This window comes from Niveibacterium sp. COAC-50, from assembly GCF_013184235.1.
Taxonomy (GTDB): domain Bacteria; phylum Pseudomonadota; class Gammaproteobacteria; order Burkholderiales; family Rhodocyclaceae; genus Niveibacterium; species Niveibacterium microcysteis.
The window spans coordinates 1-55938 of the sequence record NZ_JABCJM010000009.1 but is presented as its reverse complement, the minus strand read 5'-3'; the positions used below and the strand labels follow the sequence as shown (position 1 = coordinate 55938).

Genomic DNA, 55938 nt, shown 5'->3' with positions numbered 1-55938 from the left:
GCAACCCCGAGGGCATGGTGCGCTACTGGCGCCAGATTCCTAAACCCGAGCGCAGCGACCGCGGCTTGGTGCGCGATGCGGCTTTGCTGCTGAACGCTTCCGGCCAGGGCGAACTTGCGGCGGAGGCGATCGGCGACGCGCTGGACGACAACTGGGATTCGGCGCTGGCCGAACTCTACGGCCGCATCGAAGGTGGCACGCTGATCGAGCGGATCGGGCAGGCCGAGCGTTGGCTGCGTGCTCAGCCGCGTGATGAGCGACTGTTGCTGACGCTGGGCCGCCTGTGCCTGCAGCAGCAGCTGTGGGGCAAGGCACAGAGCTACCTGGAGGCTTCCCTTTCCGTAGCGCCTTCGCGCGCTGCACACCTCGAACTGGCACGGCTGGCCGAGCAGCTCGACCGGAACGAGCTGGCGCTCAAACACTTCCGCAGCGCGGCCGAACTCACCGGCTGATGCATCCTGCGTTGCGGCGCCGAGCGTCAGGCGCCGCAACGTACTTCACTCAGTCCTGCAGCAATGCCGCAAGCATCGTGAGCATCTGCGTCACTTCGTCCGCACTCACATTGAGCGCGGGCATCAGGCGCAAGCAGTGCGGCCTCGGCGCGTTCAGAAGCAGCCCCGCCTCGCGAGCCCGTTGTACCAGGGCCGTTGCGTCATGGCGAGGGCCGAGTTCCAGCGCCAGCAAGAGACCCGCACCGCGCACGCCAACCAGATCGAAACGGGTGACGAGCTCGTTCAGGCCGACGATCAGCTGCGCCGAGCGTTCGCGTACGCCGGCGAGAAACGCGGGCGTGTCCACGATGTCCAGCACCGCATTACCGACCGCCGCCATCAACGGGTTGCCGCAGTAGGTGCCACCCTGGTCGCCGTGGCTGAAGCAACTGGCCGACTTGCGCGCCAGCAGTGCCGCCAACGGCACCCCGCCGCCGATCCCCTTGGCCAGCGTCAGAATGTCCGGCGTGATCTCGGCCGCCTGATAGCGGAACAGCGTGCCGGTGCGGCCGATGCCGGTCTGCACTTCGTCAAGGATCAGCAACAGGCCGCGCGCATCGCAGAGCGCCCGCAGCGCGCGCAGGAAGTCCAGCGTTGCGGGTTGCACGCCGGCTTCGCCCTGGATGGGTTCGAGCATCACGGCCACGGTCTGCGGCCCGATCAATGCCTCGACCGAGGCGAGGTCGTTCAGCGTGGCTTTCGGGAAGCCCGGTACCTGCGGTGCGAAGATCGTGTCCCAGCCCGGTTTGCCGGAGGCCGACATGGCTGCAATCGTGCGGCCGTGGAAGCCATCCGTGAAGGTGATGATTTCGTGCGCGCCGTTTCGATGCAGGCGCCCCCACTTGCGCGCCAGCTTGATCGCGCCTTCGTTGGCCTCGGCGCCGGTGTTGCAGAGGAACACCTCGTCCAGCCCGGAACACGCAGCGAGCCGGTTGGCAAAGCGTATTGATGCATCGTTGAAGAATGCCGGGCTCGGATTGACCAGACGCGTTGCCTGTTCAGCCAACGCCTGCGCGATCGCGGGATGGGCGTGGCCAAGGCAATTGACGGCCCAGCCCTGCACGAAGTCCAGATAGCGTCGCCCCTCCGCGTCCTCCAGCCAGGAACCGCTGCCGCGCACCATGACGGCGGCGGGGCGGGCGGCGATGTCCATCAGCGCGTGTTCGGGATGGGGCGAGTTCATGGGTGTTTCCTTTCGGTGGGCGGAGAAAACAAAAAGGCCGCGGGATGTCCGCGGCCTGGTCGGGGATCCAGCTTGCTTCTCGCTGGACTATGACGCTTCGGCAATCCTGCGCGCGAACGAAGACGTGCCGCAGCGAGTGCGGCCGGCAGGGGTTCGGCGTCGAAGGGATAGGGCCAAGAGAAGCATGTCGCCATAGTGCAGTGCAAAACAAGTTGCGTCAAGCCACTTGTTTGCGGTGTGCAGCGCGCCATCTCCGTAGTTTTGCGTAGGGGAATGCCTGCGCGGTTTCCGCTGTCCTTATGCCAAGGAAATCACGAAAATCATGCCTTTTGCATGAAGGGGATGAGCGTGTGCAGACTTCGCTTCTGGTCCGTCGGCTTGCTGATGGCGCTTGCGTTCGGCAGTGTCCAGGCTGCGGACGACGCGGCCAAGCCGATCAAGATCGGCGTGATCGGGCCTTACTCGGGCGGCTCGGCCCCGATGGGCATCTCGATGCTCCACGCGGTGCGCATGGCGGTCGCCGAGATCAACTGGAAGGGGGGCCTGCTTGGGCGTCAGATCCAGCTGGTCGAGCGTGATGACGAGGCCAATCCCGAGAAGGGCGAGGCGGCTGCCCGCGAGTTGGTCGAGCGGGAGAAGGTCGAAGCGATGCTGGGTATCGCCAACACTGGCGTGGGCCTGGTGGCGTTGAAGCACTTCCAGCAGGCGAAGATCCCGGTGATCGTGAACATGGCTGCCGGTGCGCCGATCACGCAGCAGTTTGCGCCGCCGCAGGTGCCGGATAGCTACGTCTTCAGGCTTGCCGCGAGCGATTCGATCCAGACCACGCGACTCATCGCCGAGGTCGTAGAACGCTACAAGTTCTCCAAGTTCGCGTTGCTGGGTGACAACACACCATACGGCCGGCAGGGGGTTGAGAACCTCAAGCGCGCGATGGAAGCCCGCGGTTTGAAACCTGTGTTTGAAGGCGGTTTCGACCTTGGTCAGACCGATATGCAGAAGCTGATCGCGCAATCCCGTGCGGCCGGGGCGCAGGCGCTGCTGGTGTGGGGTATCGGGCCGGAACTGGCGGCGATTGCAAAAGCGCGCGCGAAGGAGGGCTGGAGGGTGCCGCTGCTGGGCAGTTGGACGCTCTCGCTCGACAACTTTATCCAGAACGCGGGCAAGGCGGGTGACGGTGCGCGGATGACGCAGACCTTCATTGCCGAACCGATCACCTCACGCCGCCAGGAATTCCTCATCGCGTACCGCAAGCAATCGGGGCTGGAGCGCATTCCGTCTGCGGTGTCTGCGGCGCAGGGCTACGACTCGATGCTGCTGCTCGCGGCGGCGATCAAGCAGGCCAACTCCACGCAGGGCACCGCCGTGCGCAACGCGCTGGAGAATCTGCAGGCACAGGTATTCGGTGTGGTGACGACCTACCAGAAACCGTATTCACATAGCGACCATGAGGCGATCACGACCGACATGGTCGTGACCGGCGAAATTCGCGATGGCCACATCACCTACGCGCACAAGGACGAAATGACTGCAGTGATCGTCGGCCGTAAGACGACCGATCGCTAGTCGGCATTGATCGCAACGGGCGGCGCGATGTCGCCCGTTGCGGCTCAATGCGCAGCGAGCCAGTCGCGTCCGGTGAGGAACTCGTCGTGCAGCCGCGCTTCAGGCGACCCCGGCTCCGGATGCCAGTCGTAACGCCACTTCACGATCGGCGGCATCGACATCAGGATCGACTCGGTACGCCCGCCGGACTGCAGGCCGAACAGCGTGCCGCGGTCGAAGACCAGGTTGAATTCAACATAACGGCCGCGGCGGTAGGCTTGGAAGTCGCGTTCGCGTTCGCCAAACGGCAAACCACGACGGCGCTCGACGATCGGCGTGTAGGCGCCGAGGAATGCGTCGCCGACCGAACGCGTCAGCGCGAATGCACTGTCGAAATCGATCTCGCCGTTGGCGCCGAGGTCGTCGAAGAAAACACCGCCGACGCCGCGTGGTTCGTTGCGATGCTTCAGGAAGAAGTAGCGGTCGCACCATTCCTTGAAGCGAGGATGGTAGTCGGCGCCGAAAGGCGCCAGCGCGTCGCGGCAGCTGCGGTGGAAGTGCTGGGCGTCTTCTTCGAAACCGTAGTAGGGCGTCAGGTCCATGCCGCCGCCAAACCACCAGATCGGATCGCGGCCCTCGGGCGTGGCGATGAAGCAGCGCACGTTCATGTGTACCGTGGGCACATACGGATTTCGCGGGTGCAGCACCAGCGACACGCCCATCGCCTCGAAGGGCGCGCCGGCGAGTTCCGGCCGATGCGCGGTGGCTGAGGCCGGCATGCCGCCGCCCATCACATGCGAGAAATTGCAGCCACCGCGCTCGAAAAGATTGCCTTCCTCGACCAGACGCGTCAGGCCGCCTCCGCCGGCGGGGCGTTCCCAACTGTCGGTGCGGAAGGCGGTGCCATCGAGCGCTTCGAGTGCAGCAACGATGCGCGCCTGCAGGTCGACGAAATAGGCCTTGGTCTGGATCGGGTCAGCGTTCATCAGAGCACTCAAGAGGTAGAACCGGATTTACATGAGACAAGGGCCGGTTGCCCGGCCCTTTCAATGCAGCAGCATACCCGAGCGCTGTCAGCCCTTGCGCGCCACCGCGCGATGCCCGATGTCGCGGCGGAACTGCATGCCGTCGAAGCTGATCTGGCTGATCGCTTCGTAGGCGCGGTTCTGGGCCTCACGCACCGAGTCGCCCAGCGCGGTGACACACAGCACGCGACCACCGGCCGTGACGACCTGGCCATCCTTGTCGGCCGTGCCGGCATGGAAGACGTGGACGTCGTCCGTCTTGTAGTCGAGCCCGCTGATCACATCGCCTTTCTTCGGATCGTCCGGATAGCCCCCTGCGGCGAGCACCACGCCCAATGCGACGCGACGATCCCACTCGGTTTCGGCTTCGTTGAGCTTTCCGGCAAGCGCAGCTTCCACCAGATCGACCAGGTCGGTCTTCAGGCGTGCCATGATCGGCTGCGTCTCCGGGTCGCCCATGCGGCAGTTGAATTCGACCACGCGGGGCTTGCCCTCGCCGTCGATCATCAGGCCAGCGTAGAGGAAGCCGGTGTAGGGCAGGCCGTCGGCGGCCATGCCGGCGAGCGTCGGGTTGATGACCTCGCGCATCACGCGGGCATGTACCTCGGGCGTGACGACCGGGGCGGGCGAATAGGCGCCCATGCCACCGGTGTTGGGGCCTTCGTCGCCGTCCTTCAGGCGCTTGTGGTCCTGCGAGGTGGCCAGTGCCAGCGCATGCTTGCCGTCGGCCATGACGATGAAGCTGGCTTCTTCGCCCTGCATGAACTCTTCGATGACGACGCGCGCACCGGCATCGCCCATCTTGTTGCCGACCAGCATCATGTCGATCGCGGCGTGCGCCTCGCCGAGGCTCATCGCGACAACGACGCCCTTGCCGGCCGCGAGGCCGTCGGCCTTGATCACGATCGGTGCGCCTTCGGCGTCGATGTAGGCATGGGCCTGCGCGGCGTCCGAGAAGGTGCGGTACTTCGCGGTCGGGATCTTGTGGCGGACGAGGAACTGCTTGGCGAAGTCCTTCGAGGCTTCAAGCTGCGCTGCGGCTTTGGTTGGGCCGAAGATCGGCAGCCCGGCGGCGCGGAAGGCGTCCACCACACCCGCGGCGAGCGGTGCCTCGGGGCCGACCACCGTGAGGCCGATCTGCTCTTTCTGCACGAACGCAATCAGTTCGTCGATCGCCGTGATCGCGACGTTTTCGAGGCCGGGCTCGCGTGCGGTGCCGGCGTTACCCGGCGCGACATAGACCTTCTGCAGCCGCGTCGATTGTGCGAGCTTCCATGCGAGCGCGTGCTCGCGACCACCGGAACCGATGACGAGCAATTTCATGGCTGACTGGGCCTTTCCGCTTGATTGAGCTTGAACCAGATGAAGAAGACGTTGCCGTTCCCTTTGCCGCCAGGCACAAAGGCCGTTTCGAGCGCGACCTTCTTGAAACCGAGCGTGAAGGTCGGCAGCGCAGCGGGGAAGGGGGTGTAGTTGCCGTAGTCCTCACGCCCCATGATGAAGGCGGTGACACCCAGCCCATAGTAGGCACCTTCGAGGCGCGGCATATCCCACAACCAGGAGTAATGGTAGCCCGCCATCCACGACGGCTTGTCGTTGGAATCGCGGAAGCCCATGGCGTACAGCCCATGCCAGTTGCCGTTCTCGGTGTACTTGCCGCGGCCGAAGCCGAAGGCCGGCATCGGGCTTTCGTTGTAGCGGTTGCGCTGCTCGGCCGTGTAGGCCATCGGCAGGTGGTAGATCTTGGTCGGCAGGAAGATGTTCCAGTCGCCGGTGGTCGCGAGATCGGTCGTCTCGTCGACCGCGGTGTTCCACCAACGCTGGTAGAACGGTGCCTCGGCGGCGGGTTCTTCGGCGCGCACGGCCGTACTCACGGCCAGCGCGCAGAGCAGGCCCGCGAGGGCCCGTGAAACGAGTTGCAGCATGGCGAACCTGATCAGTGACGGAAGTGGCGGATGCCCGTCAGCACCATCGCGATGTTCTGCTCGTCGGCAGCGGCGATCACTTCTGCGTCGCGCACCGAGCCACCGGGCTGGATCACCGCGGTCGCGCCGGCCTGTGCCAGCACGTCGAGGCCGTCGCGGAACGGGAAGAAGGCGTCGGACGCGACCGCGCAACCCGGGATCGCGAGGCCCGCGTTCTCAGCCTTGATCTTGGCGATACGCGCCGAGTCGACGCGGCTCATCTGGCCGGCGCCGACGCCGACCGTCATGCCGTCGCGGCAGTAGACGATGGCGTTGGACTTCACATACTTCGCGACGCGCCAGGCGAAGAGCAGGTCCGCCATTTCCTTGTCGGTCGGCGCACGCTTGGTCACCACCTTCAGGTCGGCAGCGGTGATGCGCGCATCGTCGTAGGTCTGCACCAGCAGGCCGCCACCGACGCGCTTGAAGTCGAGTTGCGAGACCGGGCCCAGCGCGCAGGTCAGCACGCGTACGTTCTGCTTGGCGGCGAGCACGGCCAGCGCGCCAGCGGTGTAGGACGGCGCGATCAGCACTTCCATGAACTGGCCTGCGACCGCCTTGGCGGTGGCTTCATCCACTTCAACGTTGAAGGCGATGATGCCGCCGAAGGCCGAGGTCGGGTCGGTCTGGAAGGCCTTGCGGTAGGCCTCTTCGGCGCTCACGCCGAGCGCCACGCCACACGGGTTGGCGTGCTTGATGATGACGCAAGCCGTGGTTTCAAACGCCTTGACGCACTCCCATGCAGCATCGGAATCCGCGATGTTGTTGTACGAGAGCTCCTTGCCTTGCAGCTGCGTGTAGCCGGCGATGCCGCCCGCGGCGCCGTTCGGATCGCGGTAGAAGGCTGCGCTCTGGTGCGGGTTCTCGCCGTAGCGCATCTCCTGCACCTTGTCGAAGGCGAACTGGATGCGGCTCGGGTATTCGGCGCGCACCGGCGCTTCGGCCGGCACCAGCTTGTCGGCATCGACCGCGGTCAGCCAGTTGGCGATCGCGCTGTCGTAGCGGGCGGTGTGGGTGTAGGCCTTGCGGGCCAGTTCGAAGCGGGTCTTGTACGACAGCGCGCCGGCGTTGGATTTGAGCTCGGCGACGATTGCGGCGTAGTCATCCGGGTCGGTCACGATGCCGACGCCGCCGGCTTCGGTGCCGTGGTTCTTCGCCGCTGCGCGGACCATGGTCGGGCCACCGATGTCGATGTTCTCGATCGCGTCTTCCAGCGTGCAGCCTTCCTTGGCTACCGTCGCCTGGAACGGATACAGATTCACGACCACCAGGTCGATGCGCGGGATCTGGTGCGCGGCGAGCGTTTCGAGGTGCTCGGGCAGGTCGCGGCGCGCGAGGATGCCGCCATGCACTTTCGGATGCAGCGTCTTGACGCGGCCGTCGAGCATTTCCGGGAATCCGGTGTAGTCACCCACGTCGGTGACCGGCAGGCCTGCATCGCGCAGCGCCTTGGAGGTGCCGCCGGTGGAAAGCAGGCTCACGCCGAGGGCGTGAAGTTCGCGGGCAAATTCGACGATGCCGCGCTTGTCGGAAACGCTGAGAAGGGCTTGGGTGACGTTCATGGCGGGTATGGGACTCAGAGAAGGTCGTGGTCGGTCAGTTTGCGTCGCAAGGTGTTGCGGTTGATGCCCAGCATCTCGGCGGCCACCGTCTGGTTACCGCCCGCGTGTTTCAGCACGATTTCGAGCATCGGACGCTCGACGTTGCGCAACACCATGTCGTACACCCCGGTCGGTTTCTCACCGTCCAGGTCCTTGAAGTAGCGTTCCAGCGCGCGGCGGACGCAATCGGCGATGTCTTCGGAGCGGCTCATGCCGCGAGCTCCTGCAAAGGTTGTGAATCTGCGTGGTCGGCGACTTCGACGTCGCACAGCCGGTCGCCGTGCTCGCCAAGTCGGCCGAAGAAGTCGTCGACGACCGCGAGCTGGCTCGCGACGTCCGGCTGCTGGTTCATCAGCTGCCTGAATGCGTGGGCACCGAAGATGCCCTTGGTGTACCAGCCGATGTGCTTGCGTGCGATGCGCACGCCGGCATCCTCGCCGTAGAAGTCATACAGGTCCGCCAGGTGCGCGCGGCACACGCGATGGATTTCGCTGACTTCGGGAGACGGCAGTTCGGTTCCGGTCGCGAGGAAGTGTTCGATCTCGCGGAAGATCCACGGCCGGCCCTGTGCGGCGCGGCCGATCATGACGCCGTCGGCGCCAGTGTGGGCGAGCACATGGCGGGCCTTGCGCGGTGAATTGATGTCGCCGTTTGCGATCACCGGGATGCCGACAAGCTGTTTCACCGCCGCGATCGTGTCGTATTCCGCCTCGCCCATGTACAGGTCGGCGCGTGTGCGACCGTGGATCGCGATCGCGCGAATGCCTGACGCTTCGGCGATCTGCGCAATGCGCGGCGCGTTGCGGTTCGCGCGATCCCAGCCGGTGCGGAACTTGAGCGTTACCGGGACGTCGGGGACGGCCTTGACCACCGCTTCGAGGATGCGGCCCACCAGTGCTTCGTCGCGCATCAGGGCCGAGCCGGCGGCGAGATTGCACACCTTCTTCGCCGGGCAACCCATGTTGATGTCGATGATCTGCGCGCCATTGTCGGCATTGAAGCGGGCGGCTTGCGCCATCATTGCCGGGTCGGCACCGGCGATCTGCACCGAGATCGGCTCGACCTCGCCTGCGTGGTCGGTGCGGCGGCGCGTCTTGTTCGTGGCGTACAGCAGCGCATTCGACGTCACCATTTCCGAGACGGCCAGACCCGCGCCCATCCGCTTGCATAGCTGGCGGAAAGGGCGATCGGTCACGCCCGCCATGGGCGCGACAAACAGATTGTTGCGAAGCTGGAAGCCGGCGAACTGCATCGCTCAGGAATCGGGGGGTGCGAAAGCGCGGAAAAAGCGCGTGATTCTACCCGAGTCGACGAGGTCCACGAAGCGCGTTGCGGAGACCCACGACTGGCGCGGGTCTCCGGGCAGCATACTCAGATGAAGTTGAGGTAACGCGTCGAGAAGCGGCCAATGTTGGGCAGGATGGTGCCAAGGTCGCTGTCCGATACGCCGAACCAGCGGCCAAGTGTGGCGGCGTACTGGTCGACCGAGGTCGTCGGCAGCAGTCGACCGGAGCCGACGTCTTCCGCAGTGCCGAGTTTCACGACCGGGAAGCTGCCGTAGACATCCTGCCCCTTCACCGCACCGCCGACGATGAAGTGATGCGAGCCCCAGCCGTGATCCGACCCGTCGCCGTTACTGGTCAGCGTGCGGCCGAAGTCCGAGCCGGTGAACAGCGTCACGTTGTTCGCGATTCCGAGTTGCACGGTGGCGTTGTAGAAGTAATCCACCGCACCGGCAATTGCGGTGTGCAGCGTGGGCTGCTGCGTCAGCTGGTTGTCGTGCGTGTCAAAGCCGCCGATGCTGACGAAGAACACCTGGCGCTTTACGCCCAGCGCGGCCGAAACGCCGGCGAGTCGTGCGACAACCTGTAGTTGGCGCGCAAGATTGTTGTTGGCTTGTGCTGCCGGCAGCGCAACGCGCGCATCGGTGGTCGGCAAGGTCGCGAGAGCCGCAGCGACTGCCGCTTGTGCATCGATCGAACGTTGCACGATGCGACCATGCTCGCGCTCGAACAACTGCGACGAATTGCCGGTGCTGACGGCACGCAGTGCGGCGGCGCCCTGCGGTGAGCCGAACAGGCTGGTGGCATTGATGTTGTTGATGCCGACCGCGCCGCTTGAGCTGATCTGATACTGGAACGTGTTCTTGCCCGACAGGAAGACCGTGTTGCCCGCCGCAGACACGGCAGTGAAGACCGCATTGCTGTTCATCGAACCCAGCAGATCGCCGAAGCGCCCGCCCCAGCCGAGCTTTGCGCCTTCGGGCGTGAAGGCTTGCCAGGTGGCGGTCTGGTCGTTGTGCGAGAAAAGCTTCGGCGGCACCGGCACCTTGCCGCTCTTGTATTCGGCCGCATCCTTGATCGGCGCGACGAGCGGACCGACGTTGGCGAGAATCGCCGCCTTGCCGCCATCGAACAGCGTCTTGATCGGTGCAAATTCCTTCGGCAGGGCGAGCTGTCGTCCGCCAAGGCCGCTCAGCGTGGTCAGCGGCAGCAGGTCCGCTTGCGCTCGCGCGATGGTGTCGCGGGCGGCGTAGTAGTCGTTGTACGAGGCCGCGTCGTACGGAATCACCGTATTCGTCTGGTCGTTGCCACCGTAGAAGAACAGGCAGACAAGGGCTTTGTAGTCGGGGTCGGTCGCTGCAGCCGCGGCGCCGATGCCGGCAAGGTTCAGCGCGAACGGTGCGGCGCCGCCGAGGGCCGACAGGGCTGCGGCGCGCTTGAGGAATTCCCGGCGGGAGGCGTTATTGATGCTCATGTTCGTCTCCGCTTACTTCTGGATCAGGTAGTCGTTGGATGCCAGCACGAGGTACACCGCGAGGCGCACCCGGTTCTTGCGGGCGATGTCGGCCTTGGTGGCGTCAGTCGGAATGGCGATGGCGTTGACCGCATCACGGATCGTCTGTTTGGTCGTCGCGCTCATGGTGTTGTGCGTCAGCAGCAGATCCAGTCGGTTCATCAACTCGTCAGGCTTTTCGGCGAGCGCCAGTTCGGCGGTGAAGTCCGGCTGCACGTCGCGCACGTTGTTGGTGGCGCTGCCGACGCCACTCGCCACGGCACCCTGCATGAAGTTCAGGTAACCGGCGATCGAGGTTTCGTTCGTGATCTGGAATTCGGGCGCCACCAGCGCGCGGTCGGCGAGGGCGGTGCCAGGGGGGACATAGCCCGGCCGGTAGAAGTTGAAGACCGAGGGCGAGCGCAGCGGGCTCTGGCCCAGGGCGCTGCTGTTCGAGTCGGTATTGCCGATCAGGTAGCGGCCGGAGGCCGATGTCGCGTTGAAGGCGCGCAGGAAGTGGCCGAGGCGCACGATTGGTTCGCGCACCTTGCCGAAATCATCACGCACTGCGTAGCTGGCGTCGCGCGCTTCCGGGTCCAGCAGCACCGCGCGGATCACCGCCTTCATGTCACCGCGCACGCCTTGGCCGTTGTTCGCGAACGCTGCCGACACGCGCGAGACATAGGCCGGGCTCGGGTTGCTGGTGACCAGACGCTGAATCAGCTGCTTGCCGATGAACGGACCGACGTTGGCGTGGTTATACAGGCGGTCGAGCGCCGGCTTCAGGCTGCCGGCCGGGTCGGCCTTGGATTGCGCGGCGACCGTGACACCGAGGAATTTCTTCTCCGACAGCGAGTGAAACTGCGTGTAGCCCTGCATCGACTTCACTTCTCGGTCCGGGTCGGCGTCGGCGCCCCAACCCCAGAAGCGCTCGTCGCCAGTGTCCGGGCCGGCCCAGCTCCAGCCGGTGAAGACTTTGGCGAGGCCCGTCACGTCGTCGTTGGTGTAGGTCTCGATCGGCTTGCCGTCGCTACCGAGCTTCTGTGTGCCGTCGGCGTTGAGTTCGTAGAGCCCGATCGAGAACAGCTGCATCACCTCGCGCGCGAAGTTCTCGTCCGGCACGCGACCTTTGGCGGGGTTTTCCTTCTGGTTGCGCAGGTGAGAGAGGTAGATGCCCATCATCGGGTGCATCGCCACGTCCTCGATCAGCTGGCGATAGTTGCCGAAGGCGTTGCGACCCAGCATGTCGTAGTAGGACGCCATGCCGCGGATGTTCTGCGACAGGTTGCCGTCGAAGGACACCACGAAGATCTCGGATAGCGCGAGGGCGACGCGTTGGCGCAGCTGGTCGTCGCCGGTGACGGCCTGCTTCCAGAAGCTCTCGAAGAAGTGCGATTGATCCAGCGACTTGCCCGCAGCCAGCCCGGCCTGCAACTGATCGACGGTTGTCTTGTGGAGGGTTTGTGGCTTGGCGAATTCGGCGTCGAGCCAGGCGCTGAAGTTGCTGGTGCTCAGCGCATTGATCGATGCCTGGGTCGGGCCGAAGCTGGCCTGCTCCAGAAAGCGGGCGGCTTCGCCTGGCGTTGGCGATGCGACCGGCGTGGGTGTTGTGCCGCCACTTGTGCCGCCGCCCGATCCACCGTTGCCGCCTCCACCTCCGCCACATGCGGCCAGCGTAGCCAGTGCCAGCGCAGCTGCGAGATTACGAAATTCCATGAAAGTCCACCCCTGTAAATCAACAAATCCGAGAATATCCTACGAGGATATGCGATCTGGATGGAGTGTGACAAATTATGTATTTCCTGTCGGAAGCCTTCTGACGTGAATTCAGGGCCAGGCGCGGGCGCCGAAGAGCATGCGTTTGGCGACGAAGTGCCGAAGCGGCGACACAAGATCCAGTGCCAGCAGGCCCGCGCCGCGGGCATGGGTGAGCAACGGATCGTCGTTGGAGAACACGCGCACCAGCGAATCGGTGAAGCCGATCGTACTGCGGCGGTCGAGCAGACGGCGCTGCGCATAGCGGGCGAGCAGCGTTGGCTCGCCGGGGTCGGCCGCCCCCGTCAGGGTGTCCGCGAGCGCCCATACGTCGCGCAGCGCGAGGTTGAAACCCTGTCCGGCGACCGGATGCAGCGTCTGCGCTGCGTTGCCGAGCCAGACCGTGCGTCGCCCCACTGCGTCACCGCGGACGCGCAGGCCGAGCGGGAAGCGCGCCCGCTCCAGTGTTTCCACGAACTGAACACGCCCACCGAAGGCGGTTTGAAGCGCCGCGCGGAAGCCGGCTTCGTCCAGTGCCATCTGAGCGTCGGTCTGCGCGGCCGGCAGGGACCACACGACCGAGTAATCGTCGGCCAGCGGAAGCAGCGCCAGCGGGCCGTCGGGGGTGAAGCGTTCGTAGGCGATGCCGCGGTGCGGGGCGGCAAGGCGGGCGCGGCAAATGATGGCGTGCTGACCGTAGTCACGGGTTCGAACATTGCCGCCCGCTTCGCCTGCGATGGCGCCTTCGCAGCATGCAACCAGCCGTGCGCTGAAGGTTTGGCCGTTCGTGGCGCTGGCTTCAATGCCTTCCTCTGTGGGATTCAAGCTTGCGATCGCGGTGTCGTGCAGCAACTCGATGCCGGCGGCCGCAACGGCCGCGGCGAGCCGGCGATACAGCAGCGCGGCCGGCGTGACATAGCCCAAGGCCGGAACGCCGTATTCCTCAGCCCGCATTTGCGTGCGGCCGAGCGCGCCGCGCTGAGAAACATGGATCGTGGTGATCGGGGTCGGCCCTTGCTCCGGCCACGCGCCAAGGCGCTCGAGCGTCTGCCTGCTGCCATGCGAGAGCGCCAGCACCCGGGCATCGCGCTCACCAGCGCCGGCCGGGCGCGCATCGGCGAGCCGCACCGCGAGCCCGCGCCGGTGCAGTGCGAGTGCGAGCGCCAAACCAACCGGCCCTGCACCGACGATCAGGATGCCGCCCTCGGGCGTGTTGGCGTTCTCGGTGTTGGGCATGATGCGGTGTCCGGCGGTGTCAGCGATCGCGCATCAGCGCTTCGATGTCGGCGACAGTCTTCGGCGCGTGGTGGCTCAGCACCTCCGGTTCGCCGTCGGTAACCAGGACGTCGTCCTCGATTCGGATGCCGATATGCCAGTAAGCCTCTGGAATGTCTTCGGCAGGGCGGATGTAGAGGCCGGGCTCAACCGTCAGCACCTGGTTTGGCGCAAGGGGGCGCCAACCGCCGTCGATCTTGTAACGGCCAACGTCATGCACATCGAGCCCCAGCCAGTGGCCGGTGCTGTGCATGTAGAAGCGGTCGTAGGCCTTCTTTTCGATGAGGCCATCGAGGTCGCCATCGAGCAGGCCCAGGTCAACAAGGCCTTGCGTCAGCACGCGCACTGCCGCGTCGTGGTAAGCGTTGTAGGCTTGGCCGGCGCGCGCCTTGTCGATTGCGGCGAGTTGCGCGGCCAGCACCAGCTCATACAGCGCGCGCTGCGGGCCACTGAAACGGCCGGAGACCGGGAAGGTGCGCGTGATGTCGGCGGCGTAGCCATCCACCTCGCAGCCTGCGTCGATCAACAGCAGCTCGCCGTCGGCAAGTTGTTTGCGGTTATCGACGTAGTGCAGCGTGCATGCGTTGCTGCCGCCTGCGACGATCGGGGTGTAAGCGGCCGAGCGGGCGCCCTGGCTGATGAATTCGTGCATCAGCTCGGCTTCCACCTGGTATTCGAAATGACCCGGGCGGGCGAAGCGCATGGCGCGCGCGTGTGCGGCACCGCTGATGGCAGCAGCCCGGCGCATCGTTGCGAGCTCGTCTGCATCCTTGTGCAGCCGCATTTCGTCGACCAGCACGCGCAGATCGCGCACGCTGGCAGGCGGTGCAACGCCGCTGCGGGCACGGCTGCGTACCGCATCGAGCGCGCGCACGATACGGCCATCGTCTGCGCTGTCGGCTCCGATCATGTGGAACACGGCAGCGCGGTTGGCGAGATAGTCAGGCAGGCGGGTGTCGAGCTCGGCAATTGGCCATGCGGCGCTGAGGCCAAAGCGTTCGCATGCCGCTTCGGGACCGTGGCGGAAGCCATCCCATATCTCGCGCTCCGGGTTCTTCTCGCGGCAGAACAGGATGCTCTCGATGTTGTTGTCATCCGCGATCAGCACCAGCGCCGCTTCGGGCTCACTGAAACCCGTCAGGTAGTAGAAGTTACTGCCGAAACGGTAGGCGTACTCGGAGTCGCCGTTGCGCATCGCTTCGCGCGCAGTGGGAATGTAGGCGACGCCACCACCCGCTTCGCGCATCAGTTGGGCGAGGCGTGCGCGGCGCGCGGCGAAAGGGGTGGGGTCAAAGCTCATCGGGTGTCCTGTCGGCGACGCAGTCAGCACTGCCGGGTGTGACCGTCAGGCGACGGTCGAGTTCGGCAAGCTGCGCCGGCGTGCCGATATTGTCCCAGCCGCCGGTATGCAGTTCTCCGCTGGCACGGCCCTGCGCGATCAGCGCATTCCAGATCGGCCGCATTGCGAGTTTGCTGCCCGGCACGATGTGGTCAAAAAGAGCCGGCCGGTGCAGGCTGAAGCCGGCGTAGTTGTATTTGGGCGAGCCTTCCAATGCGAGGCGTCCGTCGGTGCCGAGCGAGAAGTCGCCGCCCGGATGAAAGGGCGGATTGGGCACCATGACCAGATGCGCATCCGGCACTGCCGGATCGGCCGCCATGGCCTTGATGCGCGGCACCAGGCGCCCGTAGTCGTAATCGCTGAAGATGTCGGCAGACACCGAAAGGAAAGGCTCGTCGCCGATCAGTGCGCGCGCGAAGGCGATGCCGCCGGCGGTCTCGAGTGCCGACTCTTCGCGCGACCAGGCGATGGTAACCCCCCAGGCGCGGCCATCGCCGAGGTAAGCCTCGATCTGCGCGCCGAGCCAGGCGTGGTTGATCACCAGCTCGTCAAACCCGGCGGCCGCCAGTTTTTCGATGTGCCACACAATCAGCGGCTTGCCGCCAACCGCCAGCAGTGGCTTGGGCGTGCGATCGGTGAGCGGACGCATCCGCTCGCCGCGCCCTGCAGCGAGGATCATTGCTTTCATTTATATGGCCCCGCGTGGCGTGTTGTGGCGATGGCGCGCGCAGAGGAGCGTCAAAACGTCAGCCCTTCGACCTTCTCGACCGGGTCAAGCTTGTCGAGCAGCCGTGCGAGCGGCTTGAGCTCGCGGTAGCGCTCGGCTGTCTTGCGCAGATAGCGCATCACCAGCGGCATGCTTTGCAGATAGGCGTCCTTGCCGTCGCGATAGCAAAGCCGCGCGAAGATCCCTAGCACCTTGATGTGCCGCTGTGCGCCCATCCACTCGTAGTCGCGATGGAATTCCGCGAAGTCTTCGCGTACCGGCAAGCCCAGCGTGCGCGCGACTTCCCAGTAACGCACCAGCCAGTCGATCGTCAGCTCCTCGTCCCACTCGATGTAGGCGTCCTTGAACAGTGACACCAGATCGTAGGTAATCGGGCCATACACCGCATCCTGGAAGTCCAGCACGCCGGGGTTGCCTGCGGGCAGGTGCATCAGGTTGCGCGAGTGGTAATCGCGGTGAACAAAGACTTTTGGCTCGGCGAGGTTCACCTCGAGGATGCGGTCGAACACCTCGTAGAGATCGGCCGTTTCCGCGTCGCTCAGCGTAACGCCCTTGTGTCGCGCGATGTACCAGACCGGGAACAGCTCAAGCTCGCGCATCAGCAGTTCGCGCGAATACGCTGGCAACACCCCCGGCTGGCTGGTGCGCTGGATGCTGGCAAGCGCCCCCAGCGCGTCCGCATAGAGATGGGCGGCGTTGTCGGCGTTGAGCGCCTGCAAATAGGTGGTGCTGCCAAGATCGGTGAGCAGCAGAAACCCGTCTTCGTGGTTTTCTGCCAGCACCTCCGGTACGTGGGCGCCGCTCGCGCCGAAGAGCCGCGCAACCTTGACGAAGGGCTTGCAGTCTTCGTGGGAGGGTGGGGCGTCCATCACGATCAGCGATGGGCCGCCGTCGTCGAAGCTGGCACGGAAGTAGCGGCGGAAGCTGGCGTCGGCCGAGGCAGGGCTCAGCGAGAACGCGCGGCCGGGGTGTTGCTGCGCGACCCAGTTGCGCAGGAGTTCGAGTCGATCCAAGCCGGGGCTCCAGTCACGGCCGTGCGTCCCGCAGGGGCGCGGCCAAGTGCTTGATGTAAAATCGCGCATTTTAGCAAACGGGCTTCGCGCCCGGCCGCCACGCGTGACCCAATTGAGCCGACCGAACTTGCGCCTTGCCTTGCCGCTGCTTGCCTGCGGCCTTGTGGCCGCCCCGCTGCGCGCGGCTGAGCCGGCCGGCTATTCGATCAGCGCCTTCCGGGCAGCGCTCGGGCAAGCTGCGGTTGCAGTGACGGTGCGCCAACCCAAACCGCCAGCCGCACCGAAGGAACACACGGCAACTGTCGTGACCGCGGACAAGATCGAAGGTCAGCAGGATGTACGCGTGGATGCGAGCGGCCGCGTGGTGGTCGAGCGTGATTCGACAAGGCTAGACGCCGATCGCGTGCAGTACGACCTGCTCAGCGATGAAGCGGTGGCGACTGGCGACGTGGTGCTCAAGCGTGGCGCCGATACGATTCGCGGCCCCCGCCTGCGTTACCGCGTGGAAGAGCAGGTGGGCGAGTTTGATACACCCACTTACGAAATTGTTCGCAAGCGTCCGGCGCGAGTCAGCAAGCAGGCGATCAGCGCGGGCGTGACGCGCCCGGCCGACGTGACGGTACATGGGCACGGCCAGGCGGAGTCGATCGCGCTCGAAGGCGAAAATCGCTATCACCTGAAAAACGCCACCTTCACGACCTGTGAGGCAAACGACCCGGCCTGGTATGTGAAGGCGAAGGAGTTGGATCTCGATTTCGACCGGAACGTCGGTGACGCGACGCATGGCACCTTCCATTTCGGCGGGATTCCGGTCATGTACGCGCCTGCTGCGCCCTTCCCGCTGAGCGGCGAGCGGCGCTCAGGTCTGCTCGCACCGACAATCGGTATTTCGAACGTGACGGGTCTTGACGTCACATTGCCGTACTACCTGAACCTGGCGCCTAACTACGACGACACCGTGGTGCCGCGGTATATCGCGCGGCGCGGCGTCCAGCTCAACAATGAATTCCGCTATCTGAACCCCGGCTATGTCGGCAGCCTGCGCACTGAGTACCTTGCTCGGGACGAGGTTTATGGAGAGTCGCGCAGCGCGGTCAGCTTCATCCACGACCAGCAGTTCGGCCGCGGCTTCACCGGCCGCATCAACTACAACGCGGTCAGCGACAAGGACTACTTCACCGACTTGAGCTCGCGTGTCACGCAGACCTCCACCGACAACCTGATGCGCGAGGCCTCGCTGAGCTACAACGCCGGCAGCTGGTTCTCCGGCTCGGTGCTGACGCAGCGGATCCAGTCATTGACGGGCTCGCCGCAGTACAACCGCCTGCCGGTCATCACCGGCTTGGCCTACCTGCCCGAGGTCGGTGGCTTCTCGTTGAAGATGCCGATGGAAGCGGCGAATTTCCACCGCGCGGACTCGGACCAGGGCTGGCGGACCTACGTGTATCCGCAAATCGCCTACAACTTTGTGCGACCAGGTGGCTACATCACGCCCAAGATCGGCGTGCACGCGACCCGCTATGCACTGGAAGACCGCGTGTCCAGCGGCCCGCTCGACGAGTCGCGGGTATTGCCAATCGGCAGTGTGGACGCCGGGCTCTTTTTTGAGCGCGACAGCCACATCGGTCATCGTGATGTCGTGCAGACACTCGAGCCCCGCCTGTACTACCTGAAGGTGCCGTACCGGAATCAGAACTCCCTGCCGGTCTTCGACTCGGCGCCGATGGACTTCGGTTTTGCACAGATCTTCTCGGAGAATTTGTACGCGGGCCAGGACCGCTATGCCAACGCGAGTCAGGTAACCGGCAGCGTGACCTCACGTTTGCTCAACGCCGAGAACGGCGAGGAGCTCCTGCGCACCGCATTCGGCGTCCGGATGTACTTCGAGGACCAGAAAGTCACGCTGCCGGGCGAGACGGCGCGCACCGAGCAGCTGGCCGACTTGCTGGGGGCTTTCTCCGGGCGCGTTCTGCCGAACACCACGCTGGACCTGTTTGCCCAGTACAACCCGCGTGACACTCGGATGGAGCGCGGCACGGTTGGCCTGCGTTACCAGCCAGGCTTTGCGAAGGTGGCCTCGGCGTCCTATCGCTACCAGCGCTTGTCCTACACCGACGTGGACCTCGCGTTGCAGTGGCCGGTGGTCAACAACTTCTATGTCGTGGGTCGCGTGAACGGCGACATCCGCACCGACAAGCTTACTCAGGCGATTGCTGGGCTTGAGTACAACGGCGGCTGCTGGGTGTTTCGTCTCGCGGCGGAATCGCTGCTCAACACATCCGGCGCCTATACGAACGCGTACTACTTCCAGTTCGAGTTCGGCGGCGCCATCAGTATCGGTAACAGCCCCGTCTCGCTGCTCGAACGCAGCGTGGTGGGCTATGGTCGAATCAGCCAGCCGGTTTCCGATCCGGTCTTTGGCTCGCAATGACACAAGTTCCGGCCGCTCACACGGCCAAGAGGAAGCAACGCATGAAACGTCAGATCCGCACCCTGCTCGCATCGATTGCCCTCCTGGCAGGGAGCGCCTGGGCTGCGCCGCAGCCCATCGATGCGATCGTCGCGGTGGTCAACGACGAAGTGATTACCGCGCGCGAGCTTGACCTGCGCGTCGATCAGGCTTCGCAGCAACTGAAGAAGCAGGGCACCCAGCTGCCGCCACGTGAGGTCTTCTCGCGCCAGATGCTTGAACGCATGGTTTACGAGCGGGTGCAACTGCAATACGCCCGCGAGACGTCCGTTCGGGTGGACGATGCGGGTCTTGAGCGCGCATTGCAGCGCGTCGCCGAGAACAACAAGATGACCAGTGCCCAGTTCCGCGCCGCACTTGAAAAGGACGGCATGTCATGGAGCCTGTTCCGTGAGGACGTGCGCAACGAAATGACGCTTGGCCGACTGCGCGAGCGCGAAGTCGAAAGCCGCGTGATCGTGACGGACGCCGAGGTGGATGCCTTCCTCGCTGCGCAGGCTGCCACCAACAACCAGGAAATCATGGTCGCGCACATCCTGCTGCGCGCGCCCGAGGCCGCGACGCCGCAGCAGTGGAGCAAGCTGCAGCAAAGGGCCGAGACGCTGCTCGCACGCGCGCAGTCGGGTGAGGATTTCGCCAAGCTTGCTGCCGGCAACTCCGATGCGCCGGACGCCCTGCAAGGCGGCAACCTTGGCTGGCGACGTGCCGACCGGTTGCCGACGCTCTACGCGGACGCTGTGCGCTTGCTCAAGCCGGGTGCGTTGAGCCAGGTGCTGCGTAGCCCGGCGGGCCTGCACATCGTCAAGCTGATCGATAGCCGCGGCGGTGCGGACAGCGCGCCGGTGTCGGTGCAGCGCACGCGCGTGCGGCACATTTTGATCAAGACGTCTGAAACCGTCAGCGATGCCGAGGCGCGCCAGCGCCTGGAGCAACTGCGAGATCGCATTCAGCGGGGCGCAGACTTTGGCGACATGGCCAAGCGTCATTCCAACGACGGCAGCGCGCCGAAGGGCGGTGACCTGGGTTGGATCAATCCGGGCGATACGGTGCCGGACTTCGAACGCGCGATGGATGCGCTGCCGATCAATGAAGTCAGCCAGCCGGTGCAGTCGCCGTTTGGCTGGCACTTGATTCAGGTGCTGGAGCGCAAGACGGAAGACGTGTCGGCCGAACGCCGCCGCAACCAGGCGCGTGGCGCCCTACGTGAGCGCAAGTCGGACGAGGCGTTCGACGATTTCGTGCGGCAGCTGCGCGATCGTGCCTTCGTTGAGCTGCGTCCGCCCTACGCTAAGACTCAGCCATGAGCGCTCCGCTACCGCTACTGGCGGTCACCTGTGGCGAGCCCGCGGGGGTCGGCCCGGAGCTCGTTGCAACGCTCGCGAATCACAGCGTCGCGGCACATCTGGTGGCGATCGGAGATCGTCAGCTGATCGCTTCGCGCGCAAACGCGCTCGGCATCCCAGCCGTGCTGCGAGACTGGGCGCCGGGCTTGCCGCGAGAGGCCGGTTGTCTTGACGTGTTGCATGTGCCGCTCGCCGAGCCCTCGCTGCCGGGTGCCCTGAATGCGGCCAATGCGTCGCATGTGCTCGCGATCCTCGACGCCGCGATCGACGGCTGCGTCGGTGGTCGTTTCGATGGCATGGTTACCGCGCCCCTGCATAAGGGCGTGATCAACGACGCGGGTGTCGCTTTTACTGGCCATACCGAATACCTCGCCGATCGCACGCACACAGACCGCGTCGTGATGATGCTGGCGGGCGGTGGCATGCGCGTTGCGCTGGCGACCACACACCTTGCGTTGAAGGATGTGCCCGCAGCGCTTACGGCCGAGTCTTTGCGCCAGACCTTGCAGATCCTGCATGCCGATCTGTGTACGCGATTCGGCCTCGCCAACCCCCGTATTCTGGTGGCCGGCCTCAACCCCCACGCCGGGGAGTCCGGGCACATGGGCAGGGAAGAAATCGAAGTCATCAGCCCGGTGCTGGACGCGCTGCGCGCTCAAGGGATGGCGCTGATTGGCCCGTTGCCCGCTGATACGCTTTTCACGCCGCATCAACTCGAGCGCGGTGACGCAGTGCTCGCGATGTACCACGACCAGGGCCTTCCAGTGCTCAAGTACGCCAGCTTTGGCGGTGGCGTTAACATCACGCTCGGCCTGCCGATCATCCGCACTTCGGTTGATCACGGCACGGCGCTTGATCTGGCGGGCACTGGTCGCGCCGATCCGGGCAGCCTGCATGCAGCAATTGGCTGTGCGATTGAAATGGTCAGCGCACAGCGCCGGGGGCACGCATGAAGCGGCGCGAATTCCTTGTTGCGACCGGCGCCAGCGCCTTGCTGGTGGCCTGCCAGACGACGCAACCGAAGCCGCAGCCAGAGCCCGTCAAGCCGCAGCCGCCTGTCGTCCCGCCAGTGGCGCGAGCAAAGCCGAAGATCGGTCTGGCGCTCGGGGGCGGCGCTGCGCGTGGTTTTGCGCATATCGGAGTCATCAAGGCGCTCGAAACCAACGGCATTTCGCCTGATATTGTCGTCGGCACGAGTGCCGGTAGCGTCGTCGGGGCGCTCTACGCCGCTGGGTTTGGCGCCTTCGATCTACAGAAACTCGCGTTCCAGATGGAAGAGAGCGCGTTCAAGGACTGGGCGCTGTTCGATCGCGGCCTGCTGAAGGGCGAGGCGCTCGAAGCCTTCATCAACAAACAGGTTTCAAACAAACCGATCGAAGGGCTCAAGCGTCGCTTCGCAGCGGTCGCGACCGACCTGCAGAACGGTGAGCCTGCTGCCTTTTCGGCCGGTAACGTGGGGCAGGCGGTGCGCGCCTCGTCCTCCGTGCCGGGGGTGTTCTCGCCGGTAGTGATCCGCGGGCGAGAATACGTTGACGGCGGTCTCGTCAGCCCCGTGCCGGCGCGTACCGCGCGCAGCATGGGCGCGGACATCGTCATCGCAGTGGATATCTCGCAGCGCCCCTCGGGCAAGAAGGGGGCCGGGAGTGTCGACGTGCTGCTCGATACGATTGCGATCATGGGCAATCGGATTGCGGACTACGAACTGCGCGATGCCGACGTGGTCGTGAACCCGAACATCAAGGGGCTGCCGGCGGCCAACTTCCAGCAACGCCACGAAGCGATCCTCGAAGGCGAGCGCGCCGGCTTCGGCGCGATCACGCGGATCCGCGAACGCCTGGCCGCATGGGACGCCAAACGATGAGCCGTCCGATTGATGGTCACCTCGCGCGCAAGCGCTTCGGCCAGAACTTTCTGGTCGACCAGAACATCATCCGCAAGATCATCGCCGCGATTGCGGTGAAGCCGGGCGAGCCGATTGTCGAGATCGGCCCCGGGCTTGGCGCGCTCACCGCGCCGCTGATCAACGCGGCGGGTCACCTGCATGTGGTCGAAATCGACCGCGACCTGATCGCCCGACTGAAAGAGAAATACAGCGCCGAGCAGATCACGATCCACGAGGGCGATGCGCTGAAGTTCGATTTCGGCACCCTCACGCAGAACGCCGCAGGCGCCTTGAAGGTGGTCGGCAACCTTCCCTATAACATCTCGACGCCGCTGCTGTTTCATCTCGCCGACTATGCGGCAGGCGTGAAGGAAATGACCTTCATGCTGCAGCGCGAAGTGGTGGACCGCATGGTCGCCGATCCCGATGAAGAAGCCTACGGCCGTCTCGGAGTGATGCTGCAGTACCGCTTCCACATGGACAAGCTGTTCGACGTGCCGCCAGGCGCGTTCCATCCGGCGCCGAAGGTCACCTCCGCGATCGTCCGCCTGATCCCGAAAGCGGCGTCGGAGCTCGATTGCCGAGATGAGGCCTTGCTCGCCAAAATCGTCACCGCAGCCTTCGGTCAACGTCGCAAGACCCTGCGCAACACGCTCAAGGGCATTCTCGACGACGCCGGTTTCACGACGCTGGGCATCAACCCCGGTGCGCGCGGCGAGACGCTCTCGCTCGCCGACTTCGTCCGCATTGCGAACTTCTGTGCCGTGCCAGCCTGACTGAGCACCGCTCGGGCAAAACAAAAGGGGCACGGCGATCACCGTGCCCCTTTGTATTTGGTGGGCCTCCTCGGAGTCGAACCGAGCACCAACGGATTATGAGTCCGCTGCTCTAACCAGGCATGAGCTAGAGGCCCTGATGCCTCTTCGCACCGTCAGATCGGGTCTCTCGCGTGGGCGGTTTGCTCGTCGTACTGAAAAGTACTGTTTCGCTCACCACTTCGCTGCGTGCCCACCTGTTCGGCGCGAACAGGCATGTGCGAATCGGCCCGCGCCGGCTGCGCGGGCGTCCGGTATTGCGATCAGCCCTCGCCGTCGAGGAAGCTGCGCAGCTTGTCCGACCGCGACGGGTGGCGCAGCTTGCGCAGTGCCTTGGCTTCGATCTGGCGGATCCGTTCGCGGGTGACGTCGAACTGCTTGCCGACTTCTTCCAGCGTGTGATCGGTGTTCATCTCGATACCGAAACGCATGCGCAGCACCTTCGCTTCGCGCGGCGTCAGGCTGTCGAGCACTTCCTTCGTGGCATCGCGCAGGCCGGAGTACTCGGCCGCATCGGCCGGTGCAACGGTGGCGTTGTCTTCGATGAAGTCGCCCAGATGCGAGTCGTCGTCGTCACCAATCGGCGTCTCCATGGAAATCGGCTCTTTGGAGATCTTCTGGATCTTGCGGATCTTCTCCTCGGGCATTTCCATCTTCACGGCCAGGGTTGCCGGATCCGGCTCAAGACCGGTTTCCTGCAGGATCTGACGCGAGATGCGGTTCATCTTGTTGATCGTTTCGATCATGTGAACCGGGATACGGATCGTACGCGCCTGGTCGGCGATCGAGCGCGTGATCGCCTGGCGGATCCACCAGGTTGCGTAGGTCGAGAACTTGTAGCCGCGGCGGTATTCGAACTTGTCCACCGCCTTCATCAGGCCGATGTTGCCTTCCTGGATCAGGTCGAGGAACTGCAGGCCGCGGTTGGTGTACTTCTTCGCGATCGAAATCACCAGACGCAGGTTGGCCTCGGTCATCTCGCGCTTGGCGCGGCGCATCTTCGCTTCGCCAGTGGACATCTGCTTGTTGATGTCCTTGAGTTCCTTCAGCGGAATGCCGATGCGTTCCTGCAGGTCGATCAGCTTCTGCTGCTCTTCCAGAATGGCCGGTTGCATGCGCATCAGTGCGGCCGAGTAACTCGCGTTCGCGCTGATTTCGCCCTTCAACCAGTCACGGTTGGTTTCGTTGCCCGGGAAGACCTTGATGAAGTGCTGGCGCGACATGCCGGCGCGCTCGACGCACAGGTCAAGGATCTTGCGTTCGTGCTTGCGGACGTTCTCCACCATGTGACGCACGGTGTCGCAGAGCTTCTCGATGGACTTCGCGGTAAAGCGGATGTTCATCAGCTCGGCAGAGATCTGGCCGTGGATCTTCAGGTAGGTCTTGTCGTCCGAGCCCTTCTTGCCCAGCGCCGCGATCATCTTGGCGTAGAGGCCGCGGATCACGTCGAAGCGTTGCAGGGCGTCGGTCTTCAGTTGCAGCAGCGACGCGCTGATCTTGCCCGCGCCGTCACCATCTTCGTCGTCCGCGTCTTCGTCTTCCTCTTCGTCGAGCTCGACGTCGTCGGCCGGCGCCGCTTCTTCCGGCGCGTTGGGGTCGATCAGGCCGTCGACGAGTTCGTCGATGCGCATCTCGTCCTTGCCAACCTTCTCGGCCATGTCGAGGATGTCGGAGACGGTCGTCGGGCAGGCGGAGATCGCCAGCACCATGTGCTTGAGGCCATCTTCGATGCGCTTGGCGATCTCGATTTCGCCTTCGCGGGTCAGCAGCTCGACGGTGCCCATTTCGCGCATGTACATGCGGACCGGGTCGGTCGTGCGGCCGAATTCGGAGTCGGCGGCAGACAGCGCTTGTTCGGCTTCTTCCTGTGCGGCTTCGTCGTCAACGACTTGCGGCACATTGTCGGAAATCAGCAGCTCTTCAGCTGCGGGGGCTTCGTCATAGACCTGGATGCCCATGTCGCCGAAGGTCGAGATGATCGATTCGATCTGCTCGGCATCGACCATGTCGTCCGGCAGGTGGTCGTTGATCTCGGCGTAGGTCAGGTATCCGCGCTCCTTGCCCAGCGCGATCAGCGACTTCAGGCGGGTGCGGCGCGCTTCGGCGTCGGCAGGCTGCAGCGCAGCGGCTTGGGCGAGCGCGAGATCCTTCTCCTTGGCCTTGGCCTTGGCTGACTTTGGCTTGGACGAGTCCTTGCGGGGGTCTTTGGATTTATCCGTGGCGGCCATGAAATCCTCGGGAAAAGGTCGCGAAAACCGATAATTATAACGTAGTCTCAGACCGTCTGGCCAGACTTAAGTTTCTGTTTTTTCGCAAGAAGCGAGCCCAGACGGGCCGCCGAGCTGCTGTCGGCGCGTCCGCTGGTGACTTGGATCTGCAGATTTTTCAATTCCGTCTCCACGGCCTGGAGCTCGAGTCGATCAAGCAGACCGCGCAGCGTTTCTTCGAGCTTGCTCTCGTCGATGTAGCCTTCTTCTATTGACTGCATTGCGCGCGTAATCGCCGCCTCGTGCGTGCTGTCGCGGAAGTGCTCGATCCAGGCGCCGAGCGGCGCGTCCAGCAGCGTTCCGTCTTCGCCAGCGTCAATGATCGCCATCACTGCGGCGCGTTCGGCAGTCTCCGGAAGGTGGCCAACCAGGGCGACCGGGACCTTGTCACCGAGGCGGGGACGCGCCAGCAAAACGCGCAGCAACTGCTGCTCGAGCGGGACAACGCCGACACGCGGCTCGGGCGGCGGCAGGCCTTTCTTGCCGAAGCGCCCTTTTTGCCAGTCGCCTTTCTGGAAGGGCTCGAACGCGGGGCGTGGCGGGCGCGGTGGGGGCGCGAGCCCCAGCGCGGCCGAAGTTTCCTCCGGGCTCAGTTGCGCCACGGCAGCGAGGTCTCGAACGATCTGAAGCCGCAAGACTTGCGCGGCAATCTTCGGGACGAATTCTTTCGCGTTGTGTACGAGGTGCGCGCGACCTTCGGCGGTTTGCAGGTCGCAACCCTCGGCCAGCGTGTCGAGCAGGAATCGGCCGAGTGGCGTGGCGTCGCGGGCGGCGAGCTGGAAGGCCTCGGCGCCGCGTTCGCGAACGAACGAGTCCGGATCGTGCTCCGCTGGCAGGAAGAGGAAGCAGACGGTCTTGTCGTCGGCGAGGTGCGGCAGGCTGGCTTCAAGGCCTCGTCGTGCAGCTTTGCGGCCGGCTTTGTCGCCGTCGAAACAGAACACCAATCGGTCGGCCTGACGCAGCAGTTTCTGGACGTGCGTCGGCGTGGTGGCGGTGCCGAGCGTCGCGACGGCGTTGTTGACGCCGTACTGCGCAAGCGCGACGACGTCCATGTAGCCCTCGACCACAATCACGGTGCCGGTCTCGCGAATGCCGACGCGTGCCTGCGGCAGGCCATACAGTTCGCGCCCCTTCTCGAACAGGGGCGTTTCCGGCGAGTTCAGGTATTTCGGTTCGCCTGCATCCAGGATGCGCCCGCCGAAGGCGATGACATTGCCGCGCGCGTCCTGGATCGGAAACATGATGCGATCGCGGAAGCGGTCGTAACGGCGACCGGCCTCGTTGTCGATGACCAGACCGGCCTCCGCCAATCCGCCGTCGTTGTACTTGGGGAAGGCCTTGTCGAGGCTTTGCCAGCCATCCGGCGCATAGCCGATGCCAAAGCGCGCGGCGATCTCGCCGGTCAAGCCGCGGCGTTTCAGGTAATCGACGGCGCGCGGGCTGCTTTTGAGTTGCTCCCGATAGAAACGCGCGGCGGTCGACATCACGTCGATCAGCGAGCGCTGCTGTTCGCGCCCGGGGCCGGAAAACGCCGGTCCCTCCTCGGGCACTTCAAGCCCCAGCTGTTGGGCGAGTTCCTTGACGGCGTCGACGAACCCAAGCCCTGAGTGCTCCATCAGGAAGCCGATCGCCGTGCCGTGCGCGCCGCAGCCAAAGCAGTGGTAGAACTGCTTGCTTGGGCTGACCGTGAAGCTGGGGGATTTCTCGTTGTGGAACGGGCAGCAGGCGGAATAGTTTGCGCCCGCCTTCTTCAACGGCACATAGCGCTGAATCAGGTCGACGATGTCAATCCGCGCGATGAGATCCTGAATGAAGGCCTGAGGAATCATGAACGTGCCGGGGCGGGCCGGCGACCGCCGCCAGCCCTAGGTCAGTATAGGCAAGCGAATTGAATCCGCTTGCCCGGTGTGTCAGGCCGAGAGCTTCGCCTTGACGCGTGCGGAGACGAGGCTCATGTCGGCGCGCCCGGCCAACTTGGTCTTCAGCGGGCCCATCAGCTTGCCGATGCCCGCGGGTCCGGCGGCACCTGTTTCGGCGATCGCGGCGTCGATCGCTGCATCGATTTCGTCAGCGCTCATCTGTGCGGGCATGTAGGCCGAGAGCACTTCGATCTCGAAGCGTTCGGCGCTCGCGAGGTCTTCGCGCTTGGCTTGCTCGTACTGGGCGACCGAATCGCGGCGCTGCTTGACCTGCTTTTCGATGACCGCCAGAACTGCGGCGTCATCCAGCTCGATCCGTTCGTCAACTTCGCGCTGCTTGATTGCGGCAAGCAACAGGCGCAGGGCGCCGAGGCGAGCGGTTTCCTTCGCGCGCATGGCGGACTTCATGTCTTCATTGATCTGAAGTTTCAGCGACATCGATGACTCCCAAACGAAGCGCGCCGGGTTCGATAGGTGGAACCGGAAGGCGCAAAAGCGCCGCGGAACGCTACCTTGACGGTGCGTTCCGCGGCGCATGTCTTGCGGCTGTTGGCAGCCTAGCTGCCGGAACCCTGCCTGCGCGCAGTTCGCCCCAGGGCGCCCGCGACGCGGTGGATTCTTAGTACAGCTTCGGCGGCAGCTGCTGGCTGCGCAGGCGCTTGTGCAGGCGCTTCACTGCAGCGGCCTTCTTGCGCTTGCGTTCGGCGGTCGGCTTTTCGTAGAACTCGCGCGAACGCAGCTCGGTGATGACACCGGCCTTCTCGATGGTGCGCTTGAAGCGACGGATCGCGACTTCAAACGGCTCGTTTTCCTTGAGGCGGATACCCGGCATTCTCAAAACCTCGAATTGATCAGTAGTCTGGACGGGTTCGACAATAAATCGAGCGCGCCCGTTGAGCGAAGCTCGCTAGTTTAACCAAACTCGCCAGGATTTCCAAGTCCACTGTCAAGTCCCGTCAACTGGGGTGTTCGCGCTACACTCGCGACCCCATGCAGATCCTTGGTATTGAATCCTCTTGCGACGAGACCGGCGTTGGCGTCTACGACACCGAACGCGGTCTGCTGGCGCATCGCGTTCATTCGCAAATCGCGATGCACGCGGAGTACGGCGGCGTGGTGCCCGAGCTGGCGTCGCGCGACCACGTGCGGCGCATCGTCCCCTTGGTGCGCGAGACGCTGGCCGCCGCGGGCTGCAGCGCAGAGTCGCTTGACGGCGTGGGCTATACCGCTGGCCCGGGGCTGGCCGGCGCCTTGCTCGTTGGTGCGGCCTTCGCTGAGGCGTTCGCGTTCGGGCTAGGTATTCCCGCACTACCGATTCATCACCTGGAGGGGCACCTGCTTTCCCCGCTGCTGTCGAGTGATCCGCCGACCTTTCCGTTCGTGGCGCTGCTCGTCTCAGGTGGGCATACGCAGCTGATGAAGGTCACCGGCGTTGGTGCTTACGAGCTGCTTGGCGAGACGGTGGATGACGCGGCCGGCGAAGCCTTCGACAAAACGGCGAAGCTGATCGGCCTTGATTATCCCGGCGGGCCGGCGCTTGCCCGGCTGGCGAGCGAGGGCGTGGCTGGGCGCTTCAAGTTGCCGCGCCCGATGCTGCATTCGGGCGACCTGCAGTTCAGCTTCAGCGGTTTGAAAACAGCGGTGCTGACGGCGACCAAGGCGCCGAGCTGGTCGCATGAGCAACGTGCAGACCTCGCGGCCGAGTTCCAGGAGGCGGTGACGGAGGTGCTTGTCGCTAAGGCGCTCGCTGCGCTGAAGGAAACCGGTTTGCGAACGCTGGTGGTGGCGGGTGGTGTTGGCGCCAACCGTCGCCTGCGCGAGCGCCTTGATGAAACGGCAGCCCGCCGCCGCCTTCGCGTGCATTATCCCGAGCTCGCGTTCTGTTCCGACAACGGCGCGATGATCGCCCTCGCGGCGGGCCTGCGCTTCGCCGGTGGCGCTACCGGCCAAACGGATGGGCGCTTTGCGGTGCGCCCGCGCTGGCCCTTGGGCGAGTTGCAGCCGCCGCGTTAGACGTTTTCCTTTTTCTTTCCGCCAATCCGGCTTTCCTTGCCGGCAATCAGGCGCGAGATGTTGTCCTTGTGGCGCCAGATCAGGACGGCGGACATTGCGATTGTCGCCGCCGTCCAGCTGACGCCGCTCACCAGAATATGGGTGAACACCGGTGCGGCCATTGCTGCCGCCAGGGCGGCGGCGGACGAGTAACGGGTCGTGAACGCGACCAGGAGCCAGGTCGCAAGCGTCAATCCGCCTGCGAGGGGGCTCATGGCGAGCAGTACGCCCGCCGCTGTGGCGACGCCCTTGCCGCCCTGGAAGCGCAGGAACACCGAGAAGACATGCCCCAAGAAGGCGAAAATCCCGGCCACAGCGGCATCGTTCTCAGTCAGACCGAGCGGCTCAGCCAGCGCGCGCGCCAAAAGCACTGCCACCGTGCCCTTGAGTGCATCGCCGATCAGCGTCAGGATGGCGGCCTTCTTGCTGCCACTGCGTAGCACATTGGTTGCCCCCGGATTGCCCGATCCGTACTTGCGCGGGTCTTCGAGGCCCATGGCCCGGCTGACGATGACAGCGAACGGCGTTGAACCGATGAAATAGGCGGCGAGTGCGACGATGACGGTCTGCATTGGATAATGGCGAAATTCGCTTCAGGAAATCGGAATGGACTTTATCTTTGTCGAGGGGCTTCAGGTCGAGGCTTCGGTCGGAATCTACGAGCGCGAAAAGCGCGCAACGCAGCCGTTGGAGATCAATCTGACCTTCGGCGTCCCCGATGCCGCAGCGGCGCGTGATGATATCGCCGATACGATTGATTATGACGTGGTTGTGGACCGGATCCGTGCGGTGTTGGCGGACCGCCACTTCAATTTGCTCGAAACGTTGGGCGAATTCATCGTCGATCTGCTGTTCAGCGAGTTCGGTGTGCCCTGGGTCCGGGTCTCGATCGCCAAGATGGGCGTGATGCGAGGTGTGCGGCGGGTAGGGGTGTTTATCGAACGAGGAAGGGATGAGCCGGCGCCACCGCGGCCACATTTCCAGTTCTGAGCCACGCGGTGGTGGCAGCACGAATTTGAGACGGAAATGAAACGGGCCCTTTCGGGCCCGTTTTTACATTCAGCGAATTTCCAGCTCGTTGAGCGCTTTGCCCGCGGCCAGCCATTCGGCGACCCAGCCCGGCTTGCGGCCGTGGCCAGTCCAGGTCTGCTCGGGTTTGGCCGGATTGCGATACTTGGCGGCACCAACCGTCTTGCGGCCAGCGGCCTTACGGCCCGGCTTGGCGGCTGCGCGCGGTTTGCGCGTCTTGGCGGCAGCGGGTTTCTTCTCGTCGCCCATCAAATCTTCCAGCGACATGCCGGCTTCGGTGACGATCTTATGTACTTTTTTCAGAACGTCGCGCTTCGCGGTATTGGCGCGGCGTTCGATTTCGCCCTCTACGCGCTTGAGCAGGCGTTTGAGTTCGGTGAGATTGAGCTTGGCAATGTCCATTGTTCCCCTCTGAGCTTTTCGCGTTGGTGGCCCGGGGTATCACTGCAGCCGGGTTATTTCATAAATACTGCAATTCCCGAATGAATGCAATCTCGAACTGTAATTCTGTTTCCGGAAATGGCGCCCAAATTGCCGGAGCTGGCGGTCAACCGCGCGGGTGATGCTCCGCATGCAAGCGCTTCAGGCGTTCGCGGGCAACGTGCGTATAGACCTGGGTGGTGGAAATGTCTGCATGGCCAAGCAGCATTTGCACGACGCGGAGATCCGCGCCGTGATTGAGCAGGTGCGTCGCGAAGGCGTGCCGGAGCACATGCGGCGAAATTCGCTCGGCTGCAATTCCGCACGCCATTGCGTAGGCTTTGACGATGTCCCAGAAGCGTTGGCGGCTCATCGGCGCCGCGCGCTGGGTAACGAATAGCGCTTGCGATGTGCGGCCCGATAGCAGCTGGGGCCGCGCTTCTCGGGCGTAGCGCTGGATCCATTCAAGCGCTATTTCGCCGACCGGCACGATCCGTTCTTTCGCGCCTTTGCCGAATAAGCGCACGAGCCCGGCGCTGAGATCGATTTCAGTCATTTTCAGTTCGATCAATTCACTGACACGCAGGCCTGTGGCGTAGAGCGTTTCGAGCATTGCGCGATCCCTCAGCCCGAGTGGTGTATCGACGTCCGGCGCGTTCAGCAGATCTTCGACCTGCCGTTCCGACAGGGTCTTCGGGACGCGCGGCGTTCGGGCGGGGGAGGCCAGATCGAGCGTGGGGTCGACCTGAATTCGGCCCTCCGCGAGCAGAAGTCGAAAATAGCGCCTGACCGTAGCAAGCACGCGGCGCTGCGTTGCGGCACGTGCGCGTGGTGCAAAGGCGTGCAAATAGGCCTGCAAATCGGACGCGCTTGCGTGGCCCAACCGGACGTTACGTTCGGCGAGCCATTTGGCACAGGCCATGAGATCACTTCGGTACGCCGCCAAGGTGTTCTTTGCGAGGCCGTCCTGGAGCCACAGCGTTTCGCAAAAGGTGTCGATGTCGGATTCAATTTCGACTGCGCTGATTCCGGCTTGGCTCATGCAAGGACTCCTTCGTGCCAAAGCAGCCAGCGCTTTGTTTCGATCAGCCAGCCTTCGGTGTGATTCGCGAAACCGCCAATGCCCTTGCTGCCCAGCACGCGATGGCAAGGCACTACAAGCGGAAACGGGTTGGCGCCGCAGGCCTGACCTACCGCACGCGCGGCGCTGCCCAGTGTGTGGGCCATTTCACCGTATTGGCGCGTTTGGCCGGCAGGGATTGCCGAGATCGCGCTCCATACCCGCCGCTGGAACGGGGTGCCGCGTTGCGCAAGCGGCAGCGCCGGAAAGGGCGTGCCGTCTTGCAGATAAGCATCGAGCGCCGTGGACATCGCTTCGCAGAGCGTGCCGCTCGCCGGAATGGTCGGCGTATCGGGTGCAAGGAAGACGAGCGTGAGCACTTGCTGACGAGCGACTGCAACGCCGAGGCGGCAGGTGGGCATTGCCAGAATGGCTGCGAAGTCGTCGGCAGATGTCATGGCCTTGTCCGTAGGCGGAGGGGCGAGGATCGCATTTTGCGAGGGACTGGCGGGTGACTGGGCAAGAAAAAGCCGGCGATGCTTGCGCACCACCGGCCCATGCTCTCTACCCCAAGAGCGATGAAACTGATATTTGCGAGGAATATATCAGCAGCTTTGGGGGTTTGGTAGTGAAATGTGAAAAACGCCCAGATCGATGCTCGTGCGCCTTACTTCTTGCCGAGTAGGGCGTCCTTCAGATCAGATTGCACCGGCTTGTCGCCGAACCAGATCTTGAGCAGCGCGGCATAGAAGTCTTCGCCCTGAATCTCCTTGCCCTTCGCTGTGCCGTTCATCAGCACACGGGTGGCGCTGCCGGTCCACTCGATACGGATGTCGCTCTTCTCAGGCACCTTGCCCATCGCCAGCAGGTTGGCGCGGAACTCTTCCAGTCGCGCTTTGATCTTCGCCATGTCGGCCTCGGTGCTGTTCTCCTGCACACCATTCTCAAGCGCTTCGGAGAGTTGTTCGGCCGAAAGGTCGCGCAGAGTGACGATCTGGATCCGTTTCGGGCCCTTCGCGCCGATTACGCCGCTGGCCGAGTCCGCCTTGGCGGGAAGGTAGAGGCCGATCGCGTAAACCTTGAAGAAGGCCTTCTTGCGCAGCCCCGCGCCGTTGAGGACGAGTTCCGCAGTGCCGGCGCTGGCCTTGTCTTCGAACTTGACGCCCGCGACGTCGATTGCCGCGAAGGCGGGGGTGATCAGAGCGGCCGACAGCAGCAGGGCTGCCAGGGTGCGATTGCGCATGGTTGTCTCCTCGTATTGGTTTGTTTTGTCGTCGGTCGATTGACCGCGGGTCCTTCATCCGTACTGTAGCGTACGGCAAGCGCTACAAAAAACAAACCCTCCGCGCGGGAGGGTTTGTTTCATTTCGTGGGGGGTCAGCTTCGGATTTCCCCGTCACCGAAAACCACCCATTTCTGACTTGTCAGGCCATCAAGGCCGACAGGCCCGCGCGCGTGAATCTTGTCGGTAGAGATGCCGATTTCGGCGCCGAGGCCGTATTCAAAGCCATCGGCAAAGCGCGTCGAGGCGTTGATCATCACCGAGCTGGAATCCACCTCGCGGAGGAAGCGCATTGCGCGGGTGTAGTTCTCCGTCACGATTGCCTCAGTGTGCTGCGACGAGTAATCGTTGATGTGGGCGATTGCCTCATCCACGCCGGTCACCACGCGGATGGCAATAATTGGCGCGAGGAACTCCGTCCGGTAGTCCTCTTCACTTGCAGCCTTGATACCGCCGAAACCGGCTGCTTCAAGGATTGCCTTCGACTCCGCGCAGCAGCGCATTTCGACGCCTTTGTCCGCATAGATCCGGCCGATGCGCGGCAGGAACTCTGCTGCGACGGCTTTCGCGACCAGCAGTGACTCCGCCGTGTTGCAGGTGCCATAGCGATGCGTCTTTGCGTTGTCTGCAATGCGCACGGCCTTGTCGAGATCCGCGTCCAGATCGACATACACATGGCAGTTGCCGTCGAGGTGCTTGATCACCGGTACGCGTGCGTCGCGCGAAATACGTTCGATCAAGCCCTTGCCGCCGCGCGGCACGATCACGTCGACGAATTCCGGCATCGTGATCAACTCGCCCACCGCTGCGCGATCGGTTGTCTCGATCACTTGCACTGCCGTTTGCGGCAGGCCCGCGTGAGACAAGCCATCACGCACGCAGGCTGCAATCGCCTGGTTGCAATGCAGGGCTTCTTTGCCGCCGCGCAGGATCGCGGCATTGCCGCTCTTCAGGCACAGGCCGGCGGCGTCTGCGGTTACGTTCGGACGCGCTTCGTAGATGATGCCGATCACGCCGAGCGGCACGCGCATCTTGCCGACCTGAATGCCGGTCGGGCGGCGCTTCACATCGGTGATTTCGCCAACCGGATCGGCGAGCGCGGCGATCTGCTCGAGGCCGGCGGCCATCGATTCGATCGTCTTCGCGCTCAGCGTCAGGCGGTCGATCATCGCCGGCTCAAGGCCGTCCAGTCGGGCCTGTTCCAGATCGCGGGCGTTCGCCGCCAGCAGCGCGTCGCCGCGCTCGCGGATCAGGCGAGCGATTTCGTTCAGGGCGGCGTTCTTGCTGGCGGTTGATGCGGCAGCCATGGCGCGCGAAGCAGCGCGCGCTTGGCGGCCCACCGTCTGCATATAGGTCTTGATGTCCACGAGAAAACTCTGCTGCAAGGGCAAAGCCGCATTCTAGCCGCTGGGCCGGCGTACCCGACGCAATCGCGGCAATTGCAACAATCGTGCGCATTGGGGCGAAAGTGAAGAATGCAACACTCTGATACACGATCGCTTGACGCGTGCATATCGTCCCCCAGAGAATGCACAGCACTTTTTGTTCAATCCCGTTCCCCAAGGAGCGACCCATGCGCAAGTTCAACGACATCGCCAAACAAACCGGCCCCAACGCCGGCGGCGTGCGCATGCTCGCCTCCCATTCAAGCGTTGTGGGTAATGCCATGGCTGCTGCCGCTCGACGCGGCAACCCGTGCATTCACCCGGCTCTGATTAGCTAGCGGCGGGCTCCGTTCCCGCCACCCAATGTGGGCGGGAACGAAAGCAGGCTGTAGCCAAAAACCCCTTTCTTTCCCGCACTTTTGAAGTGCGCGTGACGCTATCCGCGTCGCGCGAATCTCGACGGCGTTCCGCGATCCGGTCGCCAGGAGACGAATTATGTTTGCGTACTGGATGCGTGCCCTCGCACCCGAGGGCAGCCTCTGGCGGCATCGCGACTACATGCGGCTGTTTCTGGCCAGCACGCTCGCGACGCTCGGGGCGACCGTTTCTCAAATGGCGCTGCCACTGACTGCGGTGCAACTGCTCGATGCCAGTGCAACGCAGATGGGCATCCTCGCTGCGTGCGAACTGCTGCCCTTTGCGTTGTTCAGCTTGCCCGCCGGCGTGTGGGTAGATCGTTCGCGCAAGAAGCGCTTGTCCGCCACCTTTGACATCCTCGGCGCTGCGGCGCTGGCGCTGGTGCCGATCGCGCACCTCGCTGGTGTGTTGTCCCTGCCCGTGCTTTACATCGCCGGCTTCATGGTGGGTTGCAGCTTTGCGATTGGCGGAACCGCGATGCAGGTGTTCATTACCCAGCTGGTTGGGCGTGACCGTTTGGTCGAGGCGAACAGCAAGCTGTCGGCGGCGGGATCGATTGCCGGCATCGTTGGCCCCGCACTGGCGGCGATCGTGGTGGATGCGGTTGGCGCGCCATTGGCCATTACGCTGGACGCCTGCGGTTTTGCATTGTCCGGGTTGCTGGTGCTTTCGATTCGCCGCGACGATCCGCCGGTTGTGGCCGAGCGGCGCCCGATGTGGCCGGAGGTTGTCGATGGCCTGCGCATGGTGTGGCGCCATCCGCTTCTGCGCTCGCTCGCGGTGGCGGCGGCGATCTGGATCATGTTGTTTGACAGCTTCCGCGCGCTGTATGTGCTGTTCGCGACACGTGAGCTGCTGCTGGGTGCGAAGGATCTTGCGCTGATCAACACCCTGGGCGCGCTTGGGGCGTTGCTCGGTGCCGCCGCCGCGCACCGGCTTGAACGCACGCGCGGCGCGCGGCCGACGCTGCTGCTGGGCTATCTGCTCTGCGGTGTCGGCTATGGCGCCTATGCCGCGATGCAGCCGGGCTGGCAGCTCACCGCACTGGGGGCGGGCTTGGCGATGCTGGTGATCGACTTCGGCGCGACGATGTATTCGATCACCTACATCAGTCTGCGGCAGCAGGTTACGCCCGACGCGATGTTGGGCCGCATGACCGCAACGATGCGTTTCCTCAGCGTGTCCGCGGCGCCGATTGGGTCCGCGACAGCTGGGCGGATGGGCGACCTTGCCGGCTTGCACGCCACTTTGTTTAGTGTCGCGCTACTGGGCTGCCTTCTTGCTCTTGGCGCAGCGCGCTGGATGCCCGCGACGCGCAGAAGCACACCGATGGTTTATGAATTGTCCGAACAGGGAGTGATGAAATGAACAAACAGAAAGTCATTCATGTCCGGGCTGCAGAGCCCGACGACTGGCGAGCGGTGCACGCGATCATGACCGCCCCGGTCGCCGCGGCCTGCGCTTTCGGTACCCCTTACCAGGGGCCGGAGCGCTATCGCCGGCAACTGGCAGAGCCCGGGCAGGATCACTGGTTGCTGGCTTGCTCTGGCAACGAGGCGGTCGGCGCCGTGATCCTGATGCCGCAAGTGCCGGCGCGGCGCGCGCACTGCGCACGCCTGGCGATCGTGGTGCGCGACGATTGGCAGCGTCGTGGCGTTGGTGCGCAGCTGATGAAGTCTGCTCTCGATCTGGCCGACAACTGGCTCGGTATTGGCCGGATCGAACTGGAGGTGTTCATCGACAACATTGCTGCGATCTCGCTCTACCGGCGTTTTGGCTTTGATACCGAAGGCTGTTCGCGTGGCTTTGCCCTGCGCAACGGTGTGCTGGTCGATGCCTACCGCATGGCGCGCCTGCGCGGCATCGCGCCGTGGGTGTCGCCGGCCGCCGGTGCGACAATTGCGGCATGAGCGCTTGGCGTTGGGACATCTTCTGCACCGTTATCGATAACTACGGCGACATCGGCGTCTGCTGGCGGCTTGCGCGGCAACTCGCGAGCGAGCACGACGCCGATGTGCGGCTGTGGGTGGATGACCTCGCGAGCCATAGCCGCTTGCTCGGGGATGGCGACGTGCCTGCAAGTGGTGTGGAGGTTCATCACTGGCGTCAGGAGGCTACGCCCGACGCCTCGGCCGACGTGGTGGTGGCCGGTTTTGGCTGCCGCCTGCCGGAAACCTACGTTGCGGCGATGGCGGCGCGGCCGCGCGCGCCGGTCTGGATCAACCTCGAGTACCTCTCCGCCGAGGCTTGGGTGGAGGGTTGCCATTTGCTGCCCTCACCGCACCCGCGCCTGCCGCTGACCGAACATTTCTACTACCCGGGGTTCACACAGCAGACCGGCGGTTTGCTGCGTGAGGCGCGGCTGCTTGAAGCGCGCGACGCCTTTCGGCGCGATAGCGCAGCGCAGGCGGCACTCTGGCAGTGCCTTGGCGTGGATGCGCCGTCGCCCGATTCGCTGCGGGTTTCCTTGTTCGCCTACGAGAACCCCGCCTTGCCGGATCTGCTTCAAGCGTGGTCGGTGGGCGGCAATGAGATCTGGTGTGGCGTACCCGAAGGGCGTGTGTGGAAATCGGTGGAGGCCTGGCTTGGTGCGCCGCTGTCGCTCGGGCGTTCGGAAAGCCGCGGGCGGCTGGTGCTTGCGCCACTGAGGTTTGTCGATCAGGCGCGCTACGACCAGTTGCTGTGGTCCTGCGACGTAAACTTCGTTCGCGGCGAGGATTCCTTCGTGCGGGCCCAGTGGGCAGGGCGTCCGCTGGTCTGGCACATCTACCCGCAAGACGAGGCGGCGCACCTGGTCAAACTGGAGGCCTTCCTCGCGCGCCAGGTCGCCGGCTTGGCCGAGCGCGATGCTGAAGTGCTGCGGCGGATGCAGCACGCCTGGAACACAGGCGGTGCGATCGTGTCTGCCTGGGCTGATTTCATGGAGGCGCTGCCGCGATTGCGCGAACACGCGGAAGCCTGGTGCAGAGATTTGTCTGCGCAGCGCGATCTGGCGGCGGGGCTGGCGCAGTTCGCAAAAATCAAGTTAAAATAATAAGTTATCCATGTTTGTGGCGCCGGTTGGCGCCTTTTCCGTTATATCAGGTGCCCCGATGAAAACCGCCCAAGAACTCCGTGCCGGCAATGTCGTGATGGTCGGCTCCGAGCCGCTCGTCGTCCAGAAAGCCGAGTACAGCAAGTCCGGCCGCAACGCCTCTGTTGTGAAGATGAAGTTCAAGAACCTGCTGACCGGCTCGGGTTCCGAAACTGTTTACCGCGCTGACGACAAGTTTGAAGTTGTGACGCTGGATCGCAAGGAAGTGACCTACTCCTACTTCGCCGATCCGATGTATGTGTTCATGGACGCCGAGTACAACCAGTACGAAGTCGAAGCCGAGAACATGACCGAGGCGCTGAAGTATCTGGTCGATGGCATGGCGCTGGAAGTGGTGTTCTACGAAGGCAAGGCGATCTCGGTCGAACTGCCGAACAGCGTCGTTCGTGAAGTGATCTACACCGAGCCGGCCGTCAAGGGCGACACCTCGGGCAAGGTCATGAAGCCGGCCAAGATCTCGACCGGTTTCGAACTGCCGGTGCCGGCCTTCGTTGAAATCGGTGACAAGATCGAAATCGACACCCGCACCGACGAGTACAAGAACCGCGTCAAGTAATCTGCCGGTTGTTGTCACAGCAAAAAGGGCCCCGCGGGGCCCTTTTGTTTTTTGGTCGGCTGATTCATTCCCAGCCGCTCGGCGCCGCAGCCTGCTCGCAGGCCACCTGCACCCGTTCGCCGGTCTCCAGCCACACCCCGGTGAGGCAGCCGCCCCACACGCAGCCGGTGTCCAGCGCCAGCACGCCATTCGCATTGTAGTAGCCGAGCGCCGACCAGTGGCCGCATACCACGGTGTGGCTGGCGCTTCGGCGCCCTGGCACCGCGAACCACGGCAGGATTCCGGCGGGCGCTGCGTCGATCGGGCCCTTGTACTTGAGCGCCATCTCGCCGGTGGCGCTGCAAAGGCGCATGCGGCACATCGCGTTGACGATGACGCGCAGGCGATCCCAGCCTTCGAGGGCGTCATTCCATGCAAGCGGTTGGCTGCCCCACAGGTTCTGCAGGAACACCTGCCAGTGGGGCCCCTGCAGCGCACCTTCAACCTCATGGGCGAGCAATCGCGCTTGCGCCACGCTCCAACCGGGCAGCAGGCCGGCGTGCACCATCGCGAAGGTCTCGTCGACATGCATCAGCGGCTGGAAACGCAGCCAATCGATCAGCGCCGCGCGGTCGGGGGCATCGAGGATGTCGTCGAGCGTGTCGTCGGCACCGCGCCGCATCGCTCCGCTGGCGACGGCCAGCAGATAGAAGTCGTGGTTGCCGAGCACCGTGACAGCACTCTTGCCGAGCGCACGAATGCGACGCAGCACCGCGGCGTTGTCCTTGCCGCGGTTTACAAGGTCCCCGGTCAGCCACAGTTCATCGCGACCGGGCTGGAAGCCGGCGGCGTCAAGAAGCCGGTCGAGCGGTTCGAGTTGTCCTTGCAGGTCGCCGACGGCGAATCTCATGCGTGGCGCTCCTGTTTGTCGGGCCGGATCAAGGCTTGCGCGAATCGCGCGCGGTGGCGCGAATCTCGATCACCTTGGCGTACTTGATGAAGCTGTTGAAACAGCCGATGCCGATATGTACCAGCCCGGCGCCGCCATCGAGAAAGCCGCGCCGCACGATGTAGAACTTGATGAAGCGGAAGATCGGGCTCAGCCAGAGTTTTGTCGCACTTGGCTCGAAACCTTCGGTCACGAGCGCCTCGGCGGCCAGTGTGGTGTAGCGGTTCTGCTTCGCGAGGTAGGACTCCAGCCCTTCTTCGGAATGGTGTAGCAGATCGCCCTTGAGGCGCCCCACATCACCCAGCGCGGTGACCTTCTCATGCACCAGGTCGTCGGACCAGCGCGCATGGCGGCGGTCGAACAGCCGCAGGGACAGGTCCGGATAGCCTTCGCCGTGGCGCAGGTAGCGCCCGAGGAAACGGTTGCAACGCGGGAACTCGAAGGCGCGATGCGTTGGTGCGGCGAGCTCGCGCTGGATCTCGGCCTGCAGCGCGGGCGTCACCACCTCGTCCCCGTCGATGCACAGCACCCACTCGTTTTTCGCCTGATCCACGGCGAACTGCTTCTGCGGGCCGAAGCCGAGCCAATCCTGATGGATCACACGGGCGCCGGCCCGCTCCGCGATGGCACAGGTGTCGTCGCTGCTGCCGGAATCCACCACCACGATCTCGTCACAGAAGGCGAGGGAGGTCAGCGTCTCGGCGAGGGTTGGCGCGCAATCGCGCGTGATCAGGACGGCGGAAAGGGCTTGGCGTTCGCTCATGCGCGCAATTATAGGCGTCGTGGCGTCGACGCGATTTGCCGATAACGGCCGCCGCCGGAATAATCCGGGCCATGCGAGAGATCCTGATCGTCAAAACCTCCTCGATGGGGGACGTCATCCAGTACCTGCCGGCGGTGACCGACATGCACGCACGGGTGCCGGACCTGGCGATCGACTGGGTGGTCGAGGCGCCGTTCGCGCCGCTGGTACGTTTGCACCCGGGCGTGCGGCGCGTGATCCCGGTCGCCCTGCGTAGCTGGCGCAAGCGCTTGCTGGCGCCCGCGACCTGGTCGGCATTCGGCGAGTTCCGCCGCTCGCTGCGCGAAGTGCGTTACGAGCGTGTGATTGATGCGCAGGGCTTGCTCAAGAGTGCAGTACTCGCTCGCATGAGCGGCGCACCGGTGGCGGGCTACATGCCTGACAGCGCGCGCGAGCCGATTGCTACCCGGCTGTATGCCGAGAAGTATCGCGTGTCGTGGCAAATGCATGCGGTGGAACGCAATCGACGCCTCACCGCCGCGATCTTCGACTACCGCCTCGACCTGCCCTTGGACTATGGCATCGCGGCGCCTGCGCCGCGCGACGATGCGTGGCGGCCCGCAGAACCCTACGTGGTGCTGCTGACCGCGACCAGCCGCGACGAGAAGCTGTGGCCGGAGCCGAACTGGATCGAACTCGGGCGCGCGCTGGGGCGACGCGGTCTGAGCTGTGTGCTGCCCGCCGGTAGCGATGTCGAGCGTGCCCGCGCACAGCGCATCGCCGCCGAACTGCCGCACGCCTTGGTGGCACCGCCGATGCCGCTCGATGCGCTGGCAACGCTCATCGAGCGCGCGCAATGCGTGGTTGGGGTGGATACCGGCCTGTCGCACCTTGCTGCGGCACTCAAAGTGCCGGTCGTGGCGCTGTATCTGGCGACGGAGCCGGGCGCCAACGGCGTCGCCGGTGGGCGCAACGCGGTGAACCTTGGCGGCAAGGGGCAGAAGCCTTCCGTGGCACAGGTGCTGCAAACCCTCGCACCGTGGGTCGCATGATCGGCCGCCTGCTGTACTCAACGGCGTGGTACATCGCCGCGCCGCTGATCTTCCTGCGCCTCGTCTGGCGTGCGCGCCGTCAGCCGGAATACCTGCACAACCTGGGCGAACGCCTCGGCTTTCATCGGCAACCCGCCGCAGCGCCCCTTATGTGGGTGCATGCGGTGTCGGTCGGCGAAACGCGTGCCGCGCAGCCGCTGGTGCGTGGCCTGCTCGCGAAATACCCGCAGCACACGCTGCTGCTGACACAGATGACGCCGACCGGGCGCGCCACGGCGCTGGAGCTCTTCGGCGCGGATCCGCGCGTCAGGGTGGCCTATCTGCCCTACGACACCCCGGGGTGCGTCAGGCGTTTCATGCGGCACTTCCGGCCGGCATTCGGGGTCGTGATGGAGACTGAGGTGTGGCCGAACCTGTTGCGTGGTGCGAGGCGTGCTGGCGTACCGGTGCTGTTGGCGAACGCGCGACTCTCCGAGCGCTCGGCGCGCGGCTATGCGCGGCTCGGCGGTTTCGCGCGCAGCGTGTTTGCCGACCTTGCAGCCTGTGGCGCGCAGACGGAAGCGGACGCCGCGCGTCTACGCGCGATGGGCGCCGATCCAGTCCAGGTTACCGGCAATCTGAAGTTCGAGATTGCCGCGCCAGCCGAGCAGCTTGCGCTCGGGGCTGTGTTCCGGCTGCGCTTTGGGGGGCGACCGGTGCTGGTGGCCAGCAACACGCGGCAGGGTGAAGAGGGGCCGCTGCTCGATGCGTTCTTGCGCCGTGCGCCGGCAAATCTGCTTTTGGTAATGGTGCCGCGACACCCGCAGCGATTCGACGAGGTGGCCCGCCTGATCGCACAACGCGGCCTGACCTATGAGCGCCGCAGCGCTGCGGATGCGCCGATCGCGGCTTCAACGCGGGTGTGGTTGGGCGACAGCATGGGCGAAATGTTCGCTTACTACGCCTGTGCGGATGTCGCGATCGTGGGAGGCAGCTGGGCGCCGCTGGGCGGTCACAACCTGATCGAGGCCTGTGCGGTGGGTGTGCCCGCAATCGTGGGGCCACACACCTTCAACTTTGCTCAAGCGACGGCGGACGCGATCGCGGCCGGTGCGGCGTTGCGTTGCGCCGACGCGGATGAAGCAGTTCGCGCTGCGCTGGCGCTGCTGGCCGATGCTGCGCGACGTAACGCGATTGGCGCAGCTGGGCGTGCCTTCAGTGCGCATCATCGTGGGGCGCTCGCGGCGACGCTGGCGCTCGTCGACACGCTCGCGCCGAAATGAAACAGGCCCCTCACGAGGGGCCTGTTGGCGTGCAGCGATTGGCGTTTACTTCTTCTTGGCGGGCTTCGCCGGCGCCTCGGTTTTCTTCGCGGCGGGAGCGGGCTCGGCCTTCTTCGGCTCGGCCTTGGCCGGTTCAACCAGCGGTTGCGGGTTGGTCGCCGGCACCACGATCGGACGGCCCGCGGCCGCCGGGTCGAGCAGGGCGTTGATGGTCTTGAGATCGTCCTCACTCAGTGTGCCGGCCGCGCTCTTCAGTCGCAGTTGCGCGATCGCGGTGTCGTAGCGGGCGCGTGCGAGCTGCCGGAAGGTGTCGTAATACTGGGTTTCGGCGTTCAGCACGTCGATGTTGATACGCACGCCCACCTGATAACCCAGCTTGTTCGACTCGACCGCGCTCTTCGACGAGATCAGCGCGGCTTCGTAGCCAGCCACCTGCGCGATGCCACTGCTGACACCCAGGAAAGCCTGCTGCGCACCCAGTGTTGCGGAGCGACGTGCGTACTCGAGATCCGAGCGGGCCTTCTCACGCAGCGCAACCGCCTCACGCACCTTCGACTGCGTGTAACCGCCAGCGAAGATCGGAACGTTGATTTGCACACCGATCGAGCCCGAGGTGGTTTTCGCTTCGGTGGCGAGGATGTCGCCCAGCGAACCGCTGTGGTTGTAGCCGTACTTGGCGACAACGTCAGCGGTCGGCAGGTGGCCCGAACGTGCGCTCGAGACTTCGCGGTCGGCGATCTCGGCGGCCAGCTGCGCTTGCTGGGCAGAGAGGTTGCCTTCGGCCGCCGTCGTTGCCCATTGCGACATGTCGTTCGGCTGCGGCTGTTCGAAGCGCACGCCTTCGCGCAAGGGGGCGAGGGCGCCCTGATCCTTGCCGGTGACCTGCTGCAGGGCCTGCCGCTTGACGATCAGGTCGGCCTGCGCTGCCGCTTCACGGGCGACCGTGAGGTCGTAACGCGATTGCGCTTCATGCACGTCGGTCACGGTCGTGGTGCCCACCTCAAAGCTCTTCTTCGCGAGTTCGAGCTGCTGCAGGTTGGCGGACTTCTGCGCCTGAATGCTGGCAAGCGTTTCGGCCGCGTTCAGTTGGTCGAAGTACGCGGTTGCAACGCGCAGGATCAGGTCTTGGCGTGCGCTCTGCGCCTGCAACTCGGCCACCGTCGCGGCGAGTTCGCCTTCGCGGTACTGGTACCAGTTCTGCAGACGGAAGATGGGTTGCGTGAGCTGGACGCCCCAGTTGTTGCTGTTATAACGCCCGGAGATCTCAGGCAGCGGCAGATCACGTGAGGTGTCGTTGTATTGCGTGCCGGCCGAGGCCCCGATCTGCGGCAGCAGCGCGGACAATCCCTGCGCCTTGCGCTCACGGCCAGCCTCCGATGCCGCGCGCGCCGAGGCGAACTGCGCGTCGTTATCCAAGGCATCACGGTAGGCCTGCATCAGGTCTGCCGAGTGGGCGCTGCCTGCGAACAGGCCTGCGATCGCGATGCTGAGCATTCGCTTCATGAATCCATCACTCCGTCAGTATCTCGGCATTGTCGGGTCGACCTGTTCGGCCCAGCCGGCGACCCCGCCGGCCAGGTTAAACACCTGGGTCAAACCGTGCCGTTCAAGAAAATAGGCCACCTGCATGCTGCGGGCGCCGTGATGACAGATCACCACGACGGGCGCATCGGGCTCCAGCTCTTCCGCCCGCATCGGCACGCTGGCCATCGGCATCAGCTGTGCGTCGGCGATATGGCAGATGTCGTACTCCCACGCTTCCCGCACATCGAGCAGATGTGGTTTGGCGCGCGATTCATCGGCCAGCCATTCAGCCAGCGCGCGGGGCGACAGCTGCTGCATCAGAAGTTGAACGCGCTCTTGGCGGGCACGCGCAGCGCCGGCACCAGGGTGTCGAACACGTTCTCGGTGCTGTACTGGCCTTCGCCGGTGCAGGTGATCAGTTGCCCGACCATCACCGGCGCGCTGCCGACGAAGGCGAACAGACGGCCACCGGGCTTGAGCTGTTCAAGCATTGCTTTCGGCACTTCCGTTACGCCTGCGGATACGACGATGACGTCGTAGGGGCCGCGCTCAGGCCAGCCAGCGGCGCCGTCGCCTTCTTCAACGATCACGTTCTCGATGCCCGCCGCGGCGAGGTTTGCTGCGGCAAGGCTGGCGAGTGCCGGGTCGATCTCGATCGAGCGGACCCAGTCGGCGCGCGCAGCGAGCAGTGCGGCCATGTAGCCGGACCCAGCGCCGATTTCCAGCACCTTGTCCGTCTTCTTCGGTGCGACGGCCTGCAGCACCTTGGCTTCAAGCTTGGGTTCGAGCATCGCGGCGCCACCGGGCAGCGGCACGGCGATATCAGCGAAGGCCAGGTTACGAAAGGCTTCGGGGACGAAGCGCTCGCGCTGGACAGTCATCAGGGTGTCGAGCACCTCGGGGTCCAGAACCTCCCATGGCCGGATCTGTTGCTCGACCATGTTGAAGCGCGCTTGTTCGAAATCCATTTCTTGCTCCTCGACAATGCCTTGAAATCAATGCGTTAAGCCAATGCTCTAAGCCTGCAATTCTAGCCCAGGCTGCGGCCCTGAGGCCGCCCTGTGTAACGTTTGGTAGCTGTCGGTGACCTTTGATACACAGCGCCCTTAGCTTTTTGCCGCCGGCGCCGCGATCCGGTACCACGCGGCGTACAGCGCGGGCAGGAAGAGCAGCGTCAGAACGGTTGCCACCGCCAGGCCGCCCATGATCGCCACCGCCATCGGCCCGAAGAAGGCGCTGCGCGTGAGCGGGATCATCGCCAGGATCGCCGCTGCCGCCGTCAGCATGATCGGGCGGAAGCGCCGTACGGTGGATTCGATGATCGCTTCCCACGGCGTGCGACCGGCTTGCAGGTCTTGCCGGATCTGGTCCACAAGGATCACCGAGTTGCGCATGATCATGCCCGACAGGGCAATGGTGCCCAGCATCGCGACGAAGCCGAAAGGCTTGTTGAAGGCGAGCAGGGATACCGTGACCCCGATCATGCCGAGCGGCGCGGTCAGCACCACCATCGCGACGCGCGAGAAGCTCTGCAGCTGGATCATCAGCACCGTCAGCACGACAAGGATGAACAGCGGCATGCCGGCGGCGACCGACTTGCCGCCCTTGGCGCTTTCCTCCACCGAGCCGCCGACGTCGATGTGATAGCCGAGCGGCAGTTTCGCGCGCAGCTTGGCGATCTCGGGTTCGAGCTGGGCAGTCACGGTGGCCGGCTGCACGGTGCCATAAAGGTTTCCGCGCACGGACACGGTCGGTACCCGATCGCGTCGCCACACAATGCCGGGCTCGAAGCTGTATTCCAGCGTGGCCACCTGCGTCAGCGGCACGCCGCGCCCGCTGCCGGTCGGCAGCATCAGTTCCGACAGCAGCGAGAGATGCTCGCGCTCAACCGGTGCGCCGCGCACCGTGATCTGGATTGTCTCGGTGCCTTCGCGCAGCTCGCTGATGTTCTGCCCGTTCACCGAAGTGTTGAGGAAGTTCGCCACGTCCTGCACCGACAACCCGAGCAGCCGCGCCTTCTCGGGGTCGACGTGCACCTTTACGACCTTGGAGGCTTCGTCCCAGTCCTTCTGCACGTTGGCAAGCTGCGGGTTCTTGCGCATCACCTGCGCGACCTCGTCGGCCAGCTTGTGCGCCACGGCGTGGTCCGGCCCGCTCACGCGGAACTGCACCGGAAACCCGACTGGCGGGCCGTTCTCGAGCCGGTTGATCGACGCGCGCAGTTCGCCGTAATCGTGCTCGAACAGCGTAATCATCTTGCTGCGCAGGGCCTCGCGCTCGGCAGCGCCCTTCGTCAGCACGACGAACTGCGCGAAGTTGGCTTGCGGCAGTTGCTGGTCAAGCGGCAGGTAGAAGCGTGGGCTGCCGGTGCCGACGTAGGCAACGTAGTTCTCGATGCCCGGTTCCTTCGCCAGTACTGCTTCGAGCCGCTTCACTGCGTTCTCCGCCGCGTGGTACGAGGCCCCCTGCGCGAGGCGCAGGTCGATCAGCAGTTCGGGTCGCGTTGAATCGGGGAAGAACTGCTGCGGCACGAACTTGAAGCCCCAGATTGCGATCACGAAGGTGCCCAGCGTCGCGCCGATCGTGATCCAGCGGAAGCGCACGCACCATTCCACTGCGCGGCGGAACGTGCGGTAGAAGCCGGAGTGGTAGATCGCGTCTTCGCCGTGGATGCCCTGATGCGCCGCTGCGCGCGCCTGCAAGCGCGCAGCCAGACCCGGCGCATAGCGCGCCAGCCAACGGTTGAAGCGGCTCGGCTTGCCGTTCGCGGCGGCGAAATCGGGCAGCAGGTGGTAGCCGATGTAGGGCACGAACAGCACTGCGGCCACCCACGACACCATCAATGCAATGACGGTGACCTGAAAGATCGAGCGGGTGTATTCACCGGTGCTGGACTGCGCGGTGGCGATCGGCAGGAAGCCCGCTGCGGTGACCAAGGTGCCGGAGAGCATCGGCATCGCGGTGGAGGTGTAGGCGAAGCTCGCCGCCTTGGCGCGGTCCCAGCCTTGTTCCATCTTCGTGGCCATCATCTCGACCGCGATGATCGCGTCGTCGACCAGCAGGCCGAGCGCCAGGATCAGTGCGCCGAGCGAGATCTTGTGCAGGCCGATCTCAAGCTGATGCATGAAGACGAAGGTGATCGCGAGCACGACCGGAATCGAGATCGCGACCACGATGCCGGTGCGCAGGCCAAGCGAGATCAGGCTCACCGCCAACACGATCACGACCGCCTCGGTCAGCGAGCGCACGAACTCCTGCACCCCGTGCTGCACGGCATGCGGCTGGTCCGCCACGCGTTCGAGTCGCACCCCGATCGGTAGCTGGGAGTCGATACGCTTGATCGCCTCGTCGAGGTGATGACCCAGCGCGATGATGTCGCCGCCGCTGCGCATCGCGACACCGATGCCGAAGGCTTCGTGGCCCATGAAGCGCATCTTGTTGCTGGGCGGATCGATGTAGCCGCGTTTGACCTCGGCCACGTCGCCCAGGCGGAAGCTGCGTCCGCCCGCACGTATCGGCAGCTCGCGGATCGTATCGAGGTTCTCGAACTGGCCGGTGGGGCGCAGGAAGATGCGCTCGTCCACCAGTTCGTAATAGCCCGCTGCGGCCTTCGCGTTCTGGCCGACGATGGCGTCGACAACGGTACGAACATCGAGGCCCAGCGTCGCGAGTTTCAGGTTCGAGAACTCGATGTAGACGCGCTGCTCCTGCTCGCCGAAGAACTCGACCTTCGCGACGTCCGGCACCTTGAGCAGTTCGCCGCGGATCGTATCGCCATAGCGCTTCAGGTCGGCGTAGCTCATGCCTTCCCCGACCAGGGCGAAGATGTTGCCGAAGGTGTCGCCGAACTCGTCGTTGAAGTACGGGCCCTGCACGCCAGCGGGCAAGGTGTAGCGGATGTCGCCGACGCGCTTGCGCACCTGGTAGAACATCTCCGACATCTTGGTCGAAGGCATCGAGTCCTTGAAGATCAGGAAGATCAGCGACTCACCCGGCTTGGAGTAGCTGCGGATGAAGTCGGTCGCGCCGAGTTCCTGGATCTTCTTCTCCAGCTTGTCGGTGACCTGCTGCTCGACTTCGGTCGCGCTGGCACCGGGCCAGTTCGTGCGCACCACCATCACCTTGAAGGTGAAGGGCGGGTCTTCCGACTGCCCGAGCTTGGTATAGGCGATCACGCCGACGAGCGTCAGCACCACCATCAGATAGAGCACCAGCGCTTGATGGCGCAGGCCCCAGTCAGAGAGGTTGAAGCGCTTCATCGCTGGCTATCCAGGGCAACGGGCGTGTTGTCGGGCACTGGCTTGACCTTGTCGCCGGCCGCCAGGCGATGGGCGCCGACAACCACGACGCGGTCGCCGTTCGCCAGGCCGCTCTCGATCAGGGCGCCGTCTTCCCGCCAGGCGCCGACCTTCACGCTGCGCGGTTGCAGGGTGCCGTCGGCACTCACCACCCAGACGCTGGGGGCGCCGGACTTCTGGATCAGCGCGCCGTGGGGCAGCACGATGCTCGACTTCTGCTGTGTCGGGAACGCCACCGCGGCGGTGGCGCCAAGCGCGAGCTTGTCGTCCGCACGTGGCACCGAGATGCGAACCGCGTAGGTTCGGGTTGTCGTGTCGGCGGCGGCGGCCACTTCCCGCACGGCGCCCTCGAACACCTGATCCTGGGCCGCCCAGGGCCGCACGCCAACCGGCGTGCCGGTCTTGATGCCGGCGATGCGCTGTTCCGGTACGTAGATCAACACTTCACGCTCGTTCGATGCGGCGATGCGCAGCACGGTTTGCCCGGCGGCGACGACCTGGCCGGCTTCGACCGGCGTTGCCGTGATCGCACCGTCACGATCTGCCACGAGGCGCGAATAGCCCGATTGGTTGCTGGCCACGTCCGCTTGGGCGCGGGCCTGTTGCAGGCGCGCTTGCGCTGCGAGCAGGGCGGCGCGCTTCTGGTCGAGCACCGAGCCACTGATGAAGTGCTGATCGCTGAGTGCCTTGCTGCGATCGAACTCCGCCTTCGCCAGCGCCAGGTCTGCGGAGGCGGCGACGACCTGCGCCTTGGCGGCCTCGGCGTTCAATTCCACATCCTGCGGGTCGATGCGGGCGAGCAAGTCGCCCTTCTTCACGCGGCTACCGAGGGTGACATTGCGTTCGAGCACCTTGCCGCCAACGCGGAATGCGAGGTCGATCTCATGGCGTGCGCGCACTTCGCCGGCATAGACGGCCAGCTGCGCCGTATCACCGAGGCCCACCGTGCGCACAACCGCGGCGCGCGGGGCCGGCTGCGGAGGCGCTTCGTGGGAGCAGGCGGCCAGCGTCAGTCCGAGGACGCCCGTGAGCGCCCCAACAAAACTCTCTCTCATTCGGGGGTTCCTTTCTCGGTGGCGCGAAGGCCGCGCAAGAAGATCTGCAGGAAGTTTTCTAGGAATTCTCGCGGGTCCTGCTGGCAAGCCTCGCAGAACGCAAGTGAATGTCGCCAAACTGCGATGTGCATGGCCGGCACAAAAAACAGGGATACCGTCTGCTCCAGATTGACCGGGCGGAAGAGGCCGCGTTCGATGCCGCGGGTGATCGCTGCCTCCACCATCCGCCGGCCGCGCTCGATCACGTTCTGGTGGTAAAAGCGCGCGACATCGGGGAAGTTCATCGCCTCGGCGATCATCAGTTTCGGGATACCGCCGAGCGGTGTGGCGCCGACGTTGTCCCACCACGCAAACAGGATCGCGCGCAGCATGCCTTCCGGATCGTCCAGCATGCCGGAGAGCTGCGCCTCGGCCGATTCGATCAAGGGCAGGATGCCGTCGCGGATGACGGCGGTGAACAGCGCCTCCTTGCTGTCGAAGTAGAGGTACAGCGTGCCCTTGGATACGCCCGCGCGCGCTGCGATCTCATCCAGACGCGTGGCGGCGAAGCCCTTTTCAACAAAGAGCTCCAGCGCCGCAGCGGATAGCTCGCTCGGCCGGGCTTGCTTGCGCCGCTGTCGCAGCGGCTCGGATGGCTTGGGAACAGCGCTCATGGACTCGGACAAGGGCCGCGCTTCATGCGCGGCGAAAATGACTAACCAGTCAGTAATTAAGCATGCCTCGCAGGAAGAGTCAAACCCAATCTGCGTGGTACGTCCTATTAAAGGTGCAAACGCGCCAATAAAGGTGCAAACGGCGGAAGCCATGCGGGCAAAATAGTTGCAAACAGCGCCTCAGTACCGGTGCGGCTCCCAGCGATTCTTGGGGCTCCGACGACCATGACAAATACAACGATGCAAACGAGTAGCGTTACCGATCACCAGCGGAATTAAAGGTGCAAACGAGTCTGTCGGCGTCTGGCGCGTCGAGCAAGCGATGAGACCTGCGGAGTTGATGCTCCCGGCGAACCACACTGGGCGCAATTTGCGTGGAGGCGAATGCGGCTAGAGGCTGTAAGCGGTCAGCCGAAGATCGCGGGTAAAGGGCAGGGCTCGACCCAAAGCCGTCTTAGATTGCCGTGTGGGATGTGATGCACCAATCTCGTAGACGCGGACATCCGAACGTCTGGTGTCGCGGGAGACGTCCGTCGTCAGGGAGATTGAAGGGCGTCCGCGAACGACGAGCACCGCGGACACCGAGATCTTACAGCAGATCAAACGGACTCTTGACCGTACGCACTGCGGCCTCGACGTGGGTGTAGATCATCGTCGTCTGCAGATTGCGGTGACCGAGCAGCAACTGGATGGTCCGAATGTCCGTGCCTGCCGCGAGCAGGTGGGTTGCAAAGGAGTGACGCAGCGTGTGAACGCTCACGTGCTTGTTGACCTGTGCTTTCCTCACAGCGACCTTGAACGCGCGCTGGATCGTCGACGTCGACGCGTGCCAGCGCACCAGGCGACCGCTGTCCCCCCACGGACGCGCAGTTGCTGACGGAAATGCGAACTGCCACGCAAAGGAGCCGGCCGCCGTAGGGTACTTGCGGTACAAGGCATCCGGCATCGGCGCCAATCCGCCGCCGCGAGAACGATCCTCTGCATGCAGCTGCAGAACACGCGTCAGGTGCTGTTCGAGTGGCGCACACAGTTGCGTTGGCAGGACGGTCGTTCGATCCTTGCTGCCTTTGGTGTTGCGGACCGAAATGATCTTGGTCTTCAGATCGATGTCCTTTACCCGCAAGGTCACGCATTCATTGACGCGAAGACCCGATCCGTACATCAGGTTCGCCATCAGCTGGGTCGTGCCCGTCATCATCGCCAGCACCAGGCGCGTCTCGGCCTGGGTGAGCACGACAGGCAAGCGATCGCGATGTTGCACGCGCTTGATGTCATTCAATTCCCCCAGCGGCTGGCCCAACACATCGCGGTAGAGAAACACCAACGCATTCAGTGCCTGGGTTTGCGTGGAGGCGGATACCGTCCGTGCGACCGCCAGATGATTGAGAAAGGCTTCCACCTCTCGGGCGCCGATCGTGGCGGGGTGGACCTTGCCGTGGAACAGCACGAAGCGCTTTGTCCAGTGACGGTAGGCCTCTTCGGTGCGCGGACTGTAGTGCCGGCGGCGACAAACGATCGAGATCTGATCCAGCAGCCGGGGTGCTCGGGGGCTGTTACCCCATAACGTTACTCCCTCAGTGAGTGAAAATTCTCACTGTATGCGGAGCGGATCAAAACGGGGGCGTTGCGTGACAGTAGTATATAAGGGTTAGGTTGACAGGCCGCCCAAGAACTCTATGCAAATCAGCGTGTTACAGAGCAAGAACGGTGACTCCGTATTGGAAGTAGGTGGACCTTTCTGTCGTTTGAATAACTGTTAGAACTTCGATATATGACCGCAAACGTCTATTCGCCGCCGCAATCTCCCCTCTCAGATCCAGTCGATGAAAAAGAGACTGAAGCCCACGACGACATTTCCTTAGCGGAACTAACGGCTTTCACGGGAAAGAGTGGGTATCCCGAACAACTCCTGCCATTTCATCGAAAAGCTAGGAAGAACGCCGGCTTCAATTTCTGGGCTGCGTTGTTCGGCGTTCAGTGGTTTGTGTTCCGCAAGCTATACATTTACGCACTTATCGCTTTTGGACTAGAAGCGGGAATTCCATTAATACTGGGCTTGATAGCATTTTCCATATCTGCCACATCTGATCGTACGACAATCGCGATCATTGTAATTGCGGGCATCGTTGCGGCACGCTTTGCTATCGGCTACTTCGCCAACATGGCTTTGTGCTGGAAGGCGGTGAAGTCCATTCGCGCGGTTGATGCGTTGAACCTGGACAATGAGATGCACCTTCGTCTCATTTCACAAGCCGGAGGCGTCAGCGTTCCTTCTCTGGTGCTTGTGTATGTTGCGGCGGGTGTATTCCGGATCGTGATTGAAAGCATGTCGTGAGTAGCCGTTCTAACCAGTCCGTCAACGGGACGCCAAACTGCTGCGCAGTTTGGTTCCCTGCGCTGCGCTCCGGCGCCCGTTACGTCCAACGTTAGGCATCCGAAATTGAAGCTAGTCTCCAAAGGATCGTTCGATCGCCTTCAACAAGCCCTTGCCAAAGAGTTCATTCGAGTAGTGAAGCGAGAACTCGAAAGCGTAGAAGCTCCACCAGAGGTGGTCGAACAGCTTGCTGGGTCCATTGCATTCTCGGTTGCATCACTACTCGATGGAGTGACCTTTCTTGAGCATGATGGTGAACCCATAAGTCCTATGCTTACATTTCAAGTTGGCGAGGAAGAGCTCGAGTTCGCCGGTGGCAACAGTTGGATTCATGAATATATCTATCGCCTACTGCCAAGTGTCTTCGCAAAAGGTCCTGAGCAAGCGCAACAAGCCGGTCGCGGCGAGGCCGATGCCTAACCCCTCCGTCAACGGGACGCCAAAATGCTGCGCATTTTGGTTCCCTGCGCTGCGCTCCGGCGCCCGTTACGTCGAACGTTAGGCCTTATGTGAGTACGCCCGCCCACATTTCCGGCGCATCGCGCGTCATTGCCGAGTTCGGGTTATGGCCTTCGTTCCACGACGCCGAAGTCATTTCTTTTGCGCTCGAACGCGCCTTGCCGGTTCAAGCGGGTTCATGTATCGCGCGCATGGCGGTACACGTCCGAACGTATGAAACACTTGGCGACGGAACCGCGGATTACCGGCAATCGTTACTGAAGAGCGCAGTCATCACATTCGCCTTCCACGCACCAGCGGCGCTGGACCTTAATCTCTCCGAGTTCAATAATCAGAACGTTATCGACTCCATTCGGGTTTCGAGCGCTCAAGCTGGCGCGCCAGCCGAACTAAAGGTTGTTATTGAGCCAATTTGGGGGGTTGGTGGCGGCTTCTATTGCGCGGCCGTTGAGGTCGAGTCCATCAAGGTGCTACCGAATGCGCCGGCCTAACCAGTCCGTCAACGGGACGCCAAAATGCTGCGCATTTTGGTTCCCTCCGCTGCGCTCCGGCGCCCGTTACGTCCAACGTTAGGCGCACAAGGTTCACACGGCGCACTCAATAAAGAACAGAGAATTTGATGGCTGCGGACCTTAAGGAAGACCCGACGTTCTACGATCGCGCCGATAGCCATATTCACCTGGCGAATGAGCATTGCGCGAACATTGGTCGCGGCAAAGTGAGTGCTTCAATGATGTACGGCTGCGCGCGCTTCCAAGCTTGGAACGCCGCCTGCTGGGCCGAGAGCGTGGAAGAAATGAAGGCCAAGCGCGAAGAAACGATCAACTATTTTGTCGATCAATATCGGGCCATGCTCGAAGACAACGTAGATGACTACATCAACAACTTCGAGAATTATGTCGGCGGCGCCTAACAAGTCCGTCAACGGGACACCCAAATGCTACGCATTTGGGTTCCCTCGGCTGCGCCTCGGCGCCCGTTACGTCCAACGTTAGGTGTCTATGCCGTCGGCGCCAAACCGCAGGCCAAAGATTGGTGACGTGATCGAAGTCTCAACGCCAAACGGCTTGGCTTACGCTCACTTCACTCACAAGCATCCTAAGTACGGAGCGCTTCTGCGCGTATTGCCGGGTGTTCATGGGTCCAGGCCGTCTCGCTTTTCAAGCTTGGTGGCACAGCATCCGCAATTCACTGCGTTTTTTCCTCTCGGGGCTGCGTGTAGCCGAGGCATAGTCTGCGTTGTGGGTCACGAACCTCTGCCATCCCATACGCGTGAGTTCCCCATTTTTCGTAGCCGTGTCAAAACCCCGTCGGGTCGTGGCCCATGGTGGCTGTGGGACGGAAACGAGGAATGGAAGGTGGGTGAGCTAGCGCCCGGCATGGAGCAGCTTCCACTTCGAGGTATCTGGAACGACACGCTACTTATCGAACGAATCGTCGCAGGGTGGCGCCATGAACACGACACCTAACCAGTCCATCAACCGGACGCGCAAAAGCTGCGCTTTTGGGTTCCCTCCGCTGCGCTCCGGCGCCGGTTATGTCCAACGTTAGGTGCTATGACTCAACACACCCAGGCGTGTAAATCCTGCAATTCGCAAGTCTCTGGCGAGCTATATCACCTTGGGTTCAGTGACATGGAAGCAATCTACTGTGAGCGGTGCCCGAACGTACTCCTCATCAAAGATCGCGATTTCTATGAAAAGAACGGTATTAAAGTCCCGCATCTCGCGGCAGGCGACAAGGGTTGGCTTGAGTACAACAGGCATTTGCTCCCGTTCTTCACGAAAGCCGAAGAACATTTTCCCCTGTGCTCCTGTGGCGCGCACTTCCGCTACATGGCCGCAGCTCGCTGTCCCAAGTGCAACGGTTACCTCTTTGGCACGGGCTACCAAGACAAGCCTGTACTGAGAAATACTTTGTATGTGTTCGTCACAAACGAGGCCAAGTATCTTTGAATGCCGCACCTAACAGTGCAGTCAACCGGACACCAAACTGCTGCGCAGTTTGGTTCCCTCCGCTGCGCTCCGGTGCCGGTTACTTTCAACGTTAGGTGCTATGACTCAACACACCCAGGCGTGTAAATCCTGCAATTCGCAAGTCTCTGGCGAGCTATATCACCTTGGGTTCAGTGACATGGAAGCAATCTACTGTGAGCGGTGCCCGAACGTACTCCTCATCAAAGATCGCGATTTCTATGAAAAGAACGGTATTAAAGTCCCGCATCTCGCGGCAGGCGACAAGGGTTGGCTTGAGTACAACAGGCATTTGCTCCCGTTCTTCACGAAAGCCGAAGAACATTTTCCCCTGTGCTCCTGTGGCGCGCACTTCCGCTACATGGCCGCAGCTCGCTGTCCCAAGTGCAACGGTTACCTCTTTGGCACGGGCTACCAAGACAAGCCTGTACTGAGAAATACTTTGTATGTGTTCGTCACAAACGAGGCCAAGTATCTTTGAATGCCGCACCTAACAGTGCAGTCAACCGGACACCAAACTGCTGCGCAGTTTGGTTCCCTCCGCTGCGCTCCGGTGCCGGTTACTTTCAACTACAAGGGCTTCCCCAGTAGTCAAGGCGAACTGATCCAACGGCCACGCAACACGTGGCCGTTTTGCTTCCTGCCAAACCGCTTTGTTCTTCCGGTCGTTGGGCTGCGTAGCTCGATTGAGTGAGGGGTACGGACTGCGACACTACAAACGGTCATCGATGCAGCGCTGGTGGCTGCGGACCCTGATGAAAGACGCGCGCGGGGGCCTCATTCGTTAGTCGCGGAAAGCGCTTGCTTCCGCCACGAGTTAAACAGGACATGCCTCGCGCGGGTCCAACCCTGGCTCATCAACGCGTGCCGTCTCGATCGGCGGGAAACGGGTTACTCGGACTTGAGTTCAAACGCGTCGCCGCGTGCAAGGCAG

54 protein-coding genes and 1 tRNA gene (1 of these 55 only partly in view) are annotated in these 55938 nt (G+C 63.7%); 22 read left to right on the top strand and 33 right to left on the bottom strand.

All coding sequences use genetic code 11. The features are described 5' to 3' along the window. Positions 1-452, top strand: partial view of a heme biosynthesis HemY N-terminal domain-containing protein gene (locus HH302_RS21150; RefSeq protein WP_253946265.1) — the 3' portion only. The gene continues 724 nt to the left of window position 1, outside the view; 452 of the gene's 1176 nt are visible here — the last part of the coding sequence; its start codon lies beyond the left edge, outside the window; it ends in the stop codon at positions 450-452. 49 nt (positions 453-501) lie between these two features. On the opposite strand, the gene HH302_RS21145 is transcribed toward HH302_RS21150, so the two are convergent. Further along, the gene (locus tag HH302_RS21145; RefSeq protein WP_172204852.1) at positions 502-1674 is read right to left on the bottom strand and encodes an acetylornithine transaminase; all 1173 of its coding nucleotides are present in this window, start codon (positions 1672-1674) and stop codon (positions 502-504) included. A 348-nt stretch (positions 1675-2022) separates the two neighbouring features. On the opposite strand from HH302_RS21145, the gene HH302_RS21140 reads away from it, so the two are divergent. Further along, a complete protein-coding gene (locus tag HH302_RS21140; protein WP_371814748.1) occupies positions 2023-3240 on the top strand; it encodes an ABC transporter substrate-binding protein in 1218 nt (405 codons plus the stop codon). A gap of 44 nt (positions 3241-3284) precedes the next feature. On the opposite strand, the gene hemF is transcribed toward HH302_RS21140, so the two are convergent. From hemF to HH302_RS21080, 12 genes are all read right to left on the bottom strand, one after another. Then, complete coding sequence (hemF, locus tag HH302_RS21135; RefSeq protein WP_172204848.1) at positions 3285-4205, bottom strand: oxygen-dependent coproporphyrinogen oxidase; 921 nt, start codon at positions 4203-4205, stop codon at positions 3285-3287. An 87-nt stretch (positions 4206-4292) separates the two neighbouring features. Further along, positions 4293-5567: a phosphoribosylamine--glycine ligase gene (purD, locus tag HH302_RS21130; protein WP_172204846.1), complete on the bottom strand. Its 1275-nt coding sequence runs from the start codon at positions 5565-5567 to the stop codon at positions 4293-4295. Next, positions 5564-6169 carry a phospholipid:lipid A palmitoyltransferase gene (locus HH302_RS21125; RefSeq protein ID WP_172204844.1) on the bottom strand — a complete coding sequence of 202 codons (606 nt, stop codon included), beginning with the start codon at positions 6167-6169 and terminating at the stop codon, positions 5564-5566. The genes purD and HH302_RS21125 overlap by 4 nt, the downstream gene beginning before the upstream one ends. An 11-nt stretch (positions 6170-6180) precedes the next feature. After that, a complete protein-coding gene (gene purH, locus HH302_RS21120; RefSeq protein ID WP_172204842.1) occupies positions 6181-7770 on the bottom strand; it encodes a bifunctional phosphoribosylaminoimidazolecarboxamide formyltransferase/IMP cyclohydrolase in 1590 nt (529 codons plus the stop codon). Between the two features lie 14 nt (positions 7771-7784). After that, positions 7785-8021: a Fis family transcriptional regulator gene (locus HH302_RS21115; RefSeq protein WP_172204840.1), complete on the bottom strand. Its 237-nt coding sequence runs from the start codon at positions 8019-8021 to the stop codon at positions 7785-7787. Further along, a complete protein-coding gene (dusB, locus tag HH302_RS21110) occupies positions 8018-9061 on the bottom strand; it encodes a tRNA dihydrouridine synthase DusB (protein WP_172204838.1) in 1044 nt (347 codons plus the stop codon). The genes HH302_RS21115 and dusB overlap by 4 nt, the downstream gene beginning before the upstream one ends. A 119-nt stretch (positions 9062-9180) precedes the next feature. Continuing rightward, positions 9181-10566, bottom strand: a complete 1386-nt coding sequence (locus HH302_RS21105) for a DUF1501 domain-containing protein (RefSeq protein WP_172204836.1) — start codon at positions 10564-10566, stop codon at positions 9181-9183. 12 nt (positions 10567-10578) lie between these two features. Beyond that, positions 10579-12300: a DUF1800 family protein gene (locus tag HH302_RS21100; RefSeq protein WP_172204834.1), complete on the bottom strand. Its 1722-nt coding sequence runs from the start codon at positions 12298-12300 to the stop codon at positions 10579-10581. 111 nt (positions 12301-12411) lie between these two features. Next, positions 12412-13575, bottom strand: coding sequence for an FAD-dependent monooxygenase (locus tag HH302_RS21095; protein ID WP_172204832.1), 1164 nt, complete (start codon positions 13573-13575; stop codon positions 12412-12414). Between the two features lie 19 nt (positions 13576-13594). Continuing rightward, entirely contained in the window at positions 13595-14914 is a 1320-nt protein-coding gene (locus tag HH302_RS21090; protein ID WP_172204830.1) for an aminopeptidase P N-terminal domain-containing protein, read from the bottom strand. Beyond that, positions 14904-15641, bottom strand: coding sequence for an N-acetylmuramate alpha-1-phosphate uridylyltransferase MurU (gene murU / locus HH302_RS21085; protein ID WP_172204828.1), 738 nt, complete (start codon positions 15639-15641; stop codon positions 14904-14906). The genes HH302_RS21090 and murU overlap by 11 nt, the downstream gene beginning before the upstream one ends. A 50-nt stretch (positions 15642-15691) precedes the next feature. After that, entirely contained in the window at positions 15692-16693 is a 1002-nt protein-coding gene (locus tag HH302_RS21080; protein ID WP_172204826.1) for an aminoglycoside phosphotransferase family protein, read from the bottom strand. Positions 16694-16805: 112 nt separating this feature from the next. Between HH302_RS21080 and HH302_RS21075 the strand changes: the two genes are divergently transcribed. The 5 genes from HH302_RS21075 to rsmA are packed head-to-tail and all read left to right on the top strand — an operon-like array spanning position 16806 to position 23164. Further along, the gene (locus HH302_RS21075) at positions 16806-19124 is read left to right on the top strand and encodes an LPS-assembly protein LptD (protein ID WP_172204824.1); all 2319 of its coding nucleotides are present in this window, start codon (positions 16806-16808) and stop codon (positions 19122-19124) included. 41 nt (positions 19125-19165) lie between these two features. Next, the gene (locus HH302_RS21070) at positions 19166-20467 is read left to right on the top strand and encodes a peptidylprolyl isomerase (RefSeq protein WP_172204822.1); all 1302 of its coding nucleotides are present in this window, start codon (positions 19166-19168) and stop codon (positions 20465-20467) included. After that, the gene (gene pdxA, locus HH302_RS21065; protein WP_172204820.1) at positions 20464-21459 is read left to right on the top strand and encodes a 4-hydroxythreonine-4-phosphate dehydrogenase PdxA; all 996 of its coding nucleotides are present in this window, start codon (positions 20464-20466) and stop codon (positions 21457-21459) included. Before HH302_RS21070 ends, pdxA begins: the two co-directional genes overlap by 4 nt. Further along, positions 21456-22367 (top strand): patatin-like phospholipase family protein, encoded by a 912-nt coding sequence (locus HH302_RS21060; RefSeq protein ID WP_172204818.1) that lies wholly within the window; start codon positions 21456-21458, stop codon positions 22365-22367. The genes pdxA and HH302_RS21060 overlap by 4 nt, the downstream gene beginning before the upstream one ends. After that, positions 22364-23164 (top strand): 16S rRNA (adenine(1518)-N(6)/adenine(1519)-N(6))-dimethyltransferase RsmA, encoded by an 801-nt coding sequence (gene rsmA / locus HH302_RS21055; protein ID WP_172204816.1) that lies wholly within the window; start codon positions 22364-22366, stop codon positions 23162-23164. Before HH302_RS21060 ends, rsmA begins: the two co-directional genes overlap by 4 nt. A gap of 58 nt (positions 23165-23222) precedes the next feature. On the opposite strand, the gene HH302_RS21050 is transcribed toward rsmA, so the two are convergent. The 5 genes from HH302_RS21050 to rpsU form a co-directional block, all read right to left on the bottom strand. Continuing rightward, positions 23223-23301 (bottom strand) — tRNA-Ile (locus HH302_RS21050). 165 nt (positions 23302-23466) lie between these two features. Further along, positions 23467-25431: an RNA polymerase sigma factor RpoD gene (rpoD, locus tag HH302_RS21045; protein ID WP_172204814.1), complete on the bottom strand. Its 1965-nt coding sequence runs from the start codon at positions 25429-25431 to the stop codon at positions 23467-23469. A 47-nt stretch (positions 25432-25478) separates the two neighbouring features. Further along, positions 25479-27299 carry a DNA primase gene (gene dnaG / locus HH302_RS21040; RefSeq protein ID WP_172204812.1) on the bottom strand — a complete coding sequence of 607 codons (1821 nt, stop codon included), beginning with the start codon at positions 27297-27299 and terminating at the stop codon, positions 25479-25481. A gap of 81 nt (positions 27300-27380) precedes the next feature. Then, on the bottom strand, positions 27381-27827 hold the full coding sequence (locus HH302_RS21035; protein WP_172204810.1) for a GatB/YqeY domain-containing protein: 447 nt from the start codon (positions 27825-27827) through the stop codon (positions 27381-27383). A 181-nt stretch (positions 27828-28008) separates the two neighbouring features. After that, positions 28009-28221 carry a 30S ribosomal protein S21 gene (rpsU, locus tag HH302_RS21030; RefSeq protein WP_172204808.1) on the bottom strand — a complete coding sequence of 71 codons (213 nt, stop codon included), beginning with the start codon at positions 28219-28221 and terminating at the stop codon, positions 28009-28011. Positions 28222-28379: 158 nt separating this feature from the next. On the opposite strand from rpsU, the gene tsaD reads away from it, so the two are divergent. After that, positions 28380-29402 (top strand): tRNA (adenosine(37)-N6)-threonylcarbamoyltransferase complex transferase subunit TsaD, encoded by a 1023-nt coding sequence (tsaD, locus tag HH302_RS21025; protein ID WP_172204806.1) that lies wholly within the window; start codon positions 28380-28382, stop codon positions 29400-29402. Here the strand turns inward: tsaD and plsY are convergent. Then, on the bottom strand, positions 29399-30013 hold the full coding sequence (plsY, locus tag HH302_RS21020) for a glycerol-3-phosphate 1-O-acyltransferase PlsY (protein ID WP_172204804.1): 615 nt from the start codon (positions 30011-30013) through the stop codon (positions 29399-29401). The two genes, tsaD and plsY, sit on opposite strands and share 4 nt — an antisense overlap. 34 nt (positions 30014-30047) lie before the next feature. Between plsY and HH302_RS21015 the strand changes: the two genes are divergently transcribed. Beyond that, a complete protein-coding gene (locus HH302_RS21015; RefSeq protein WP_172204802.1) occupies positions 30048-30431 on the top strand; it encodes a dihydroneopterin aldolase in 384 nt (127 codons plus the stop codon). A 69-nt stretch (positions 30432-30500) separates the two neighbouring features. On the opposite strand, the gene HH302_RS21010 is transcribed toward HH302_RS21015, so the two are convergent. The 5 genes from HH302_RS21010 to HH302_RS20990 form a co-directional block, all read right to left on the bottom strand. Further along, the gene (locus tag HH302_RS21010) at positions 30501-30872 is read right to left on the bottom strand and encodes an H-NS family nucleoid-associated regulatory protein (RefSeq protein ID WP_172204800.1); all 372 of its coding nucleotides are present in this window, start codon (positions 30870-30872) and stop codon (positions 30501-30503) included. A 145-nt stretch (positions 30873-31017) separates the two neighbouring features. Next, positions 31018-31932, bottom strand: a complete 915-nt coding sequence (gene xerD, locus HH302_RS21005) for a site-specific tyrosine recombinase XerD (RefSeq protein WP_172204798.1) — start codon at positions 31930-31932, stop codon at positions 31018-31020. Then, positions 31929-32408, bottom strand: a complete 480-nt coding sequence (locus tag HH302_RS21000; protein ID WP_172204796.1) for a methylated-DNA--[protein]-cysteine S-methyltransferase — start codon at positions 32406-32408, stop codon at positions 31929-31931. Before HH302_RS21000 ends, xerD begins: the two co-directional genes overlap by 4 nt. A 209-nt stretch (positions 32409-32617) precedes the next feature. Then, entirely contained in the window at positions 32618-33193 is a 576-nt protein-coding gene (locus HH302_RS20995) for a chalcone isomerase family protein (protein WP_172204794.1), read from the bottom strand. 134 nt (positions 33194-33327) lie between these two features. Then, the gene (locus HH302_RS20990) at positions 33328-34599 is read right to left on the bottom strand and encodes a glutamate-5-semialdehyde dehydrogenase (RefSeq protein ID WP_172204792.1); all 1272 of its coding nucleotides are present in this window, start codon (positions 34597-34599) and stop codon (positions 33328-33330) included. A 206-nt stretch (positions 34600-34805) separates the two neighbouring features. Here HH302_RS20990 and HH302_RS20985 point away from each other — a divergent pair, with 206 nt between their 5' ends. From HH302_RS20985 to efp, 5 genes are all read left to right on the top strand, one after another. After that, a complete protein-coding gene (locus HH302_RS20985) occupies positions 34806-34955 on the top strand; it encodes a hypothetical protein (protein ID WP_172204790.1) in 150 nt (49 codons plus the stop codon). A gap of 157 nt (positions 34956-35112) precedes the next feature. Then, positions 35113-36402 carry an MFS transporter gene (locus tag HH302_RS20980; protein ID WP_172204788.1) on the top strand — a complete coding sequence of 430 codons (1290 nt, stop codon included), beginning with the start codon at positions 35113-35115 and terminating at the stop codon, positions 36400-36402. Then, the gene (locus tag HH302_RS20975) at positions 36399-36944 is read left to right on the top strand and encodes a GNAT family N-acetyltransferase (protein ID WP_172204786.1); all 546 of its coding nucleotides are present in this window, start codon (positions 36399-36401) and stop codon (positions 36942-36944) included. The genes HH302_RS20980 and HH302_RS20975 overlap by 4 nt, the downstream gene beginning before the upstream one ends. Further along, a complete protein-coding gene (gene earP, locus HH302_RS20970) occupies positions 36941-38068 on the top strand; it encodes an elongation factor P maturation arginine rhamnosyltransferase EarP (RefSeq protein WP_172204784.1) in 1128 nt (375 codons plus the stop codon). The genes HH302_RS20975 and earP overlap by 4 nt, the downstream gene beginning before the upstream one ends. A 58-nt stretch (positions 38069-38126) precedes the next feature. Continuing rightward, the gene (efp, locus tag HH302_RS20965; protein ID WP_172204782.1) at positions 38127-38684 is read left to right on the top strand and encodes an elongation factor P; all 558 of its coding nucleotides are present in this window, start codon (positions 38127-38129) and stop codon (positions 38682-38684) included. Positions 38685-38748: 64 nt separating this feature from the next. On the opposite strand, the gene HH302_RS20960 is transcribed toward efp, so the two are convergent. Further along, complete coding sequence (locus HH302_RS20960) at positions 38749-39573, bottom strand: symmetrical bis(5'-nucleosyl)-tetraphosphatase (RefSeq protein WP_172204780.1); 825 nt, start codon at positions 39571-39573, stop codon at positions 38749-38751. Between the two features lie 28 nt (positions 39574-39601). Further along, a complete protein-coding gene (locus HH302_RS20955; protein WP_172204778.1) occupies positions 39602-40375 on the bottom strand; it encodes a glycosyltransferase family 2 protein in 774 nt (257 codons plus the stop codon). Between the two features lie 71 nt (positions 40376-40446). Here HH302_RS20955 and waaC point away from each other — a divergent pair, with 71 nt between their 5' ends. Then, positions 40447-41406: a lipopolysaccharide heptosyltransferase I gene (waaC, locus tag HH302_RS20950; RefSeq protein ID WP_172204776.1), complete on the top strand. Its 960-nt coding sequence runs from the start codon at positions 40447-40449 to the stop codon at positions 41404-41406. After that, positions 41403-42668 (top strand): lipid IV(A) 3-deoxy-D-manno-octulosonic acid transferase, encoded by a 1266-nt coding sequence (gene waaA, locus HH302_RS20945; protein ID WP_172204774.1) that lies wholly within the window; start codon positions 41403-41405, stop codon positions 42666-42668. Before waaC ends, waaA begins: the two co-directional genes overlap by 4 nt. A 45-nt stretch (positions 42669-42713) precedes the next feature. Here the strand turns inward: waaA and HH302_RS20940 are convergent, their stop codons facing one another. The 7 genes from HH302_RS20940 to HH302_RS20910 form a co-directional block, all read right to left on the bottom strand. Then, complete coding sequence (locus tag HH302_RS20940) at positions 42714-44171, bottom strand: TolC family outer membrane protein (RefSeq protein WP_172204772.1); 1458 nt, start codon at positions 44169-44171, stop codon at positions 42714-42716. A gap of 15 nt (positions 44172-44186) precedes the next feature. Further along, positions 44187-44510: a rhodanese-like domain-containing protein gene (locus tag HH302_RS20935; RefSeq protein WP_172204770.1), complete on the bottom strand. Its 324-nt coding sequence runs from the start codon at positions 44508-44510 to the stop codon at positions 44187-44189. Next, positions 44510-45160 (bottom strand): protein-L-isoaspartate O-methyltransferase, encoded by a 651-nt coding sequence (locus tag HH302_RS20930; protein ID WP_172204768.1) that lies wholly within the window; start codon positions 45158-45160, stop codon positions 44510-44512. Before HH302_RS20930 ends, HH302_RS20935 begins: the two co-directional genes overlap by 1 nt. Positions 45161-45298: 138 nt before the next feature. Beyond that, positions 45299-48451 (bottom strand): efflux RND transporter permease subunit, encoded by a 3153-nt coding sequence (locus HH302_RS20925; protein ID WP_172204766.1) that lies wholly within the window; start codon positions 48449-48451, stop codon positions 45299-45301. Then, a complete protein-coding gene (locus HH302_RS20920) occupies positions 48448-49545 on the bottom strand; it encodes an efflux RND transporter periplasmic adaptor subunit (RefSeq protein ID WP_172204764.1) in 1098 nt (365 codons plus the stop codon). The genes HH302_RS20925 and HH302_RS20920 overlap by 4 nt, the downstream gene beginning before the upstream one ends. Next, positions 49542-50351, bottom strand: coding sequence for a TetR/AcrR family transcriptional regulator (locus tag HH302_RS20915; protein ID WP_253946264.1), 810 nt, complete (start codon positions 50349-50351; stop codon positions 49542-49544). Before HH302_RS20915 ends, HH302_RS20920 begins: the two co-directional genes overlap by 4 nt. 436 nt (positions 50352-50787) lie before the next feature. After that, positions 50788-51720, bottom strand: coding sequence for an integron integrase (locus tag HH302_RS20910; RefSeq protein ID WP_371814750.1), 933 nt, complete (start codon positions 51718-51720; stop codon positions 50788-50790). A gap of 249 nt (positions 51721-51969) precedes the next feature. On the opposite strand from HH302_RS20910, the gene HH302_RS20905 reads away from it, so the two are divergent. From HH302_RS20905 to HH302_RS20880, 6 genes are all read left to right on the top strand, one after another. Continuing rightward, the gene (locus HH302_RS20905) at positions 51970-52533 is read left to right on the top strand and encodes a DUF2628 domain-containing protein (protein ID WP_172204762.1); all 564 of its coding nucleotides are present in this window, start codon (positions 51970-51972) and stop codon (positions 52531-52533) included. Positions 52534-52638: 105 nt separating this feature from the next. Next, positions 52639-52992 (top strand): hypothetical protein, encoded by a 354-nt coding sequence (locus tag HH302_RS20900; protein ID WP_172204760.1) that lies wholly within the window; start codon positions 52639-52641, stop codon positions 52990-52992. 89 nt (positions 52993-53081) lie between these two features. Next, positions 53082-53522, top strand: a complete 441-nt coding sequence (locus tag HH302_RS20895) for an Imm50 family immunity protein (protein WP_172204758.1) — start codon at positions 53082-53084, stop codon at positions 53520-53522. A gap of 128 nt (positions 53523-53650) precedes the next feature. Further along, positions 53651-53944 (top strand): DUF3144 domain-containing protein, encoded by a 294-nt coding sequence (locus HH302_RS20890; protein ID WP_172204756.1) that lies wholly within the window; start codon positions 53651-53653, stop codon positions 53942-53944. Positions 53945-54665: 721 nt separating this feature from the next. Then, positions 54666-54986, top strand: coding sequence for a hypothetical protein (locus HH302_RS20885; RefSeq protein WP_172204754.1), 321 nt, complete (start codon positions 54666-54668; stop codon positions 54984-54986). A 178-nt stretch (positions 54987-55164) separates the two neighbouring features. Further along, positions 55165-55485 carry a hypothetical protein gene (locus HH302_RS20880; RefSeq protein WP_172204754.1) on the top strand — a complete coding sequence of 107 codons (321 nt, stop codon included), beginning with the start codon at positions 55165-55167 and terminating at the stop codon, positions 55483-55485. The last annotated feature ends 453 nt before the right edge of the window (positions 55486-55938 follow it).

Excerpts from the sequence above, each read along its gene's own strand:
- xerD (WP_172204798.1), bottom strand. The coding sequence starts at position 31,932 with ATGAGCCAAGCCGGAATCAGCGCAGTCGAAATTGAATCCGACATCGAC.
- HH302_RS21000 (WP_172204796.1), bottom strand. The coding sequence starts at position 32,408 with ATGACATCTGCCGACGACTTCGCAGCCATTCTGGCAATGCCCACCTGC.
- rsmA (WP_172204816.1), top strand. The coding sequence starts at position 22,364 with ATGAGCCGTCCGATTGATGGTCACCTCGCGCGCAAGCGCTTCGGCCAG.
- dusB (WP_172204838.1), bottom strand. The coding sequence starts at position 9,061 with ATGCAGTTCGCCGGCTTCCAGCTTCGCAACAATCTGTTTGTCGCGCCC.
- HH302_RS20885 (WP_172204754.1), top strand. The coding sequence starts at position 54,666 with ATGGAAGCAATCTACTGTGAGCGGTGCCCGAACGTACTCCTCATCAAA.
- HH302_RS20955 (WP_172204778.1), bottom strand. The coding sequence starts at position 40,375 with ATGAGCGAACGCCAAGCCCTTTCCGCCGTCCTGATCACGCGCGATTGC.
- earP (WP_172204784.1), top strand. The coding sequence starts at position 36,941 with ATGAGCGCTTGGCGTTGGGACATCTTCTGCACCGTTATCGATAACTAC.
- HH302_RS21115 (WP_172204840.1), bottom strand. The coding sequence starts at position 8,021 with ATGAGCCGCTCCGAAGACATCGCCGATTGCGTCCGCCGCGCGCTGGAA.
- HH302_RS20925 (WP_172204766.1), bottom strand. The coding sequence starts at position 48,451 with ATGAAGCGCTTCAACCTCTCTGACTGGGGCCTGCGCCATCAAGCGCTG.
- HH302_RS20905 (WP_172204762.1), top strand. The coding sequence starts at position 51,970 with ATGACCGCAAACGTCTATTCGCCGCCGCAATCTCCCCTCTCAGATCCA.
- HH302_RS20995 (WP_172204794.1), bottom strand. The coding sequence starts at position 33,193 with ATGCGCAATCGCACCCTGGCAGCCCTGCTGCTGTCGGCCGCTCTGATC.
- HH302_RS20960 (WP_172204780.1), bottom strand. The coding sequence starts at position 39,573 with ATGAGATTCGCCGTCGGCGACCTGCAAGGACAACTCGAACCGCTCGAC.
- murU (WP_172204828.1), bottom strand. The coding sequence starts at position 15,641 with ATGAAAGCAATGATCCTCGCTGCAGGGCGCGGCGAGCGGATGCGTCCG.
- HH302_RS21015 (WP_172204802.1), top strand. The coding sequence starts at position 30,048 with ATGGACTTTATCTTTGTCGAGGGGCTTCAGGTCGAGGCTTCGGTCGGA.
- pdxA (WP_172204820.1), top strand. The coding sequence starts at position 20,464 with ATGAGCGCTCCGCTACCGCTACTGGCGGTCACCTGTGGCGAGCCCGCG.
- HH302_RS21060 (WP_172204818.1), top strand. The coding sequence starts at position 21,456 with ATGAAGCGGCGCGAATTCCTTGTTGCGACCGGCGCCAGCGCCTTGCTG.
- waaC (WP_172204776.1), top strand. The coding sequence starts at position 40,447 with ATGCGAGAGATCCTGATCGTCAAAACCTCCTCGATGGGGGACGTCATC.
- rpsU (WP_172204808.1), bottom strand. The coding sequence starts at position 28,221 with ATGCCGGGTATCCGCCTCAAGGAAAACGAGCCGTTTGAAGTCGCGATC.
- HH302_RS21090 (WP_172204830.1), bottom strand. The coding sequence starts at position 14,914 with ATGAGCTTTGACCCCACCCCTTTCGCCGCGCGCCGCGCACGCCTCGCC.
- HH302_RS20915 (WP_253946264.1), bottom strand. The coding sequence starts at position 50,351 with ATGGCTTCCGCCGTTTGCACCTTTATTGGCGCGTTTGCACCTTTAATA.
- tsaD (WP_172204806.1), top strand. The coding sequence starts at position 28,380 with ATGCAGATCCTTGGTATTGAATCCTCTTGCGACGAGACCGGCGTTGGC.
- waaA (WP_172204774.1), top strand. The coding sequence starts at position 41,403 with ATGATCGGCCGCCTGCTGTACTCAACGGCGTGGTACATCGCCGCGCCG.
- HH302_RS20975 (WP_172204786.1), top strand. The coding sequence starts at position 36,399 with ATGAACAAACAGAAAGTCATTCATGTCCGGGCTGCAGAGCCCGACGAC.
- HH302_RS20935 (WP_172204770.1), bottom strand. The coding sequence starts at position 44,510 with ATGCAGCAGCTGTCGCCCCGCGCGCTGGCTGAATGGCTGGCCGATGAA.
- HH302_RS21010 (WP_172204800.1), bottom strand. The coding sequence starts at position 30,872 with ATGGACATTGCCAAGCTCAATCTCACCGAACTCAAACGCCTGCTCAAG.
- HH302_RS21070 (WP_172204822.1), top strand. The coding sequence starts at position 19,166 with ATGAAACGTCAGATCCGCACCCTGCTCGCATCGATTGCCCTCCTGGCA.
- HH302_RS20890 (WP_172204756.1), top strand. The coding sequence starts at position 53,651 with ATGGCTGCGGACCTTAAGGAAGACCCGACGTTCTACGATCGCGCCGAT.
- HH302_RS21105 (WP_172204836.1), bottom strand. The coding sequence starts at position 10,566 with ATGAGCATCAATAACGCCTCCCGCCGGGAATTCCTCAAGCGCGCCGCA.
- HH302_RS21095 (WP_172204832.1), bottom strand. The coding sequence starts at position 13,575 with ATGCCCAACACCGAGAACGCCAACACGCCCGAGGGCGGCATCCTGATC.
- HH302_RS21035 (WP_172204810.1), bottom strand. The coding sequence starts at position 27,827 with ATGTCGCTGAAACTTCAGATCAATGAAGACATGAAGTCCGCCATGCGC.
- HH302_RS21125 (WP_172204844.1), bottom strand. The coding sequence starts at position 6,169 with ATGCTGCAACTCGTTTCACGGGCCCTCGCGGGCCTGCTCTGCGCGCTG.
- hemF (WP_172204848.1), bottom strand. The coding sequence starts at position 4,205 with ATGAACGCTGACCCGATCCAGACCAAGGCCTATTTCGTCGACCTGCAG.
- rpoD (WP_172204814.1), bottom strand. The coding sequence starts at position 25,431 with ATGGCCGCCACGGATAAATCCAAAGACCCCCGCAAGGACTCGTCCAAG.
- HH302_RS20880 (WP_172204754.1), top strand. The coding sequence starts at position 55,165 with ATGGAAGCAATCTACTGTGAGCGGTGCCCGAACGTACTCCTCATCAAA.
- efp (WP_172204782.1), top strand. The coding sequence starts at position 38,127 with ATGAAAACCGCCCAAGAACTCCGTGCCGGCAATGTCGTGATGGTCGGC.
- plsY (WP_172204804.1), bottom strand. The coding sequence starts at position 30,013 with ATGCAGACCGTCATCGTCGCACTCGCCGCCTATTTCATCGGTTCAACG.
- purD (WP_172204846.1), bottom strand. The coding sequence starts at position 5,567 with ATGAAATTGCTCGTCATCGGTTCCGGTGGTCGCGAGCACGCGCTCGCA.
- HH302_RS21145 (WP_172204852.1), bottom strand. The coding sequence starts at position 1,674 with ATGAACTCGCCCCATCCCGAACACGCGCTGATGGACATCGCCGCCCGC.
- dnaG (WP_172204812.1), bottom strand. The coding sequence starts at position 27,299 with ATGATTCCTCAGGCCTTCATTCAGGATCTCATCGCGCGGATTGACATC.
- HH302_RS20985 (WP_172204790.1), top strand. The coding sequence starts at position 34,806 with ATGCGCAAGTTCAACGACATCGCCAAACAAACCGGCCCCAACGCCGGC.
- HH302_RS20940 (WP_172204772.1), bottom strand. The coding sequence starts at position 44,171 with ATGAAGCGAATGCTCAGCATCGCGATCGCAGGCCTGTTCGCAGGCAGC.
- HH302_RS20930 (WP_172204768.1), bottom strand. The coding sequence starts at position 45,160 with ATGGATTTCGAACAAGCGCGCTTCAACATGGTCGAGCAACAGATCCGG.
- HH302_RS20920 (WP_172204764.1), bottom strand. The coding sequence starts at position 49,545 with ATGAGAGAGAGTTTTGTTGGGGCGCTCACGGGCGTCCTCGGACTGACG.
- HH302_RS20980 (WP_172204788.1), top strand. The coding sequence starts at position 35,113 with ATGTTTGCGTACTGGATGCGTGCCCTCGCACCCGAGGGCAGCCTCTGG.
- HH302_RS21100 (WP_172204834.1), bottom strand. The coding sequence starts at position 12,300 with ATGGAATTTCGTAATCTCGCAGCTGCGCTGGCACTGGCTACGCTGGCC.
- purH (WP_172204842.1), bottom strand. The coding sequence starts at position 7,770 with ATGAACGTCACCCAAGCCCTTCTCAGCGTTTCCGACAAGCGCGGCATC.